General features: G+C 61.1%; 40 protein-coding genes and 2 tRNA genes. 25 read left to right on the forward strand and 17 right to left on the reverse strand.

Going from position 1 to position 43,271, the window contains the following annotated elements; translation table 11 throughout:
- Nucleotides 1–324: 324 nt before the first annotated feature.
- Nucleotides 325–789: a hypothetical protein gene (locus PQQ96_RS30710; protein WP_408299558.1), complete on the reverse strand. Its 465-nt coding sequence runs from the start codon at nt 787–789 to the stop codon at nt 325–327.
- A 277-nt stretch (nt 790–1,066) separates the two neighbouring features.
- Complete coding sequence (locus PQQ96_RS30715) at nt 1,067–1,912, reverse strand: FadR/GntR family transcriptional regulator (protein ID WP_408299559.1); 846 nt, start codon at nt 1,910–1,912, stop codon at nt 1,067–1,069.
- A gap of 275 nt (nt 1,913–2,187) precedes the next feature.
- On the opposite strand from PQQ96_RS30715, the gene PQQ96_RS30720 reads away from it, so the two are divergent.
- The 9 genes from PQQ96_RS30720 to dhaL all read left to right on the forward strand — a co-directional run bounded on the left by PQQ96_RS30720 (nt 2,188) and on the right by dhaL (nt 11,774).
- The gene (locus PQQ96_RS30720; protein ID WP_408299561.1) at nt 2,188–3,396 is read left to right on the forward strand and encodes an ABC transporter substrate-binding protein; all 1,209 of its coding nucleotides are present in this window, start codon (nt 2,188–2,190) and stop codon (nt 3,394–3,396) included.
- 72 nt (nt 3,397–3,468) lie between these two features.
- Nucleotides 3,469–4,329: a branched-chain amino acid ABC transporter permease gene (locus PQQ96_RS30725; RefSeq protein ID WP_408299563.1), complete on the forward strand. Its 861-nt coding sequence runs from the start codon at nt 3,469–3,471 to the stop codon at nt 4,327–4,329.
- Entirely contained in the window at nt 4,326–5,393 is a 1,068-nt protein-coding gene (locus PQQ96_RS30730; RefSeq protein ID WP_408299565.1) for a branched-chain amino acid ABC transporter permease, read from the forward strand. The genes PQQ96_RS30725 and PQQ96_RS30730 overlap by 4 nt, the downstream gene beginning before the upstream one ends.
- Entirely contained in the window at nt 5,390–6,157 is a 768-nt protein-coding gene (locus PQQ96_RS30735) for an ABC transporter ATP-binding protein (protein WP_408299567.1), read from the forward strand. Before PQQ96_RS30730 ends, PQQ96_RS30735 begins: the two co-directional genes overlap by 4 nt.
- Entirely contained in the window at nt 6,154–6,855 is a 702-nt protein-coding gene (locus PQQ96_RS30740; protein ID WP_408299569.1) for an ABC transporter ATP-binding protein, read from the forward strand. Before PQQ96_RS30735 ends, PQQ96_RS30740 begins: the two co-directional genes overlap by 4 nt.
- 33 nt (nt 6,856–6,888) lie before the next feature.
- Nucleotides 6,889–8,169 carry a Zn-dependent hydrolase gene (locus PQQ96_RS30745; protein WP_408299571.1) on the forward strand — a complete coding sequence of 427 codons (1,281 nt, stop codon included), beginning with the start codon at nt 6,889–6,891 and terminating at the stop codon, nt 8,167–8,169.
- Nucleotides 8,166–9,656 carry a M81 family metallopeptidase gene (locus PQQ96_RS30750; RefSeq protein ID WP_408299573.1) on the forward strand — a complete coding sequence of 497 codons (1,491 nt, stop codon included), beginning with the start codon at nt 8,166–8,168 and terminating at the stop codon, nt 9,654–9,656. The genes PQQ96_RS30745 and PQQ96_RS30750 overlap by 4 nt, the downstream gene beginning before the upstream one ends.
- A 124-nt stretch (nt 9,657–9,780) precedes the next feature.
- Nucleotides 9,781–9,857 (forward strand) — tRNA-Val (locus PQQ96_RS30755).
- Nucleotides 9,858–10,067: 210 nt separating this feature from the next.
- On the forward strand, nt 10,068–11,774 hold the full coding sequence (gene dhaL / locus PQQ96_RS30760) for a dihydroxyacetone kinase subunit DhaL (RefSeq protein ID WP_408299575.1): 1,707 nt from the start codon (nt 10,068–10,070) through the stop codon (nt 11,772–11,774).
- Nucleotides 11,775–11,901: 127 nt separating this feature from the next.
- Here dhaL and PQQ96_RS30765 read toward each other — a convergent pair whose 3' ends face one another.
- The 7 genes from PQQ96_RS30765 to PQQ96_RS30795 form a co-directional block, all read right to left on the reverse strand.
- Complete coding sequence (locus PQQ96_RS30765) at nt 11,902–12,198, reverse strand: YciI family protein (protein ID WP_408299577.1); 297 nt, start codon at nt 12,196–12,198, stop codon at nt 11,902–11,904.
- 11 nt (nt 12,199–12,209) lie between these two features.
- Nucleotides 12,210–12,494, reverse strand: coding sequence for a muconolactone Delta-isomerase (gene catC, locus PQQ96_RS30770; protein WP_408299579.1), 285 nt, complete (start codon nt 12,492–12,494; stop codon nt 12,210–12,212).
- A 48-nt stretch (nt 12,495–12,542) separates the two neighbouring features.
- Nucleotides 12,543–13,871, reverse strand: coding sequence for a short-chain fatty acid transporter (locus tag PQQ96_RS30775; protein ID WP_408299581.1), 1,329 nt, complete (start codon nt 13,869–13,871; stop codon nt 12,543–12,545).
- Between the two features lie 75 nt (nt 13,872–13,946).
- Nucleotides 13,947–14,906 (reverse strand): 3-hydroxyacyl-CoA dehydrogenase, encoded by a 960-nt coding sequence (locus PQQ96_RS30780; RefSeq protein ID WP_408299583.1) that lies wholly within the window; start codon nt 14,904–14,906, stop codon nt 13,947–13,949.
- Between the two features lie 2 nt (nt 14,907–14,908).
- On the reverse strand, nt 14,909–15,610 hold the full coding sequence (locus PQQ96_RS30785; protein WP_408299585.1) for an SDR family oxidoreductase: 702 nt from the start codon (nt 15,608–15,610) through the stop codon (nt 14,909–14,911).
- Between the two features lie 33 nt (nt 15,611–15,643).
- The gene (locus PQQ96_RS30790) at nt 15,644–16,696 is read right to left on the reverse strand and encodes a cyclase family protein (RefSeq protein WP_408299587.1); all 1,053 of its coding nucleotides are present in this window, start codon (nt 16,694–16,696) and stop codon (nt 15,644–15,646) included.
- A gap of 87 nt (nt 16,697–16,783) precedes the next feature.
- Nucleotides 16,784–17,527 carry an IclR family transcriptional regulator gene (locus PQQ96_RS30795; RefSeq protein ID WP_408299589.1) on the reverse strand — a complete coding sequence of 248 codons (744 nt, stop codon included), beginning with the start codon at nt 17,525–17,527 and terminating at the stop codon, nt 16,784–16,786.
- A gap of 244 nt (nt 17,528–17,771) precedes the next feature.
- On the opposite strand from PQQ96_RS30795, the gene PQQ96_RS30800 reads away from it, so the two are divergent.
- The gene (locus tag PQQ96_RS30800) at nt 17,772–19,094 is read left to right on the forward strand and encodes an MFS transporter (protein ID WP_408299591.1); all 1,323 of its coding nucleotides are present in this window, start codon (nt 17,772–17,774) and stop codon (nt 19,092–19,094) included.
- 79 nt (nt 19,095–19,173) lie between these two features.
- Here PQQ96_RS30800 and PQQ96_RS30805 read toward each other — a convergent pair whose 3' ends face one another.
- The 4 genes from PQQ96_RS30805 to selD form a co-directional block, all read right to left on the reverse strand.
- Nucleotides 19,174–19,308, reverse strand: coding sequence for a hypothetical protein (locus PQQ96_RS30805; protein WP_268962508.1), 135 nt, complete (start codon nt 19,306–19,308; stop codon nt 19,174–19,176).
- Between the two features lie 3 nt (nt 19,309–19,311).
- A complete protein-coding gene (locus PQQ96_RS30810) occupies nt 19,312–20,367 on the reverse strand; it encodes a permease (RefSeq protein WP_408299593.1) in 1,056 nt (351 codons plus the stop codon).
- Nucleotides 20,368–20,395: 28 nt separating this feature from the next.
- Complete coding sequence (mnmH, locus tag PQQ96_RS30815) at nt 20,396–21,463, reverse strand: tRNA 2-selenouridine(34) synthase MnmH (RefSeq protein ID WP_408299595.1); 1,068 nt, start codon at nt 21,461–21,463, stop codon at nt 20,396–20,398.
- 130 nt (nt 21,464–21,593) lie between these two features.
- Nucleotides 21,594–22,658, reverse strand: coding sequence for a selenide, water dikinase SelD (gene selD, locus PQQ96_RS30820; protein ID WP_408299597.1), 1,065 nt, complete (start codon nt 22,656–22,658; stop codon nt 21,594–21,596).
- A gap of 247 nt (nt 22,659–22,905) precedes the next feature.
- Here selD and fdnG point away from each other — a divergent pair, with 247 nt between their 5' ends.
- From fdnG to PQQ96_RS30865, 9 genes are all read left to right on the forward strand, one after another.
- A complete protein-coding gene (gene fdnG, locus PQQ96_RS30825) occupies nt 22,906–25,974 on the forward strand; it encodes a formate dehydrogenase-N subunit alpha (protein ID WP_408299599.1) in 3,069 nt (1,022 codons plus the stop codon).
- A gap of 9 nt (nt 25,975–25,983) precedes the next feature.
- Nucleotides 25,984–26,916, forward strand: a complete 933-nt coding sequence (gene fdxH / locus PQQ96_RS30830) for a formate dehydrogenase subunit beta (protein WP_408299601.1) — start codon at nt 25,984–25,986, stop codon at nt 26,914–26,916.
- The gene (locus PQQ96_RS30835; protein ID WP_408299603.1) at nt 26,903–27,568 is read left to right on the forward strand and encodes a formate dehydrogenase subunit gamma; all 666 of its coding nucleotides are present in this window, start codon (nt 26,903–26,905) and stop codon (nt 27,566–27,568) included. Before fdxH ends, PQQ96_RS30835 begins: the two co-directional genes overlap by 14 nt.
- Nucleotides 27,569–27,667: 99 nt before the next feature.
- Nucleotides 27,668–28,663, forward strand: coding sequence for a formate dehydrogenase accessory protein FdhE (fdhE, locus tag PQQ96_RS30840; protein ID WP_408299605.1), 996 nt, complete (start codon nt 27,668–27,670; stop codon nt 28,661–28,663).
- Nucleotides 28,664–28,679: 16 nt separating this feature from the next.
- Nucleotides 28,680–30,110: an L-seryl-tRNA(Sec) selenium transferase gene (selA, locus tag PQQ96_RS30845; protein WP_408299607.1), complete on the forward strand. Its 1,431-nt coding sequence runs from the start codon at nt 28,680–28,682 to the stop codon at nt 30,108–30,110.
- On the forward strand, nt 30,107–32,023 hold the full coding sequence (gene selB / locus PQQ96_RS30850; RefSeq protein ID WP_408299609.1) for a selenocysteine-specific translation elongation factor: 1,917 nt from the start codon (nt 30,107–30,109) through the stop codon (nt 32,021–32,023). The genes selA and selB overlap by 4 nt, the downstream gene beginning before the upstream one ends.
- A 48-nt stretch (nt 32,024–32,071) precedes the next feature.
- Nucleotides 32,072–32,167: transfer RNA gene (locus PQQ96_RS30855), tRNA-Sec, on the forward strand.
- Nucleotides 32,168–32,331: 164 nt separating this feature from the next.
- Nucleotides 32,332–33,585 (forward strand): tyrosine-type recombinase/integrase, encoded by a 1,254-nt coding sequence (locus PQQ96_RS30860; protein ID WP_408299611.1) that lies wholly within the window; start codon nt 32,332–32,334, stop codon nt 33,583–33,585.
- A 454-nt stretch (nt 33,586–34,039) separates the two neighbouring features.
- Complete coding sequence (locus tag PQQ96_RS30865) at nt 34,040–34,399, forward strand: alpha/beta hydrolase (RefSeq protein ID WP_408299613.1); 360 nt, start codon at nt 34,040–34,042, stop codon at nt 34,397–34,399.
- A 103-nt stretch (nt 34,400–34,502) separates the two neighbouring features.
- Here PQQ96_RS30865 and PQQ96_RS30870 read toward each other — a convergent pair whose 3' ends face one another.
- From PQQ96_RS30870 to andR, 3 genes are all read right to left on the reverse strand, one after another.
- Nucleotides 34,503–35,024: a helix-turn-helix transcriptional regulator gene (locus PQQ96_RS30870; protein WP_408299615.1), complete on the reverse strand. Its 522-nt coding sequence runs from the start codon at nt 35,022–35,024 to the stop codon at nt 34,503–34,505.
- A complete protein-coding gene (locus PQQ96_RS30875) occupies nt 34,906–35,439 on the reverse strand; it encodes an AraC-like ligand-binding domain-containing protein (protein WP_408299631.1) in 534 nt (177 codons plus the stop codon). The genes PQQ96_RS30870 and PQQ96_RS30875 overlap by 119 nt, the downstream gene beginning before the upstream one ends.
- A gap of 376 nt (nt 35,440–35,815) precedes the next feature.
- Entirely contained in the window at nt 35,816–36,934 is a 1,119-nt protein-coding gene (andR, locus tag PQQ96_RS30880) for an anthranilate 1,2-dioxygenase regulatory protein AndR (protein ID WP_408299616.1), read from the reverse strand.
- Between the two features lie 30 nt (nt 36,935–36,964).
- Between andR and andAc the strand changes: the two genes are divergently transcribed.
- The 4 genes from andAc to andAa are packed head-to-tail and all read left to right on the forward strand — an operon-like array spanning nt 36,965 to nt 40,266.
- Nucleotides 36,965–38,236, forward strand: coding sequence for an anthranilate 1,2-dioxygenase large subunit AndAc (gene andAc / locus PQQ96_RS30885; RefSeq protein ID WP_408299618.1), 1,272 nt, complete (start codon nt 36,965–36,967; stop codon nt 38,234–38,236).
- A 16-nt stretch (nt 38,237–38,252) separates the two neighbouring features.
- A complete protein-coding gene (gene andAd, locus PQQ96_RS30890; protein ID WP_408299620.1) occupies nt 38,253–38,726 on the forward strand; it encodes an anthranilate 1,2-dioxygenase small subunit AndAd in 474 nt (157 codons plus the stop codon).
- 9 nt (nt 38,727–38,735) lie between these two features.
- The gene (andAb, locus tag PQQ96_RS30895) at nt 38,736–39,059 is read left to right on the forward strand and encodes an anthranilate 1,2-dioxygenase ferredoxin subunit AndAb (RefSeq protein WP_408299622.1); all 324 of its coding nucleotides are present in this window, start codon (nt 38,736–38,738) and stop codon (nt 39,057–39,059) included.
- The gene (gene andAa, locus PQQ96_RS30900) at nt 39,049–40,266 is read left to right on the forward strand and encodes an anthranilate 1,2-dioxygenase system ferredoxin--NAD(+) reductase (RefSeq protein ID WP_408299624.1); all 1,218 of its coding nucleotides are present in this window, start codon (nt 39,049–39,051) and stop codon (nt 40,264–40,266) included. The genes andAb and andAa overlap by 11 nt, the downstream gene beginning before the upstream one ends.
- 25 nt (nt 40,267–40,291) lie before the next feature.
- Here andAa and PQQ96_RS30905 read toward each other — a convergent pair whose 3' ends face one another.
- On the reverse strand, nt 40,292–41,194 hold the full coding sequence (locus PQQ96_RS30905) for a LysR family transcriptional regulator (RefSeq protein ID WP_408299626.1): 903 nt from the start codon (nt 41,192–41,194) through the stop codon (nt 40,292–40,294).
- Nucleotides 41,195–41,246: 52 nt separating this feature from the next.
- On the opposite strand from PQQ96_RS30905, the gene PQQ96_RS30910 reads away from it, so the two are divergent.
- Together PQQ96_RS30910 and PQQ96_RS30915 are read left to right on the forward strand one after the other, a co-directional pair.
- Complete coding sequence (locus tag PQQ96_RS30910; protein WP_408299628.1) at nt 41,247–42,692, forward strand: MFS transporter; 1,446 nt, start codon at nt 41,247–41,249, stop codon at nt 42,690–42,692.
- On the forward strand, nt 42,674–43,271 hold a 598-nt coding region (locus PQQ96_RS30915; RefSeq protein WP_408299630.1), incomplete at its 3' end, for a DUF2817 domain-containing protein. The genes PQQ96_RS30910 and PQQ96_RS30915, both read left to right, overlap by 19 nt.

Consider the following 43,271-nt stretch of genomic DNA (forward strand, 5'->3'; position numbering starts at 1 on the left):
CGCCCGCGAAATCAACGACTCACAAGCGCCTGCCAAACCGGCGCCGTCCATCGGTAAAGCTGCGCATCGATACGCGTGAGGCTCACGAAGCGGCGATGCGGAAATCGCCGCGGCGGGGCCTTGCCCGATACGGCGCCAGTTCCTCTGGCGTTATTCCTTCCCGATCCGGATCGCGTTCGCGTAACCCGTCAACTCCAGATAAGCCCGTCCGATGGCTGCGCCGTCTCGCGCTCACAGGCACGGCACCTTTCTAATACACCGCGCCGGTCGATTGGCGGAAATCATCGGCGAGGTTTCCCAGCCGTCCTATGTCATCCGATCAGGCTAAGCCCGCTTCCGCATTGGCGTCTGATTCGGCACGCCTGCGGTAAAGCGGTCGAGTCGTTCGCTGGCATCGGTGATCGCCCAAAGCGGCGCGCTGTGCAACTGCCGATCGTAATTCGTCGCGATCTCCGCGAAAATCGCGACGCCTGCGCTGTCCAATTTCCACCCGCCGGTCTCACGGCCGATATCGAAAACCGCCGACACCGCACCCTCCGCCGCACCGAGTTGCTCGCCGGTTACCGACCCAAAGCCTGACTCAGCCAGAAAGCCCGTCAACAGCATGACTTGCGTGAGAGTTTGCGCATCGCTTGTGCTGCCGGCGCCTCGGCGCAAGGCGTCGAGTGCCAGATGCACGCGCAGGGCAAGATCGTCGGCGATCTTCCGGGCGATCGGCAACAGCATGGCTTTGTCATGCCGAGCACGCGCAGCGCCGGTGTTGCGGGAAAACGGAATAGGTTGTGCCATGACGGTCCAGTGTTATGCCTGTGCAGATGCAATAACGGCGCGGGCCGGAAAAGGTTGAGCCCTCACGCGGCTACCGCACCCCATTTGACCGTCTTGAGCAGTGGAATGGCTATGTGCAAGCTAATTGCTGTCGCAAGCCTCATGCACACGGGCCTTCATTTAGATCAGCCGAATCCTTTCGATTCCCCTCGTTCTGTCCGCTTCAAACCCGGGCACGGCAGCGCATCTTCCGCTGCAGGTGCCCCGCCATCCGGCAGCGGGACCTGTCAAATCGACGTCACTCCTGATCCGTCTCATCAACCGGCGCGACACCCCGTGCCCGAACGCGTCGGCGGATCTCGGAGTCGAGAATCAGACGGCCCCGCAGCTTGCCCTTCATGCGCTTCACATAGCGTGGCGCTTCGGTCATGTGGACCACCATCAACTCGCGCACCTTTTCCACGTCACGTTCGCGTGCGGCTTTCGTGATCGCCTTGTGAATCTTCACGTTGGCGAGACCGAAACGTTCGTGCTCGGCCTGTGGCGTATCGTTACGAAACTCGATCAATTGCCGGATCATTTCGTTGATCAGTTCGCAACTGAAGCGCAGGAACGGATTCGGATTTGCCGCCGCGAGGATGTCGTGAAAATTGACGTCTTCCTGACGCTGCCGGACGATGTCCTGTCCGCCATGTGACGAAGCCGGCCGATCGCAGCACGCAATGCTCGCTTCGAGCGCCTCGAAGTCCTGTTCCGTCAAATGCGGCACCGCACCCGCCGCCAGCTCCGGCTCCAGCAATTTACGCACGGTGTAAATGTCGTCGATCGATACATCCTTGAAGAACAGGTAGTTCTGCAAGAGCTGTAACGTGCGGTCGAGCGGCACTTCGACCACCATGCCGCCGCCGCTTGGGCCCGTGGTTACCTTGATAAGACCCTGCACCTCGAGCGACTTCAGCGCCTCGCGAATCGTGCTTTTGCTCACCGAAAAGAGCTGCTGCAGTTCCACCTCGCGCGGCAGGCGGTCACCCGGCTTCAGGTCCTTCTCCGTGATGAGCCGCTTGATCTCCTCGGCGACCAGATCGCCGCGCTTTTGCTGCTTGATCTCAATCGCGGCGCCACTCTTGGCGCGACCCATGGCCATTTTCGATGCTCCCAGTTTGGTCCTGCACGTTCTTCCATCGGCCGGCCAGGCCAGCCACCACACGGAAGGCTGCCTCGCTGCCGCCAGGAATTTTGCCTTATTGACACTCGAATTTATTGTACCTACGATCAAGTCCAACCTATTTATCATGATAAATAGAACAAAGCCGGTGTGGTGGAAAACTTCTCGGCGGCCAGCAAGCGTTCGTCGTCGTTCGCGCAGTCTTTCAGTTTCGCAGTCGGTCAGTGCGTGTCTCTTTCTTAAGGAGCGTCATTTTGAATCGCCGAAATATGTTGAAGCTGGCCGCGTTGTCGGCCGTTCCGGGGACGTTGGGCTCGCTGGTCGCGCGTAGCGCGTTCGCGCAGGCCGGGGCCTTGCAGTTCGCCTGTCCGGTGCCGATGTCGGGCCCGTTCGCCGCGAACGGCAAGTACGCCGACCTCGGCATGAAGCTCGCCATCGAGCAGTACGGTAAGGTACTCGGCCAACCGCTGGCCTATACCGTGCTCGATACGGAAGGCAAGCCGGCAACGGCAGTGCGCCGCGTGCAGGAAATCGCGCAGCAGAAGAATGCGCGTTTCTTCGCCGGCGGTATTCTGTCCTCCGAAGCTTTGGCGATGGGCAAGGAAGTCCAGAAGGCCGGCGGCATCTTTATCACCACCGCAGGTGCGGACGAAATCACCGGCAAGGACTGCAACGACGCGACGTTCCGCTGGTCCGTGCCGACCTACGGTGCGATCGAACAGACCGTGCGCCCGTTGATCCAGATGATGCCGAAAGCAAAACGCTGGTACACCATCACGCCGCAATATGTATTCGGCGACGGGTTGCTATCGGCAGCCACGGCGATTTTCAAGGAGAAGGGCATCGAGCATGTGGGCAATAGCTACCACTCGCTCAACGAGAAGGAATTCAGCGGTTACCTGACGAATGCAGTCGCCGCGAAGCCTGACGTCCTGCTGATTCTCAATTTCGGGTCACAATCGTCCGATACGTTGCGCCAGGCCGTGAGCTTCGGTATGAAGAACAATTGCACGATTCTGATCGCCTGGGCTTCTGGCCTGGAGCAGTTCGAATCGCTCGGCGCGGACCTGTGCGAAGGCGTCTATTTCGGCGCACAGTATTGGCATGATATCGACTCACCGCTCAATCGTGATCTCGTCAAACGCAGCAATGCCGCGTTCAAGGCCAATCCCAATTACAGCCTCGCGGGTTCATACATCTGCACAAAGATCCTGCTCGACGGCATCGTGAAAGCGGGCACCGTCGACCCGAAGAAGGTGATCGCAACGCTTGAGGGGATGAAATATGACGGCCTGACGGGTCCGGAGGAAGTCCGCAAGGGTGACCATCAGGTACTGAAGAACTACTATCTGTTGAAGGGCAAGGCGAAGAACAAGATGAAGAATGCCGACGACTACGCGGATATCGTGAGTTCCGGCCAGTCGTTCCTGCCGCTCGACAAGACCGGCTGCAAGATGGCCTGATGCATTCGTGCCGCATGCAACGCGGCACGCTCACTAGCGGCACCTCGTCGCTACATCCTTTAGACGGACGCCATGAACGTTTATCTCCTGCAGATCGTCAACGGCATCGGAGTGGGGATGCTGTATTTCCTGCTCGCGGTCGGTTTGTCGATCGTGTTCGGCTTGCTGCGCTTCGTGAATTTCGCGCACGGCGCGTTCTATCTGCTCGGCGCGTATTTCTGCTATCAGGCGATGCAGTGGTCGATGAATTTCTGGACCGCGCTCGTCGTCGTGCCGATCGTTGTCGGTGCGCTCGCGTGGGTCGTCGAGAAGCTGATCTTGCGGCACGTATACGCGCAACAGCACGAGTTTCATATTCTCGTGACGGTCGGTCTCGCACTGGTCGTGCAGGAATGCGCGATCCTGATTTGGGGGCCGATTGGCGACAACGTGCCCGTTCCCGACATGCTGAATGGCGTGGTGATCTGGGGCAGCTTCGTGTATCCGAAGTACCGCCTGTTCGTGATCGGCTTCACGGCCGTACTGGCTGCGGTGTTGTGGTGGGTGCTGGAAGGCACGCGGCTCGGCAGCGCGGTGCGCGCCGGTAGTGAATCGACGGAGATGGTGTCGCTGCTCGGCATCAACGTGATGCGCGTGTTCAGCCTGGTGTTCGCGCTAGGCGCCGCCACCGCCGCATTGGCCGGTGTGCTTGCCGCGCCGATTCGTGGCGTCGATCCTTTCATGGGCATCGAGGCGCTCAGCGTCGCGTTCGTCGTGGTGGTGGTCGGCGGGATGGGCAATTTTCTGGGTGCGCTGGTCGGCGGGTTGCTGGTCGGAATCGTGCAGAGCGTGATGAGTACCTTGTGGCCAGAAGGCGCGCGGCTGATGATCTATGTCGCGATGGCCGCGGTGTTGTTGCTACGGCCGAACGGTTTGCTCGGGAGAGCGGCATGACCGATACCTCGAAGCCTGCTGTGCAAGACGCTTCTTCCCAGTCAACTCAACGCAGCTTGAAGCATGCGCTGCATCGCTATCGTTTTCTGTTGCTGGCGCTGCTGGTCGTGTGCATATTGCCGCTGACGCTGCGTTCTGGATCGTTAGCCACTGAAGTACTCGTGTTCGCGCTCGCGGCACTCGGTTGCAATCTATTGCTCGGCCACACAGGCTTGCTCTCGTTCGGACAGGGCATCTTCTTCGGACTCGGCAGCTATTGCGCGGGCCTGGTCCTCACCAAAACGGCGATGCCAATCCCCGCGGCGCTGCTCGCCGCGATCGTCATTGGCGGGGCGGCCGCCGCGCTAGTCGGCTGGTTTTCGATTCGTCAGCGCGGCACGTACTTCGTGATGTTGACGCTCGCATTCGGGCAACTGTTCTACTTCCTTGCTTACACCACACCCGATCTGACCGGGGGTGACAACGGCCTGCTCGACATTCCACGCCCGGCCTTGGGCTTGTTCGGCAAAGCACTCGTGCCGCTGACTTCGCCGTGGCAGTACTACGGTTTCGTCGCCGTGCTGTTTCTCGTGGTGTTCTGGTTGCTGATGCGTGTCTCGCACTCGGTATTCGGCCGGACGTTGCTGGCGATTCGCGACAACGAGGCGCGCGCGGCCGCGGTCGGCTACGACGTCAAACGCTTCAAGCTCATGGCGTTCGTGATCTCCGGCGCGGTGACGGGCCTTGCCGGCGCGTTGCATGCATTGATGACCGGCATCGCGCCGCTGTCCAACATCGATTACCACACGAGCGAGATGATCCTCGTGATGACGGTGATCGGCGGTACGGGCAATCTGTTCGCGTCGGTGCTGGGCGCGGCGTTCTATGTGCTGTTCGCCGATTGGCTGTCCACGCTATGGCCGCGCTGGCTGTTGCTGCTCGGCATCGTGCTAATCGCGGTTAGCCTGTTCATGCAGCGCGGGCTATGGGGTTTGGGCGAACGGATCTGGCAAGCGCTGCGGCGCAATCCATCCGTTGATGCTGACAACGATACCGGCAAGCACGCAGCCAGGGAGCGCATATGAGTGAAGCGATTCTGCAAGCGAGCGGCGTGGTGAAGCGGTATGGCAAGTTCACGGCGCTCTCCGACGTCAATCTGCGCGTCATGCCGCGTACCGTGCATTCGGTGATCGGTCCGAACGGCGCGGGCAAGACGACGCTGTTTCACGTTCTGACCGGCACGTTGCCCATCACCGTCGGGAAGATCATCTTCGACGGCCATGACGTGACGCATGAACCCGATCATAGACGCGTGCGCCGCGGCGTTGCGCGTTCGTTTCAGGTGACGAGTCTGTTCGCCAACCTGAGCGTGCGCGAGAATCTACGGCTCGCTGCGCAAGGTGTCGACTCGGTGCGCGCGCTGAACGCGTGGACGCCGCCGCATGGCGCGCTGACTCACGCGGATACCGTCGACGGTGTGCTTGAACGCCTCGCGTTGCAGCGCTTTAGCGAGGTGCCTGCGGGCGCGCTGTCGCATGGTCAGCAGCGACGGCTTGAGGTCGGTATGGCGCTCGCTGCGCGGCCCAAGGCGATCTTTCTGGATGAGCCGACTTCAGGCATGGGTATCGACGACCTCGACGACATGAAGCAATTGATTCGTGGCCTGCGCGACGACTACACGGTCGTGCTGATCGAGCACAACATGGGCATTGTGATGGACATCTCCGACACGATCACCGTCATGCAACAAGGACGCGTGCTGGTGGAAGGACGCCCGGACGATATTCGCGGCGACGAGCGTGTACGCAGTGCCTATCTCGGCAACATGATCACCGGAGGCCGCGCATGATTCTCGACGTGCAGCAGATTCACGGCTTCTACGGCAAGAGTCACATCCTGCAAGGGGTGTCCCTGCAAATCAACGACGGCGAGACGGTCACGTTATTGGGCCGTAACGGCGCGGGTAAGTCCACCACGCTCAAGGCCATTGCCGGTGTCGTCACACCACAGCGCGGGTCAGTGACGTTCAACGGCATGGCAATCAGCGGCATGCCGCCGCACAAGATCGCTTCGCGCGGTGTGTGCTTCGTGCCCGAACATCGCGGCGTCTTTCGTCTGCTGACCGTCGAAGAAAACCTGCGGCTCGGCGCGCGCAAAGATTCGCCGTGGCAACTCGACGATATCTACCGCATTTTCCCGCGCCTGAAAGAACGACGGTCAAACGGTGGCGCGCAACTCTCCGGCGGCGAACAGCAGATGCTCGCCATCGGCCGCGCGTTGATGAATCATCCGCGTCTGTTGATGCTCGACGAACCGGTTGAAGGGCTCGCACCGGTGATCGTCGAAGAGATCGTCGCGCAACTCAAGTTGATCCGCGAAGCGGGCGTCGCGATTCTGCTGGTCGAGCAGAACCTGGAAGTCTGCACACAACTCGCGGATCGTCACTACATCATCGAACAGGGCGTGATCGTCTACGAAGGCGACAACGCTTCGTTCGCCGCGGACGACTCGATCAAGGACCGTTATCTGGGCGTCGGCGTCGTCTGACGCACACACTGTCTTCACAACGAGGAAGCATCGATGCAAGTTCATGAATCAACAACCGTCGCAGCGCTTGCTGATCTGCGCGTCGACGGCGCGCGGCTCTGGGACAGTCTCATGCAACTCGCGCAAATCGGCGCGACGGATAAAGGTGGTGTGTGCCGGCTCGCGTTGACTGAACTGGACCGCAAGGCGCGCGACCTTTTTATCGCGTGGGCGAAGGAGATTGGCTGCAGCGTGCGGATCGACGCGATCGGCAATATCTTCGCGCGTCGTGCGGGTTTGCGTGACGACCTGCCGCCGGTGATGACGGGCAGTCACATCGATACGCAGCCCACTGGCGGCAAGTTCGACGGCAATTACGGCGTGCTGGCCGGTCTCGAAGTCTTGCGCACGCTGGCCGATGCCAACGTGAGGACGCTCGCGCCGTTGGAAGTCGCGGTATGGACCAATGAAGAGGGCTCGCGTTTCGTACCGGTGATGATGGGTTCAGGCGTGTTCGCTGGGGCATTCACGTTGGAGCATGCGCTCGAACAACGCGATCGTGAAGGTATTTCGGTGCGCGATGCGCTCGCGTCAATTGGTTATGCGGGCGAAAGCGGAAGGCCCCATGCGGTCGGCGCGTATTTTGAAGCGCATATCGAACAAGGTCCCGTGCTGGAGGCGCATGACACGACGATCGGCGTCGTACAGGGTGCGTTAGGCCAGCGCTGGTACGACGTGACGGTGCACGGCATGGAAGCGCACGCGGGCCCCACGCCGATGGCGTTACGCCGCGACGCACTGCTCGTCGCGGCGGATCTGATCCACGCGGTGAATCGCATTGCCCTCGATCACGCGCCGCATGGACGCGGTACCGTTGGCTGGGTCGACGTGCATCCGAACTCACGCAACGTGATTCCAGGTCGCGTCACCCTCACGGTCGATCTGCGCGCAGCCGATGACGCCTCGCTCACAGAGATGGATGCCGCACTACGCGCGGCTTGCGCTGTCGCGGGTGAGAAGACAGGCATCACCGTCGACGTCGAACAGGTCGTGTATTTCCCGCCCCAGCCGTTCGCGGCGGACCTGGTCGCCGCGGTTCAGCATGGTGCGGACACGCTCGGTTTTTCGTCGATGGACGTCATCAGCGGCGCCGGTCACGACGCGGTCTATCTCGCGCGCGTGGCGCCGGCAGCCATGATCTTTGTGCCATGCAAGGACGGCATCAGCCACAACGAAATCGAAGACGCACGCGCGGATCACCTGGAAGCCGGCTGCAACGTTCTGTTGCAGGCCATGCTGAACGCTGCTCAAACCGCGGGGGACACTGCAGCATGAAGATCCTGATTGCAAGGATGAATCACGAGACCAACACGTTCTCGCCGGTGGCCACGCCGCTTGCCGCATTTGGCCGCAACGGCCCGAGCTACGGCGAAGATGCGTTCAACGAAAACAAGGGCATGCAGACGGCCATGGCCGCGTTTATCGACGCTGCCGAGCGCGAGCATGCCGGGATCGTGACGCCCATCGACGCATCGGCGAATCCGAGCGGGCCGGTCGACGCCGCCGCTTACGACGCGATCTGCGATGCAATCGTTGCGGCCGCACCAGGCTGCGATGCCGTGATGCTCGACCTGCACGGCGCGATGGTCGCGGAGAATTCGCATGACGGTGAAGGCGATCTGCTCGAACGCGTGCGCGCCGCACTGCCGAACGCGCCGATTGCGGTCGCACTGGATCTGCATGGCAACGTCACGCAGAAGATGATCGACAACGCGGACGTGATCGTCAGCTTCAAAACCTATCCGCACGTCGATATGTACGAGACCGGCGCGCATGCAGCGCGTCTGCTGTTCGATCTTATCCACGGTAAGACGAAACCGGTGATGGCGTGGCGCCAGCCGCCGCTGCTCACGCATACGTTGCGCAGCGCGACGGCCGAAGGCGCAATGAAGCGTGCAGTAGCGGCCGCGCGCGTAGCAGAGGCCGATGGCATGCTCGCGGTGTCGGTGTTGTCTGGTTTCTCGTTGGCCGATATCGCGTCGCCGTGTATCAGCGTGGTGGTGGTGGCGAACGGCGAGCGGGCGCAGGCGGAAGCTGTCGCGGAGCGCATCGCGCGGCAGATCTGGAACGAGCGCGAGGATTTCGTTTATCGCAGCGCGCCGCTGGCAGAGTCGGTCGCGCAGGCCGCAGCGCTCGCGCAGGGCGCGGACAAACCGGTGCTGTTGCTCGATCACGGCGACAACTGTATGTCGGGCGGCACCTGCGACACGATGGATCTGCTGGAGGAGGCGCTCAGGCAGAAGCTCGAGCGGGTCGTAAGCGGGCCGCTGTGCGATCCGCAAGCCGTCGCGGCGTTGATGGCGGCGGGCGTCGGCAGCACGGTGACGGTGACGATCGGCAATAAGACCTCTAGCAGTGCGGTGACCCCGAAGCCGCCGGTTGCGGTGACCGGCGTGGTGCGTGCGCTGACCGATGGCGAATACGTGATCAGCGGTCCGACCTATACCGGCCAGCGTGCGTTCATGGGACGCGCGGCGGTGCTCGACACCGGCACGGTCAAGCTTGTGATGACCGAGCGCACGCACGAACCATGGGACCTCGGCGTGTTCGAGAGCGTTGGCATCGATCCGCGCCGTGCGCGTTTCCTGTTGCTCAAATCACGCATGTATTGCCGCCCGGTCTTTGTGCCGATCGCTGCCGCGCTGGTGGAGTGCGATAGCCGTGGCGTGACCAGTTCGGATTACGGGCTGTTCAGATTCAAGCACGTGACGCGGCCAGTTTTTCCGCTGGATACGCAGACCGAGTGGGCGTCGACGACCTGAAACAAGTTGAACGACGAACCGGGCCGCTCACTGCGCGACGAATCGGTGGACACGCTTTTGTGACCCAACTTGCCGTGTGGGGCTTGTGCGACGCGCCCGGAGTCTCTATAATTCGCGCCTCTAAAGGCTCGTAGCTCAGTTGGTTAGAGCACCACCTTGACATGGTGGGGGTCGTTGGTTCGAATCCAATCGAGCCTACCAACGCACAAGTGACGTAGACGAAAGCGGCTCCGCTTTCGTCTACTGTCATGTTCTCGCATCACATCAGCGCACGTTGTCATCGTGCGGCTGTCCTGTCAGTGCCTCCCTTCCGTATTGCCTGTTGTACAGTTGAGCCTCCTGGTCTCGCAACTGCATTAACTGCCGTGAGCTTGCAACACAAGGCCGGCAGCTTAAAAGGAAGCTGACGCAATGAAGAAGCTCATCAACGACGTCTCCGTGGTCGTCCCGGACATGCTCGAGGGACTCGCGGCGCTCAATCCCAATCTCTCGCTGTTGCAAGGCAGCACGATCGTCGTGCGCGCCGATGCCAACGCCGTTGCCGCGCGCGGAGAAGTCGCGCTGATCTCAGGTGGCGGCTCGGGCCACGAACCGGCTCATGGCGGCTATGTCGGTCACGGCATGCTGAGCGCCGCGGTAGCGGGCGAGGTGTTCACGTCGCCCTCCACGGATGCCGTGCTCGACGCGATCCGCGCAGTAGCCGGCGCCGCGGGTGCCCTGCTGATCGTGAAGAACTACACGGGCGACCGCTTCAACTTCGGCCTCGCTGGGGAGATTGCACGGGCCGAAGGTATTCCCACAGAAATGGTGATCGTCGCCGACGACGTCGCCCTGGCGGCGAGCGGTGACCATGCGGGCCGTCGCGGGCTCGCGGGGACCGTGCTGGTTCACAAGATTGCCGGCGCGGCTGCCGCAGCGGGACGCCCGTTGGCCGAAGTGGCGCAGATTGCGCGCGACGTGGCCGCCTCGCTCGGCACGATGGGTGTCGCGCTCACGCCATGCACGGTGCCGGCGGCGGGCAAGCCGGGTTTCGAGCTGGCCGATGGCGAAATCGAATGGGGCCTTGGCATTCACGGCGAACCCGGTGTGGAGCGGGGCGCGATGGAACCGGCCGACGCGATCGTCGGGAGGTTGCTGGCGCAGATCGTCGGCGACCTGTCGTTGCAATCGGGTGCGCGGGTGGCGCTGCTGGTGAACAATCTCGGTGGCACGCCATCGAGCGAATTGAGCATCGTGGCCGGATCCGCGCTTCGTTATCTGGGGGCACGCGGCATCCGTGTGGAGCGTGCATGGTCCGGCACGTTCCTGAGCGCGCTCGAGATGGCGGGCGTCTCGCTGACACTGCTGCTCGTGGACGATGAGCGGCTCGGCTGGCTCGACGCCACCGCGCACACCACTGCATGGCCCGCGTTGAGCGGTCGCGTCGCGCAGGTTTCCGTGCGGCCCGCACCCGCCACGCCAGATCGTACAAACGGCGCGACGCTTACGCGAGAAGTGAAGTTGCGCCACGTGATTGAAGCCGTGTGCGCGTGCCTGCTCGAAGCCGAGCCGATCTTGACCGACATGGATCAACGCGTTGGCGATGGCGATCTCGGCATCAGCCTGTCGCGCGGGGCGCGCGGCATCCTCCATGAACTCGATACCTATCCTGCGGAAACAGCGCCGGGTGCGGTGCTGCGTAGCCTGTCCGCAACGGTCCGACGCGTGGTCGGCGGTACCTCGGGCCCACTCTACGCGGTGATGTTGTTGCGCGCCGCGGTCGCGCTCGAACAATCCGGCGGATCGTCGACGAGGGCGTGGTCGGCGGCGTTCAGTGAGGGCGTTGCCGGGCTGATGGCCTTAGGTGCCGCGCAGCCGGGCGATCGTACGATGGTCGATGCGTTGAAACCTGCTGCCGATGCGTTGGAAGCCGCGCTCTCAATGTCAGAAGACGAGCTCGACGTGGCGTTGAAAGCGGCGGTCGATGCAGCGACTGAAGGCGCGGCGCAGACAGCGTCGATGCATCCACGGCGAGGTCGGTCGAGTTATGTCGGCGACCGCGCGCTCGGTTATGCGGACCCTGGTGCGCATGCGGTGGCATTGTGGCTCGCAGCGATTCGTGCGGCGTTGGCTGATTGAGCGGTTAATCCGCCAACCGAGAAGCGCCAACCGGAAACTTGAAACCGCAAACCGCCAACCGCCAACCGCAGCAAAGGAATGCAGAAGCCCGCGTGACTGGCGGCGGGCCAGGCCTTAGACGCTTAGCTTAAAGACAGCACTCGCCATCAAAATACGCCTTGCGCCAGCGCGTGATCGTCACTCGCTCGAACAAGTCGACCAGAGAAAACGGATCGGCAGCAATAAACTTCTCGGCTTCCTCGCGCGTGTCCAGATCGACGACATACACACCGCCACCCGCACCGCTATCGTCTTCGTTCAGCTTTGCGCCGCAGGCGAGCAGGAGTGCCTTGTTCTTTTCCAGAAACGCCAGATGTGTCTCGCGCTCGCGCAAGCGCACGTCGGCGTGGCCGGGCTTGTCGAACGTTTCGATGATATAGGGCATCGGTGTTCCTCTTAGTTCGGTGCGATCGCGGACGGATGCTGCGCGAGCGGTGTGACGTTGACAGCCATATACGGAAACAGCGGCAGCGAACTGAGCAGCATGTGCAGCTCGTCGTTCGATTCGACGTCGAACACGCTGTAGTTGGCGTACTGACCGGCCACGCGCCACAGATGGCGCCACTTGCCCTCATGTTGCAGCTTCTGCGAGAACGCCCTCTCTTCGGCCTTCAGGCGATCGGTGAGCGCCTTGTCGGCATCGGCAGGAATCTGAACCTGCATATGAACGAGGTACAGCATTTGAACACCTCCATCGAGTGGGCCGCGCTGCGGCGGCCCGCTGTTTGCTTAACCCCAGGCGAGAATCGCCACCGTGTACACAATGCCGATCCAGAACATCATGATGACCGTATAGCCCATGATGTCCTTCAGTTTCAGCTTCGACAGCGCGAGCGCCGGCAGAATCCAGAACGGCTGCACCAGATCGTTCCATGCATTGCCGAGCATCACCGCGGTTGCGGTATGTGCCACCGAGGCGCCGATCGACTTGGCCGCCTCGATCATGAACGGTCCTTGAATCACCCAGTGACCGCCGCCCGACGGTGCGAAGAAGTTGATGAAGAATGAACTGATCAACCCCCAGAACGGCAGCGTCGCAGGCGTCGCGATCTTGACGAAGAAATGCGAGAACGTGTTGACCAGACCCGACGACGCCATGATCGCCATAATGCCCGCATAAAACGGATACTGCAGAATGATGCCGCTGATCGTGCGAATACCTTCGTTCAGCTTCTCGACATAGCGAATCGGCGTGCCAAGCAGAATGATGCCGAGGAACAGAATGATGAAGTTGATCAGATTCAGGTCCATCGAACCGCCGGCGTGGAAGTACAGCACCACGTAGACCACGCCGATTGCGCCGATCAGGTAGCTCAACAGGCGGCTGTTATTCAGGCGATTGGCGAGCGTGTTGCTTTCATCGATATCCACGGCCGGTGCCGCGGCTTTGGGTGCGTCGTTCAGCGCGCGGTCAATCTCCGTGACCGGCTGGCCCGCCTTAGGATGCAGCCAGGCATTCAGCAGCGGCAGCGTGATGATGACGACAAGACTCGTGATCAGCATCGCCGGCGAGAAAATCGTTTCCGACAGCGGAATCACGCCCATCTGCGCTTCCATCGGATGACCTTTGGTAGAGATCAGCACCGGTATACTGGCCGACAGACCGAGACCGTACATCGTAAAGCCGCTATACGCCGACGCAATGATCAGCGGGTAATGCACGCCCTTGATGCTCATCGCCAGCTTGCGTGCCACGATGCCGCCGATCACCAGACCGAAGCCCCAGTTCAAGTAACTTCCGATCCCGCCGACCAGCGTCGCGACGATTACCGCCATGCGGGGATCGTGCACACGCGCGACGAGCCGATCGAGAAAACGTTCGGTGAGCGGCGCGGTGGCGAGTACATAGCCCATCGCGAGAATCACCGCCATTTGGGTCGTGAACGCGAGCAGCGCCCAGAAGCCTTTGCCCCAACTCAGGGCGAGTGCGCTAACGGCCTGGCCCTGAACCAGCACGGCGAGAATCATCGTGAGCAGGGTGAGGCCGATGGCGAAGACGAATGGATCGGGCAGATACTTGCGCATCAGCTCCGTGAAGAAAGCGGTGATTTTCTGCATGTGACTGTCTCTGGCGTTGGTCGAATAATATTTATCGGGTCATGCGGCGAGTACGACGGATACGGCTGGTGTTGCTTATGAATCGTTTTGTGCGGAGTCCTTGCGATAGTGGATCAGACGCATCAACGCGCGGTCGCGCCATGCAACGCGTTCTTCCCACTGTTCGAGCGGCAACGCGCTGCGGCGCGCGGCTTCAACGCCGGCGACGAGCTCCGGCGTCCACGGATCGTTCGGGCCGCGCTCAGCGCCCATGCGCGCGTACGACGGCCCCATCTTCTGCGCATGCGAAGCAATGCCGCCGCGGGTATTCAGATCAACGGTTTCGAATGGTCCGATCACCGACCAGCGCAACCCCAGCCCCTCGCGTACTACCGTATCGACGTCGTCCACAGAAGCCACGCCGTCGCGCACGAGGCAATACGCTTCGCGCAAAAGCGCGCCTTGCAGCCGGTTGAAGATGAAGCCTTCTACTTCCTTGGCGACGCGCACCGGTTTGAGGCCGGCTTCGGTGAAGAGGTCGATCGCACGGGTAACTGCCTCATCATCGGTAAAAGTCGCGGGCACGATTTCGACGACGGGAATCAGATAGGGCGGATTGCCAGGATGTGCGACCAGGCACCGGCTACGACCCGGCAGTGTTTCATCGACAAAGCGTGACGCCGCAAGAAACGACGACGCGCTCGCCAGAATCGCGTGCGGCGGCGCCGCGCGGTCGAGTTCGATAAACAACTCGCGTTTGATCTCCTCACGCTCCGGTGCGCATTCCTGCACGAGATCGGCATCAGTTGCTGCCGCTTCTAAAGTCGCCACGATGGCGACGCGCGCGGCCACATCGTGAGTCGCTTCATCGAGCAGACCGAAGCGCGTCAACTCGGTAAGCCGCTGCATGATTTCCGCCGGCGCCAGTTCACGGCGCTCGGCCGCCGGATCGAACAGACGCACCTGCCAGCCGGCCCGCGCGAACACCACGGCGAACGCAATGCCGATGCTGCCTGCGCCGACGATGCCTGCCCGTCGCGTCGCCTGTGCCTTCATGCTCAGACTCCCGCGACGCCGACGGTCATGCCGCCACACACGTACAACACCTGGCCGGTGACGAAACCGCTGCGTGCGTCGAGCAAATACGACGCGGCGTGCGCGACGTCATCAGGAGTTCCCACACGTTTGACTGGCACGCTGTCGATGATCGCGCGTGTGCGCGGTGCATCCGGTGGATTCGCGCGATCGAACAGTTCGGTGCGGATCGGACCTGGACCGATCGCATTGGCGGTGACGCCGAACGCACCGAGTTCAAGTGCCCACACGCGCGTCATGCCGATCAGCGCGGCTTTGGTTGCCGAATAGGCGGTGCGCAACTCCTTGCCGAGCGCCGCCCGCGACGACATATTCACGATCCGGCCGAAGCCCGCTGCCTTCATGCCCGGCAACAGCGCCTGCATGCATTGCAGCGAGCAGCGCACGTTGAGCGCCCACGCCCGTTCGAGTTCTTCGAGCGATTGCTCTTCCGCTGTGGCCGGCACCACGACACCGACGTTATTCACGAGGCGCGTGATCGGACCGTCTTCGAGTGCGCGTTCGAGCGCCGCCGCTGTGGCTTGCGGGTCCGACAGATCGGCGATCAGTCCATCGCCGACGCGATCGATCACGACCACGTCGTAACCATCCGCCTTGCAGCGCTCAGCGCACGCCGCGCCGATGCCGGCAGCGCCGCCGGTAATCAAAACTCGTTCTTTGGCCATGTTTCGGATTCGGGGTAATAGGAGAGGAAAGACTCAGACGGTGGCGATCGGCGTGACCGGCGAACCCATCGCGCCCGGCAACCTGAGCGGCGGCGCCGTCAGCATGAAATGCGAGCGGCCGTTGGCGCGCAGCCACGCGGCGAGATCGCGCAGGTACCAGAGTTCACCAAGCGGCAAACCGAGTTTGAACAGGCAATGGTGATGCAGCGGTAACAATGGATGCTCGCCCGGCGTGGCAGGGGCACGCGCGGGATAGCGCTCCACTGCGTAGTTGTCCGCGGCCAGTGCAGCGATGCCGGAATCGGTGATCCATTGCAGCAGACGTTCGTCGCGGCCATCAAGTGCGCAGCAGTGGCTGTTGAGCACGGCCTCGTCGGGCTGGCGGTTCATGTCCAGCACCATCTCGGCGAAGCCGGTGCGCAGCACCAGCATGTCGCCACGTTCGATCTCGACACGATCCGCTTCGATCGCGAACATCAGATCGTCGTAGCCGACCGTTCGATGTTCGCGCGCATAGTGCGCCACCAGATCGACCAGTACGCCGCGGCCCTGCATGCCCTTCACAGCGAGGTTCTCGATGCCGAGCACGTCGGCGTGACTGTGTTCGCCGCCGCAGGCATGCGGCGCAAAGCCTTCGTCCGCCCGATACTCGATCGGCCCGACGATATCCGTATTGGCGCGATAGCCGTTGTAGTAGACGCTCTCGGCGACACCGTCGCCGTCCGCGTCGAAGCGCGCGCCCACATGCGCGAGCGAATCCCATTGCGTCGAGTATTGGAGGCTCAGCAGGACCTGGTCGTCGCTGACCACGTCGATGGCGTCTGCTTCGTTGCGCGCGAACGGGAAGTTCACATAGGGCAGGCCGTCCTTGAAGGTCGGACGCAGCACAGGGGGATGACGGCGCACGTTCAGCTTGCTGTCGCCGGGGAAGTCGAGTGGTAACGACAGGCAGAAGCTCAAACCCGCACGGATTTCACGCGCGCCCTTGAGTACCTGTTCCGCGCCGATCAGATTCGGCCTGCCGAGTTGGTCGTCGGGGCCGAAGTCGCCCCAGTTCGATCCTGCGGGTTTATTCTTCCAGCGCATTTCAACTTCCTTTGCTGATCTGGCCCAAGCGCTGCACTGCTCGCCGCACTCCTGGTACAAGCGGGCATCGAACAATGGCGCGTGCCGTCACGCGAGCAGTGCGGGCGGGATCTGGCCGTAAATTTCAAGCAGCGCTTCGATCGCGCGGGGTTCGTTCTTCAACAGCCGCGCCTTCGGGCCGCCGATCACGAGCGCGAATGCCTCGCCGTGGATCAGGAAGCCGCGCGCCAGCCCGGCCACGTCTTCGACGTTTTCGCCCGTCGAGCGATGCCAGCCGTTTTTCACGCCTTGCTCCACTTCGATCTCGAGTGTTTTCCGGTCGATCACCGAACCATCGATCGATGCGCTCAAGGGCTCGCAACTGTCGAGCAGCTTGCGGCGTGCGTCCACGGACAGGGCGCCGAGCAACGCCTTGCCCGCCGCGCTGGCATGCACGTACATGAAGCCGCCGGGCTCGTCGCTATAGCGGATCTTCTGGCGCGACTCCATCACGTCGAGGTAGACGACGCGGTTGCCGGCCAGTGTGGCGAGCGCCGCGGTCTCGCCGGTGGCGTCGCGCAGGGCGGTGAGCAGCGGCTGGAACAGCAGTGTCAGCGGGTCTTCGCTGCAAATGTCGCGGGCGACATGCAACAGCCGTTGCGTTGGGTAATAGCCGGCCTTCACGCCCGGCGCGTAGAGGTAGCCCTTGGCCACCATGGTTTGCAAAAGCGCGTGACAACTCGACAGCGGGATCTCGGTTCGACGCGCGATCTCGCTGTAGATCATGGGTTGCCGCACTTCGGCAAAGAGGTTTATCACGTCGAAGACGCGTACTGCAGTTTTCACATCCATGAGAACATTATCGACATATCGATAACTCGGTGGCAATAGGATAAGGGGTATACACCTAGGCCCTGGATGTCATGCCTTGGGGTGATCGCAGGGTAATCCCTTAATTGACGCCTGTTATGAGCGATCCCTATAGTCGCGCTTCTTGTTCGCTAATTGAAAGTAAGTTCTTTCAACGAACAATGGCGGTGAGCGGATGCTAAGTCCGCCCCGTGCATTCGCGACACAAAAATGGAGACGTACCACGATGGCGCTCACGCTCGACACGCAACACCGGAATGCCCGCAAGGCGGGTATCGCATCATTCGTTGGGACAACGATCGAATGGTATGACTTCTATGCGTACAGCACGGCGGCGGCGCTCGTGCTGGGCAAGATCTTCTTCCCGACAACGTCCGCGCTAGCCGGCACGCTCGCGGCGTTCGCGACTTTCTGGGTAGGCTTTCTGGCGCGTCCGATCGGCGGGATCATCTTCGGTCACCTCGGCGATAAAGTCGGGCGCAAGAAGACGTTGATCATCACGCTGATGCTGATGGGTTGCTGCACGACCGCCATGGGCTTGCTGCCCACCTACAACCAGGTCGGGCTGCTGGCGCCGGCGCTGCTGATTCTGTTCCGTTTGATGCAGGGCATAGCGATGGGCGGCGAGTGGGGCGGTGCGGTGGTGCTGTCATCGGAACATGCGCCCAAGGGCAAGGAAATTCTCTACTCCGCGTTCGCGCAACAAGGCTCGCCCGCCGGTAATCTGCTGGCAACGGTGGCCTTCCTGTTGACGTCGATGCTGCCGGACCATCAGTTCATGACCTGGGGATGGCGTATTCCGTTTCTATTCTCGGCGTTGCTGGTGGTGGTCGGCATGTTCATCCGCATGAGCGTCGAAGAGTCGCCGGCCATGCAGGAGTTGAAGGACAAGAACAAGGTTGCGAAACTGCCGATCGGCGAAGTGCTGTGCAACCATAAAGGTCTGGTGGCGATGGGCGTGGGCGCCTGCGTGATCGGCCTGTCGGCGACCTACTTCAAGACGACGTTCGCGCTGTCCTGGGCAGTGACGAGTATCGGCTTCGATCGCACGCAGTTTCTGACGGTGATTACCGGTGCGATCATTGTGCAGTTGATCGTGCAGCCGTTCGGCGCGGTGCTCGCCACGAAAATGGACCTGAAAAAAGCGGTCATTTACATGCTGGTGCCGGAAATCATCGCACTGCCGGTGATGTTCTCACTCATCGCCACCGGCTCGACGAAACTGGCGATGCTGGGTATGGCGCTCGCCTCGATTCCGCACTCGCTGTACTACGCGGCGATGGCCGGTATTCTGGCGAAGTCGTTCCCGGTTCAGGTGCGCTACACGGGTATTTCGCTTTCTTATCAGATCTGCGGCATGGTGTTCGCCGGGACTACGCCGATCCTCGGGCAATACCTGCTGGGCGCGACCGGTTCGATTCTCTCGGTCGTCGCGCTCGGGATTGTGCACGTACTGATCACGCTGTTCTGCGCGCTGGGTTTGATCACGCGCATGCATCAGGAGGGCGCGCGCGACGCAGCACGTTCGGCTGCGCTGGCGCAGAGCTGATCGCAAGGGCTGACGCTCGGTCAGCCGCCTGGTGTTTTGAAAGAGTCCGCCGTTGCCGGGAAAGCGCGGCGGACTTTTGTCACGGACGAAGCAGATCGAATCCGGCCAGCGCGACAACCCCGCTTACCACGATCAGCGCTACTGAATGCTGTCCGAAGTAAAGAAGCGCCGCGGCTGACCAGCTCGTCGCCGTGAATGCTGCAATGCGTTTCATGCTTTAAAACCCCAATGCTATAGCCAGTAATCCGCTGACCACGCCACACACCACCACCGCCAGCGCGACCACGGTCAACACGCGCTTCGGAAACGAACGCCCGAGCATGGCAATCGACGGCACGCTGATGAGCGGCAGCGTCATCAGCAATGCGCCGGCCGGCCCGGCGGCCATGCTGAAGGAGAGCATGGCTTGAATGATCGGCACTTCGCCCGCGGTCGGAATCACGAACAACGTCCCGGCGATCGCTAAAGCGACGATCCACAGCAGGCTGTTGTCGATGCTGGGCCCGATGTGCGGAAACAGCCATGCCCGCGCCGCGCCGAGAATCAGCACCAGCACAATGTATTCAGGAATCAGCCGCACTGTCATGGTTCCGAGGATTTTCACCCAGCGCGTGAACGCGGTGCCAGGATCGTCGCTGGAGACCAGTTGCGCCATCGCTTCGCGCGATGCTTCGGCTTCTTTCGGCGTGACCATGCGGTTCACCAGATAGCCGAGTCCGAACACCATCACGAGGCCCAGGGCGAGCCGCAGGCCCATCCATTGCCAGCCGAGCACGAAGCCCATAAAGATCAGCGTGGCCGGGTTAAGCGCGGTATTACCCAGCCAGAATGCGATCGCCGCACCCGGTGCTGCCTGACGGGCACGCAAGCCAGCCACGACCGGCGCCGCGCAGCACGTGCACATCATGCCCGGCAACGACATCAGGCCGCCCTTCACGACGCTGCTGAAGTCGCTCCGGCCGAGCGCGCGCGCGACCCACTGCGGCGGAATCAGCGCCTGCACCGCCGAGCCCAGCAGAAGGCCCAGCACCATGGCTTGCCAGATCGCCTTGCCGTAGGCCAGCGCATAGTCGATGGCTGCCTGCCACGAGGCCGCCGGCGCGCTCGACGACGTCCCCATCAGGATGGACTTGCCGATGGAATGCTGGCTCGCGGCGACGAAGGCGCGGTTGTAGTACGGGAACCACTTCACATAGAAGAGGCCCACCACAGCGATCAGTAGAAACACGATCCAGCCAAGGGCGACACGGGGCTGCCGAAGGGTTGATTGCATGATGAGTGGTCTTATCTTTAGTTTCGAATCAGAGGGTGGCGAGCGCGTTGTTATCGAGTTGAGCGAGGAGTGCTTTGGCCTGCTCAACGACATCGGCATCGTTGGGCCGAAAATTCATCTGCAACGCGCGCGGCAACTGCACGAAATGCTGATGGCTGCTGCGCGCATACGCCGGATCATAGTGCCGTTCGATCAACTCACGCGCGAGTTCGGCCCGGCTATTTGCATCGACGAGGTGTTGCCAGCCCGTGACACGCTCCCGGCTATGCAGACCGATCATCTTCTGCAATTGCCCTTTCAGCGCCTCAGGATCGTCGAACAGATGCGCATAGTCGTGCAGCAGGAACGCCGCGCGGTCTTCGTGGCTCGATAGCACTTCGACGCAGGCGCCCTGATGGAACGTTTCTATGAGCGCGAGCGGCAGCGCAATCGAACCGATCCGCCGGCTCTCCGCTTCGACGAATACCGGCCGCTTGGGGTCGAACCCGCGCAGGGCGGTCACCAGCAACGTGTCGAAGCGTTTCTGCGACGGCTGCGCCACGCCCGCCCATGCGCCCAGCAGTGAGCCGCGATGGGCCGCCAGTGCTTCGAGGTCCAGCGTTTGCGCGCCTGCTTTGTTCAACGCTTCGAGCAGGCGCGTCTTGCCGCTGCCTGTCGGGCCCACCAGCGCGATGTAGTTAAACGTCTTCGGCAACGAATTAAGGGTGTCCAGCGTCGCGCGCCGGTAGCCTTTATAGCCGCCGTCCAGCTGACGTGCCGGCCAGCCGATCATATTGAAGAGCGTCGTGACCGAACCCGAGCGTTTCCCGCCGCGCCAGCAGTAGATCAATGGCCGCCAGTTGCGCGGCCGGTCGGCGAACGTGGTTTCCAGGTGATGCGCGCTGTTGCGCGCAACCAGCGCCGCGCCGATCCGTGTGCCTTCGAACGGCGAGACCTGCTTGTAAGTCGTGCCAACCAGCACACGCTCTTCGTTGCTCAGCACAGGTGCATTGAGCGCGCCGGGAATGTGGTCTTCGGCGAATTCGAGCGGCGTGCGTACGTCGATGATTTCGTCGAAATCACCGATTTGATCGAGGCTGACTAGTAGATTTTTCAAGGGGTTACGGACGAAACGAACCGGCGGGAGGAGCGAAATTATCGCATGCGCCGTCAATACCGGCTGGCGAGCCGTTTAGCCCTGCTTCCGGGCCCTACGCCTCGCATTGCCCCTAAAACCCACCCACGCCTCAGATAACTTCGACCCGCCGTTCTCCACTGACCATTTCGCCGATCACGCGTGCGTCGTCGAAACCGTCGGCACGGAACAGGGCGAGTACCTCGTCAACCGCTTCCGGCGCGCACGAAACCAGCAGACCGCCCGAGGTTTGCGGATCGGTGAGCAGGGTGCGGGCCGTCGACGGCAATGAGGCCGGCAACACGATGTCCTGGCCGTAAGCGTCCCAGTTACGCCCCGAAGCGCCTGTAAAAATGCCGGCCTCCGCGAAGGTGACCACGTCCGGCAGCCAGGGCAGATCCGCATAGCGCACGCGGGCAGTCAGATTCGAACCGCGGGCCAGTTCCAGCGTATGGCCCAGCAAGCCAAAACCGGTGATGTCCGTGAGAGCATGCACGCCATCGAGTGTGGATAGCGCCGTGCCCGGCCGGTTGAGCTTGGTCGTGGCCGCGATCATCGCGGCATAACCGTTTGAATCGAGGCGATCTTTTTTCAACGCCGCCGACAGCACGCCCACGCCCAGCGGTTTGCCGAGGATCAGCACGTCGCCCGCCCGCGCACCGGCATTGCGTTTGACGCGCCGTGGATCGACCACGCCGATCGCAACCAGGCCGTAAATGGGTTCGACCGAATCGATCGAATGGCCGCCGGCGAGGGGGATGCCGGCTTCGGCGCAGACGGACTCGCCGCCCTTGAGCACCGCCGCGATCACGTCATGCGGCAGCACATTGATCGGCATGCCGACGATCGCCAGCGCCATGATCGGCTTGCCGCCCATTGCGTAGACGTCGGACAGCGCATTGGTTGCGGCGATGCGGCCGAAGTCGAACGGGTCGTCGACGATCGGCATGAAGAAGTCGGTGGTGGCGACGATGGCCTGCTCGTCGTTGAGCCTGTAGACGGCAGCGTCGTCGGCGGTGTCGTTGCCGACCAGCAGGTCGGGAAAGAACGGCAACGGTGCGCTGCGCTTGAGCAGATCGGCAAGCAGGCCGGGGGCGATTTTGCAGCCGCAGCCTCCGCCGTGCGACAGGCTGGTCAGGCGGGGCGACTGAATGGTGTTTGCGGTGGTATCGGTCATGGGTGCGGATTTCCGGCTCTGAATCACGACATTATGATGGTTGTTCCGGCTCGGCGTAGGCACGACGGGCGCGCGCCGCATGGGGCCGTTGCAGCAGCAATCCGTGAGGCCCGGTTAAAAGAGCCCCTACGGAGGCGCATCGCTTCGTTGCCGCATTTGTCGGACAAAGGGTTGCACCCCTGGCTGCAAGACTCTATTTGGGGTCCTATAATCAAATACAGTACCCCACAATAGCCGAGGCGATCACATGTCTCACATGTCCCGGCGACAATTTCTGAAGGTTTCCGCCACCACGCTCGCCGGATCAAGTTTGGCCCTCATGGGTTTCTCTCCGGCCCCCGCGCTAGCCGAAGTCCGTCAGTACAAACTGTCGCGTACTACTGAAACCCGCAATACCTGCCCGTACTGTTCGGTGGGCTGCGGCATCCTGATGTATGGACTTGGCGACAATGCCAAGAACGCAAAATCCAGCATCATCCATATCGAAGGCGATCCCGACCATCCGGTGAATCGCGGCACCTTGTGTCCGAAGGGCGCGAGCCTGATCGACTTCATCCACAGTCCGAGCCGTCTGAAGTATCCGGAGTACCGCGCGGCGGGATCGAACGAATGGAAGCGGGTTTCCTGGGAAGACGCGCTCGATCGTATCGCCAAACTCATGAAGGAAGATCGCGACGCCAATTTCGTCGAGACGACGGAAGACGGCAAAAAGGTCAACCGCTGGCTGACCACCGGCATGCTCGCGGCATCGGCCGGTAGCAATGAAGTGGGATATTTGACGCACAAGACTGTCCGCAGTCTTGGCATGCTCGCATTCGATAATCAGGCACGTGTCTGACATGGCCCGACGGTGGCAGGTCTTGCCCCGACGTTTGGCCGTGGAGCGATGACGAACCATTGGGTCGACATCAAGAACGCGGATGTGATTCTGGTGATGGGCGGCAATGCGGCCGAGGCGCACCCGTGCGGTTTCAAGTGGGTCACGGAAGCGAAGGCGCACCGCAAGGCAAGATTGATCGTGGTCGATCCGCGCTTTACGCGTACGGCATCGGTCGCGGACTATTACGCGCAGATCCGGACCGGCTCGGACATTGTGTTCCTGGGCGGGGTGATCAACTATCTGCTCACCAACGACAAGATTCAGCACGAGTACGTCAGGAACTACACGGACATGCCATTCATTGTTCGTGAGGACTTCTCGTTTACGGACGGTCTGTATTCCGGCTATAACGCGGACCAGCGCGACTACGACAAGACTTCGTGGGACTACGAACGCGGTGACGACGGCTTCGCCAAGGTCGATCCGACGCTGCAGGACCCGCGCTGCGTTTATCAGCTGATGAAGCAGCATTACTCGCGCTATACGCCCGAGCAGGTCGAGAAAGTCTGCGGCACGCCGAAGGAGAAATTCCTGAAGGTCTGCGAAATGCTGGCATCGACGGCTGTTCCGGGGCGCGCCGGCACGATCCTGTATGCGCTCGGCTGGACGCATCACTCGGTGGGCTCGCAAATCATCCGCACCGGCGCGATGGTGCAATTGCTGCTGGGCAACATCGGCATTGCCGGCGGCGGCATGAATGCGCTGCGTGGCCACTCGAACATTCAGGGCTTGACTGACCTGGGCCTGATGTCGAACCTGTTGCCGGGCTACATGACCTTGCCGATGGAAGCCGAACAGGACTTCGACGCGTACATTGCCAAGCGTGCGACCCAGCCGCTGCGGCCGAACCAGCTCAGCTACTGGCGCAACTATCGCGCCTTCCACGTCAGTTTCATGAAGTCGTGGTGGGGCGATAACGCGACCGCCGAGAACAACTTCGGCTACGACTATCTGCCGAAGCTCGATAAGTCATACGACATGCTGCAGGTCTTCGAGCTGATGAATCAAGGCAAGATGACCGGCTACATCGCGCAGGGTTTCAACCCGCTTGCCGCGGCGCCGAACAAGGCGAAGATCGGTGCGAGCCTGGCCAGGCTGAAGTGGCTTGTCATCATGGATCCGCTCGCCACCGAAACCTCCGAGTTCTGGAAGAATTTCGGCGAGTTCAACGACGTCGATCCGTCGACGATCCAGACGGAGGTGTTCCGTCTGCCGACCACGTGTTTTGCGGAAGAGCGCGGCTCGCTGGTCAGCTCCAGCCGCGTGCTGCAGTGGCACTGGCAGGGCGCGGACGGCCCGGGCGAATCGAAGAGCGACCTGGAGATCATGTCGGGGCTCTGGCTGCGCATGCGCAAGGCTTATAAAGAGAACGGCGGCAAGTATCCCGATCCGATTCTCAACATGAGCTGGCCGTATTCGGACCCGGAAAGCCCGACGCCTGAAGAAATTGCCATGGAGTTCAACGGCAAGGCGCTCGCCGACCTGACTGACGCCACCGACAAAACCAAGCTGCTCGCCAAAAAGGGCGAGCAGCTCGCGGGCTTCGCGCAGCTTCGGGACGACGGCAGCACGGCAAGCGGCTGCTGGATCTTCTGCGGTGCGTGGACCCAGGCGGGCAACCAGATGGGCCGCCGCGACAACTCCGACCCGACCGGCATCGGCAATACGCTGAACTGGGCGTGGGCGTGGCCCGCGAACCGACGGATTCTGTACAACCGTGCTTCGTGCGACGTCAGCGGCAAGCCCTTCGACCCCACGCGCAAGCTGATCGCGTGGAACGGTACGGCGTGGACCGGACCGGATATTCCCGACTTCAAGATCGACGAACAGCCGGAGAACGGCATGAATCCGTTCATCATGAATCCGGAGGGCGTGGCGCGCTTCTTCGCGCGCGATGGTCTCGTGGAAGGTCCGTTCCCCGAGCACTACGAACCGTTCGAAACGCCACTCGGTTACAACCCGCTGCATCCGGACAACAAGGCGGTCGTAAGCAATCCGGCGGCGCGCGTGTTCCCGGACGATCGGGCCGCGTTTGGCACGCACGAGAACTTCCCGCATACGGCCACCACCTATCGTCTGACCGAGCATTTCCACTACTGGACTAAGCACGCGCGTTTGAACGCGATCATCCAGCCGCAACAGTTCGTGGAGATCGGCGAGGATCTGGCGAAGGAAGTGGGCGTGGTCGCAGGGGATCGCGTGAAGGTGTCGTCCAATCGCGGGCACATCATCGCCGTGGCGCTCGTTACCAAGCGGATCAAACCGCTCATGATCGAAGGAAAAAAGGTCCAGACAGTAGGGTTGCCGTTGCATTGGGGCTTCAAGGGACTCGCCAAGCCGGGCTATCTCGTCAATACGCTGACGCCTTCCGTGGGCGACGGGAATTCGCAAACACCGGAATTCAAGTCGTTCCTGGTTAAAGTCGAAAAGGCATAGGGGAAAGAGATGGCACTGCAATCACTGGACATCAAACGTCTCTCCGCCACGACCTTGCCGGAGCCGCAGGTGCGCGAACCGGTCACGGGCACCGTCGCCAAGCTCATCGATGTGTCGAAGTGCATTGGCTGCAAGGCATGTCAGACGGCCTGTATGGAGTGGAACGATCTGCGCGATGAAATCGGCACGACGACCGGCATCTATGACAACCCGCGCGATCTGTCAGAGCATTCGTGGACGGTCATGCGGTTCTCGGAGTACGAGAACACCGAGGGCGATCTCGAATGGCTGATCCGCAAGGACGGCTGCATGCACTGCGAGGATCCGGGCTGCCTGAAGGCGTGTCCTTCGCCGGGCGCGATCGTGCAGTACACGAACGGCATCGTGGATTTTCATGAGGAAAACTGCATTGGCTGCGGCTATTGCATAACCGGTTGCCCGTTCAACGTGCCGCGCATTTCGAAGAAGGACCACCGCGCGTACAAGTGCACGCTGTGTTCGGACCGGGTGGCTGTCGGTCAGGAACCGGCGTGCGTGAAGACCTGCCCGACCGGCGCGATCATGTTCGGCACCAAAGAAGACATGAAGCAGCAAGCGGCGGATCGGATTGTCGATCTGAAGGAGCGCGGTTTCCAGAACGCCGGTTTGTACGATCCTGCCGGCGTGGGTGGCACGCACGTGATGTACGTACTGCATCACGCCGACAAAGCCAACCTGTACCACGGTTTGCCGCAGAATCCGAAGATCAGCGTGATGGTTTACCTGTGGAAGGGGCTGGCGAAACCGCTGGCGCTCGCAGGTATCGCGTTTGCTGCGCTGGCCGGGTTCTTCCACTACACGCGCGTCGGTCCGAACGAGGTGACGGAGGCGGAAGAGGCCGAAGCACAGCATGAAGCTGACGAAGCACGCCGTTCGCGGGAGGCATCCGATGAAGCACGCTGAAAACCATGAAGACGTTGTGCTGAAAGACGTGAAGGGCAATAGTCTGATCCAGCGCTACACGCCGAATGAACGGACGAATCACTGGATCACCGCCATCACGTTCGTGTTGCTGGCGCTCTCCGGCCTCGCCATGTTTCATCCGGCCATGTCGTGGCTCTACGCGATCTTCGGCGGCGGGCAATGGACGCGAATTCTGCATCCGTTCGTCGGTTGCGTGATGTTCCTGTCGTTTCTGATTCTTGCGTTGCGCTTCTGGCACCACAATTATCTCGACCGCGCGGACATCCAGTGGATGAAGCAGATCGGCGACGTGCTCAACAATCGCGAGGACAAGCTCCCCGCGATCGGAAAGTACAACGCCGGTCAAAAGCTGCTATTTTTTACTATGGTGATGTGCCTGCTGCTGTTGCTGGCGAGTGGCATTGTGATCTGGCGGCGCTATTTCTCGTTCTATTTCCCGATCGAGATCGTCCGCCTTGCGGCGCTGGTTCATGCTGCGGCTGCGTTTGTGCTGATCGTCGGTATCGTCGTGCATATTTATGCGGCGTTGTGGATCAAGGGCTCGATTGGCGCGATGACACGCGGTACCGTGACATACGGCTGGGCGAGAAAGCATCATCCGAACTGGTTCAAGGAAATAATCGACAAGTAACGCGGCGCGGATTGAAGCGCACCGTGCCCGAGCCGCCGCTCCTGTTCGATGAACTGCGGCGGCTCTTCAGTTTTGGCGCAATTGTCAGAGGTTGATACTTTGGTTCAACGCATTCTCGAAGCCGGCGATATCGAGTCGCTCGATCACACGGCGATCCCCCGCATCCGTACGCCGGAACGGCTGGCGGTCTTTTCGGCGCGCGCCGCGCGCCTGCGTCAACTGGCGGCGCTCAACAATCCGATCGCCGGCTATTTGCGCCTGATGGCTGTGCTGGCGGACGCGCAGCAAGCCGTGATCACCGGCTTTAAAGCGAAGCCGCCCAGCGCCGAATTGATCGCGAGCGCGCAACAGCATTCCATGCCACTGATTCCGGCGCTCGCCGGTGTGCGCGATCCGGCGTGGCACGACGTTTTGCTGCAATTGGTCGACAAGGTGCAAGCCGCCGGCCCGCTTACTCCGCAGCTCGAAGCGCTCCTCGCCAGACTGCGAACGCTCGATCAAGTCACGCTGGACAGCCAGGCCGATGCGATTTTCGCGCAGCGTTTCGAGGAAGTCGATCCGGCGAGCGCGCCGTTCATCGTGGCCGCGCTGCAAGTGGTCTGGACCGACCTTGCCGCCGATATCGACAAGCGCGACGTGCCGTACATCGAGACGCTCGGCCTGTGTCCGGTATGCGGATCGCATCCGGTGGCGAGCGTGGTTCGCGTGGGCGGCGTGTATGACAATTACCGCTACCTGCAATGCGGTTTGTGTGCGACGGAGTGGCACATGGTCCGCGCAAAATGCTCGAACTGCGATTCGACCAAAGGCATTGCCTACCATGCCATCGGCTCGCAGGACGCCGACGAGGCCACCCGGGAAGCCGAGTCGAAGAATGCAGCCTTGAAGGCGGAGTCGTGCGACGAATGCCATACTTACCGAAAGATCGGCATTCAGTCGAAGGACTACGATTTCGAACCGTTCGCGGACGATCTCGCCAGTCTCACCCTGGACCTGCTGATGGGGGCGGAAGGTTACCGGCGCGCGTCGCCGCATCCGTGGCTATGGCCGGAGCAGGCCGGCAGTGCGGTTGAGTCTTCCGGCGAGTCCGACTGAGAAAGAGGATTACCTCGTGAGCGATGTAACCGGCTCTGAATTGCGGGCGCTGATGGCGCGGGTGCCGTCGGTGGAAAAAGTGATGGCGTCGGCGGAGTTTGCTCCGCTTCTGGGCGAATTTGGCCGCACGCAGGTTTTGAATGCGCTGCGTCACGCACTTGACAGTTGGCGCGCCAGCGCGCAGTCCGGCGATGCGTCGGTGAGTGCGCTCGATGTCGCCCAACTACAGGGTTCGGTCGGGGCTGCGCTGCGCCAGCGCAACGAGGCCCGCTTGCGCAGCGTCTTCAATCTGACTGGCACCGTGCTGCATACCAACCTCGGCCGCGCACTGCTGCCGGACGAAGCGGTGCAGGCCGTGATGAAGGCCCTTACACAGCCGGCCAATCTCGAGTTCGATCTCATCACGGGCAAACGCGGTGACCGTGACGATCTGATCGACGAACTCATCTGCGAACTGACCGGCGCCGAAGCGGCCACCGTGGTCAACAACAACGCTGCGGCGGTGTTGCTCACGTTGTCCGCTTTGGCGTCGAAGAAAGAAGTGATCGTGTCGCGTGGCGAGCTGGTTGAAATCGGCGGCGCGTTTCGCATTCCCGACATCATGAGCCGCGCGGGCGCCAAGCTGCGCGAAGTTGGCACCACCAACCGCACGCATCTGAAGGATTACGACGAAGCCATCGGCGCGCAAACCGCGCTGCTGATGAAAGTCCACGCGAGCAATTACGCGATCAACGGGTTCACCAAAGAGGTCGGGGTCAATGCCATCGCGGCCCTTGCCCACGCGCGCGGTTTTGCCGTTGCCGTGGACCTCGGCAGCGGAACACTAGTCGATCTGACGCAATGGGGCTTGCCGCGCGAGACGACGGTGCGCGAAACCGTCGAAGCCGGCGCCGACCTTGTCACGTTCAGCGGGGACAAGTTGCTTGGCGGTCCGCAAGCCGGCTTGATCGTAGGCCGGCGCGATCTGATTGCGAAGATCAAGAAGCATCCGCTCAAGCGAGCACTGCGGGTTGGCAAACTGACGCTGGCGGCGCTGGAGCCCGTGCTGCAGATGTATCGCGCGCCGGAAATGCTTGCGGAACGGTTGACTACGCTGCGTTTGCTCACGCGCCCGTGTGACGATGTTCGGCTCACCGCGGAGCGGGTACAGCCTGCGTTGCAGCGTGCGGTCGGCGAACGCTACGCAGTGGTAGCCGAGCCGATGTTCAGCCAGATTGGCAGCGGCGCGTTGCCCGTCGATGTGCTGCCGAGCTACGGCCTTGTTATCAGAACTGCCGACGGCAAACGCGGTGGCCGTCAATTGCTGGCGCTCGAGAAGCGCTTGCGCGAGATGGCGCGGCCGGTCATCGGCCGTATCGCGGACGATGCATTGCGTCTCGATCTGCGCTGTCTCGAAGCCGCCGATGAGGCGCAATTGATTGAGCAACTGAAGGACATGCAGGCATGATCGTAGGTACGGCCGGACATATCGACCACGGCAAAACGAGTCTGGTGAGAGCGCTATCGGGCGTCGACACGGATCGTCTGAAGGAAGAAAAGGCGCGCGGCATTTCGATCGAGCTGGGCTATGCGTATGTGCCGCTCGGCAACGGTGACGTGCTCGGCCTGATCGACGTGCCGGGCCACGAAAAACTTGTCCATACGATGACCGCGGGTGCAAGCGGGATCGATTTCGCTCTGCTCGTGATCGCCGCGGACGACGGCGTGATGCCGCAAACGCGCGAACATCTGGCGATTGTCGAACTACTTGGCATCAAGCGCGGTGCGATAGCGCTGACAAAGATAGATCGTGTTGATGCTGAGCGTCTGAGCGAAGTGCGTGGCGAGGTCACAGCGTTTCTGAGCGGCAGTGTGCTGCAGGACGCGCCGGTGTTCGATACCAACGCGCTAAGTGACGATGATCCTGGTGTGACCGCACTGAAGGCGCATTTGCACACGGCGGCAGCAGCGTGGCGCATGAAGCGCGACGACGGCCTGTTCCGTCTCGCGGTCGACCGGGTCTTCACGCTCGCGGGCCAGGGCACGATCGTGACAGGGACCGTGGTGTCAGGACGCGTGACGGTGGGCGACACGATGCTGCTCGCGCCGAAGAATCAACCGGTGCGCGTGCGTAGCATTCATGCGCAGAATCGTCCGGCCGAGACCGGACGGGCAGGCGAGCGCTGCGCGTTGAACCTTGCGGGCATCGAGAAGAGCGCCATCGACCGCGGCGACTGGATTGTCGATCCACGTCTGTCGCAAGCCTCGGAACGTATTGACGTCATGCTGACGCTGCTCGCCGATGCACCGTTGGCGCTGGAGCATTGGGCGCCGCTGCATGTGCATCTGGGCACACAGCATCAGGTGGCGCACGTGGCGCTGCTCGATGGCGAGACGCTTGGCGCAGGTCAGTCGGCGCGCGTGCAACTCGTGTTCGAACGGCCGGTGTGTGCGCTTCCTGGCGACCGTTTTGTGGTGCGCAATGCGCAGGCTAATCGCACGGTTGGAGGTGGTCACGTGCTCGATCCGTTTGCGCCTTCGCGCAAGCGTCGCTCGGTTGAGCGGCTGGCGTGGCTCGATGCGATTCAGATCATGCTCGATACCGGCGCGCTGGATTCGCTCCTGGCAAGGGCTCCGCATGGGCTGTCACGTTCGTTGCTGGAAAGGCTGACGGGCATGCAGGCGGCCGTGCTCGAGTTGCCGCCTCACACGCGTATCGTGGAGCTTCCCGGAGGTAATGACGCGTTGCTGATCACAGATGCGTCATGGCAGGCGCTGGCTGCACAGATGACTACGACGCTGAAGCAGTACCACGAACGCTCGCCGGACGAACTGGGCCCCGATGTGTCGCGCTTGCGGCGGATCGCAACGCCGCTCGTCGACGACACGCTATGGCGTGCGCTAGTCGACGATGCGGCGGCGCGCGGCGAGATTGTCAGGCGCGGGCCGTGGTTGCATCTGCCGGACCACGCGGTGACGCTCGACGACGCTGACCGCGCACTCGCGGCGGTGCTGTTGCCGTCGCTGAAAGAGGGGCGTTTCGATCCGCCCTGGGTGCGAGATCTGGCAAACGTGCATGGCGTATCCGAAGACCGCGTGCGGCAGTTGCTCCGCAAACTCGCGCGACAGGGCGAGCTTTTTCAGGTTGTGCGCGACCTCTTTTATCACCATGACGTGATTCGTGAGCTGGCTTTGATTGCGGGTTCCGAAGCGCAGAAGAATGTGGGTACGGTAGCGGCTGCGCCGTTTCGCGATGTCACCGGTCTTGGGCGAAAGCGCGCGATTCAGCTTTTGGAGTTCTTTGACCGCGTTGGATATACTCGCTTTCACCGTGGTCTGCATTTGATGCGCACGGATACGCGTTGGCTCGATTTGCTTTGATTCAGCGGTCGAGTTGCAATGCAACGTTTGAATAGTTTAATCACCGTAGGAAGGCATTCGTATCCGGTGGTGCGGCTGGGCTTCAAACCCAGTTGAGGGCGTCAGACGCGCTCAGGTCGGTTCGACTCCGGCTGCCTTCCGCCAGTCAAGGCTTCCCGGTCATTCCGATATCTTCCGCAGACGTCCTGTAGATCGCTGATTTCAAAGCGGTTTATGGGTAACGACGTGCTTGCTGCTTCCATCAAGGTCCCGCACAATTTCCGCATGAAGTATGGGTAGGAAGATGGGTACGTGGGTAGGAGGGAATAATGTCAGGACGACAGTTGCACCGGCTCAGCGCATTGCGGGTCGCGAAGGAGGTGGCCCCGGGCCATTACGCCGACGGCGGTGGCCTCTACATGCAGATCGCGGACAGTGGCGCTCGCTCGTGGGTATTCCGTTTCAAACTCAACGGGCGCGTGCGGGAGATGGGCCTCGGTCCGGTCTCGCGAGTCTCGCTTGGCGAGGCGCGAAAACTGGCCGCCGGATACCGTGACATGGTCAGAGACCTGATTGATCCCATCCTTGCGCGGCGGGAGCAGCAGCGTAGACAGTTGCTCGATATCTCGTCGGATGCCAACGTGACGTTCCGTGAGGCGGCCGAAGCGTACATCCGGGCACGGGAACCTGAGTGGCGCAATCGCAAGCATGTCCAGCAGTGGGGCAACACGCTCAAAACGTACGCGTATCCCGTGATCGGCGAGGTCCGGGTGCGCGACATTGACACCGCGATGATCGTGCGAATTCTCCAACCGATCTGGACGAAAAAGGCGGAGACCGCGCGCCGGGTGCGTGGCCGAATCAAGGCAATCCTCGACGCGGAGGCAGTGATGGGCCACCGCACCGGCAGCAACCCGGCACGGTACGTTGACCATCTGCAACTCGTGTTACCGCGGTCCAGGAAACGCTCGCAGGTGAGACACCACCCCGCGCTGCCCTGGGAAGAGTTACCGGCGTTCATCCGCGAACTGGAGCAACGTCCGCGGCGTGCGGCACGGGTATTGCACCTGCTGATCCTCACGGCGACCCGTACGAACGAGGTGCGCTTTGCACGGCCCGAGGAATTTGATCTGGACAACCGTACCTGGTCAATTCCTGGCGAACGTACCAAAAGTGGCCGGCCGCTTCGCGTGCCGCTTTGTGAACGGGCCGTCGACATAGTGCGCAGCGCGCTGCCCAAGGCGAGATACGGGTATCTGTTCCCGGGCTGCAAGGAAGGGCACCCATTGTCGAACATGGCGATGCTGATTCTGCTGAAACGCATGTCGCGGCATGGGATCACCGTGCATGGTTTCCGGTCAACGTTCCGCGACTGGGTGGCCGAATGCACGGAATATCCGGATTCGCTAGCGGAAGAAGCCCTGGCTCACATCATCGCTTCGCAGACGGTGGCGGCCTACCGGCGTCGCGACCAGCTTGAGCGTCGGCGCCTGATGATGGACGACTGGGGAAGGTATTGCGGCAAAGAGCAGGAGAGCGTTATGTCAGTGGCATCGGCTGCACAACAAGCATTCGCTGCATAGTTTTTGAACGCGCGGAAAACCGCACGAAATGGGGCAGACATTGATTGGTTCACTTGCGCGAACCACGGCGATATGTTGATTGCGTCACGGTGACCTCCGTCTCAGCTAGCGATGGCGGTTGAACCCCGCAGAGTCCAGGCTCTGCGGGGTTCTGTTTTTCCATGGCCTGAACAGCGACCATCAAATCAACAGAGGATTCTCGGGGACGTTCCTGGGAAAGTCGGGCTGCTATCTTCGGCTTGCGGTGTCTGTCTTCTGCGAACACGAATCTCATTCAGGTCGGCAGCAAACTGCCGCAGTTCATGGCTGATTTTGGTAGCTGGTTTATAGTTAGGTATCCAGATCGATAACTAACCCGTGCCGAAGTCGTTATGGATGTGGTCTGGAGGCATCGTGTCAACGAAACGAGAACGGTGCTCTTCCGAATCCCTGTCTGAATCGTCCGCTTCTAATTGTGCTTTTTAGTCATCGATTCGTTTCGGCCACACTGACGACTATAGGATCTGCCGATCATTTGGCAGCGCGAAGAGCCTTCCGTTTCATCGCCAAAGCGCTACGGGACGGCGGAATTGACACGATTTTGGTTAATTATCCATTGTGTCCGGCGGTTCAGGTGACCCATATCGTCGATTCGTGCTGCCTCGCGCTGCAAGTCGTTGCGCAACATACTGCGAATCGAACGGGGGAAGTAAAGCCGGTGGTACTGGCAGGGCACTCAGCCGGTGCGCAGATTGCGATTGAGGTCGTATTCCGACTTTTGCAGGAAGATCAGTCTCTGTTCAGAATCCCGACCATGACCACTTCAGCATTCTGACTGAATTCGCGAAACCCGATGGTGCACTCGTGCAGGCTTGCCACGCGCTGATTTCCACGGGGCAATAGGATCGGGGCGCTTCTGCGGGCAGTAGTGTATTTTTCTATCCGGGCTGCCTGCCGTTGGATCTCATTTGCGAAGGTGTGACCCCAAAGCGGTGTTTGAACGCATGGTTGAAATGTGTAACGTCGTTGAACCCGCAAAAATATGCAATGGTCGAAATCTGACCGTTGTACGATGCCGTCAACTGACGTGCAGCGATCTCGAGCCTTTCCGAAAGGAGGAGTTCGGTAAAGTTGCTCTGCAGTTCCTGCAGGAGTTTTTGGACCCGTCGTCGAGACATGTTCAAGTCGCCTGCTACTGTCGCCAATGACAGATCCGCCTTGCAGGCATGTCGTCGAATATAGCGAATCACTGCTTCGCGCTGCAATTCGCGTGGCGATGCGTCGGATGTTTGCTGACCTGATGTGATCTTCAATAAATTGCAGATATTCTCGACCAGGAGTTCAACATTGTTGTGCTCGATAGTTTGTTGAGCGGACGAAAGAGCCGACAGATACGAACCTAGAATAGAGGCAAACGGACCGCTTGGCCTCGTCACCAGGGTGTGCCAACGTAGCAACATCTTTGGCCGGCAGATTGGCAATAACGCGGCGAACTTCTCCCGGGAACCGAACTGTCATCGGTCGCCGTCCATCGAGGATCGCAACTTCCCCGGGCTGGAGCAGAAACTGTCTCCCCTCCTGGGTGACTTGCGCTTCTCCCTCGATTTGCCAGCTCACCAAATATCCCGACGCTCCAGCGCTGCCGAATGTCTCGCGTCGGCCATAAATTTCGTGAGACTTCGACCAAAACGACGTACAACTGACGTTGCCATGACGGCGAGCTGAAATCTGGGCCGCAAAGTCATTCGGCGAAGCGTTCTCTACAGAGACGCTATGAATCATTCTGCAGATGAATTCGCGCCAAGAATCGGCCTTGCCGGCATCGGTACGATGTCCGTTGAGAGGCTGAGTAGTTCCATGGCCGCGACTCCGCATTCGGACGAGGATGACAGCGAAAACTGTACCGAGCCGAAATACGGTCTGCAATGTTAAAAAAGGCGCGCAGCAAGCGCAATGATCGGTACGCAGGATGCGTCGTTGCGTCCCATGCGCCCGCGAGAACGGGCTGTCCGGTTGTATACGCGAGAAATCGACGTCTTGCGTTCGATCAGCCGAGGTACCTGCAACAAGTATGCGGAACGGGAACTTGATTTGAGACCGAGCACTCCGCGCACGCACATAGAAAGAGTGTTTCGCAAGTGTCGACGTGCGCTGCTGCAACGCTGAAGGCCTCGTCGCTCGGATTGCTGTAGGTCGTGCCTGGAGAAAAGGTGCGTCAAGAAGTACTCGAAGAAGCGGGAGAATGTAGCCGTTAGCGTGGCTGACCGCGCCGCCGCGTTTCCGACGGGAGTTCGCCAAAGCGGTCGCGATAGCCTTGCGCAAACCGGCCGAGGTGCGCAAAGCCGCAATCCAGCGCGATCGTCGCGACGCGCAGGTCGGAAGTGCTTTCACGGATGATCTGACGCGCGCGGTCAAGACGCATCTGTCGCAACAGGCTGATAGGGCTCGTATGACGAAAGCGCAGAAACCCCTCGGAAAGCGTTCTCACCGGCACGCCCGCTGCGCTTGCAATTTCCGACAACTGTATTGGCGTGGCGAGGTTGGCTGCCATGAACTCTTCGGCCCGGCGAACGAACTGGGGAGCGATCGACGACCGGGGCGATACTCCATGCCCCGCGTCATGACCGCACAACAGACTGACCAGCAGCGATTCGACGTGTGCGCCTACGGTCGGGTTATGGGCGGCAATATTCAGGAGGTCGTCAGAACTCGCGACCAGTTTCAATTGCTCTTTCCACGCGCGCATCGGGCCACTCGCCAGCGATACAGACGTTTCCGCGCCAATGATGGATGCAGCGTCGTCGCTGAGCGAGGCCGGGTCGATCCGCATGATTAACTGCTCGCAATCGGGCGACAGCAGAGCGCTAAAAGGTTCCCCGGGTGCGCGAATGACGGCACGCTGGTCGTCCACGATAATCGTCCTGCCTGCCGCGCGGACCTCGGCATGGCCGGCGACGCAAAGCATCATCAGAAAGTATCCGTCAACGGCTTCGACATCCACCTGTATGGCGGCTCCGAAGCTGATCGTGCCAATGCCGAGTCTTCCGATCCGCACGAAATCCATGTGAGAACGACTGTGCGTATTTCCCCGCGGTAGCAGCGAATGCGGCTGCATGACCCGCGAAATCAGTTCACGAGTCTCGTCGAGGTCGGCCGATTCAAACAGCCGGTGGCGTCGCAATGCGGAGAGCCGAAGATCGGATCTCATGATTCTTTTGGCGCGTTCGTGCGCGGACTCGACAATACCTGTCCATCGATCATAAAGCTGCCTGAATTGGATATAGGGGGCGCGTTCGGCCACAAACGGATAGACCCAACATTTTTCACCTCCAAGAATGACCCCGCAACGCAGCAACGATTTCGTTGCCACAAAGCGTCCCCACAATGCGGAGAAAATAACATGGAAATGGTCGAATCGCCTGTGACCTTCAGGAACACGCTGGACAGCGACATGGTGCAGTTCCCGCGCGACGACGGTTCGCGCGTGCCCTATAAGGTATTCAGCTCGCAGGCGGTGTACGAGCGTGAGCAGGAGCGCATCTTTCGTGGTCCGACGTGGAACTTCGTCGCGCTCGACGCGGAGATTCCGAATGCGGGCGATTTCAAGAGCACGTTCGTTGGCGATACGCCCGTCGTCGTCACGCGCACCGAGGACGGTTCGCTTTCGGCATGGGTCAACCGTTGCGCGCATCGCGGTGCATCGGTGTGCCGCAAGGCGCGTGGTAACGCCACATCGCATACCTGCGTGTATCACCAGTGGAGCTTCGACAACAGCGGCAATCTGCTGGGCGTGCCGTTTCGGCGTGGCCAGAAAGGCATGATGGGTATGCCGCCCGATTTTGACCCAAAGCAACACAGCCTGCGCAAGCTGCGCGTAGAGAGCTATCGCGGCCTCGTCTTCGCGAGCTTCAGCGACGTGGTTGCCCCGCTGCCTGAATATCTTGGCGCAGAAATGCGCCCGTGGATCGACCGTATCTTTCACAAGCCGGTCGAGTACCTCGGCTGCACGCGGCAGTATTCGAAATCCAACTGGAAGCTGTATATGGAGAACGTGAAGGACCCGTATCACGCGAGCATGCTGCATCTGTTCCATACGACCTTCAACATTTTCCGCGTCGGCATGAAGGCGCGCTCGATTCCCGATGCGACGCACGGCCTGCACAGCATCATCACGGTGACGAAGACGGGCGAGGACACCTCGGCGGCCTACAAGCAGCAACAGATCCGCTCGTTCGATGAAGGCTTCGCCCTCGAAGACGATTCGATTCTGGGTCTCGTGTCCGAATACGACGAGGACACCACCAACCATATTCAGCCGATCTTTCCGCAACTGGTGATCCAGCAGATTCATAACACGCTGGTCGCGCGTCAGCTCCTGCCTAAAGGCCCGGATAGCTTCGAACTAATCTTCCATTTCTTCGGCTATACCGACGATACGCCTGAATTGCGCAAGTTGCGCATCAAGCAGGCCAACCTGGTCGGGCCGGCGGGCTATATCTCGATGGAAGACACGGAAGCCACCGAACTCGTGCAACGCGGAACGGTGCGCGATGCAGACGCGACGTCGGTGATCGAGATGTCGCGCAGCAACCCGGACCAGCAGGATACGGCGATCACGGAAAGTCTGATTCGCCGCTTCTGGGTGGGTTATCAGAAGCTGATGGGCTATTGAAGAAAAGGACACAAAAATGGATCAGATGAAGCTTTGGTTCGAAGTGAACATGCTGCAGAACCAGTACATCAGCAATCTCGACAACGACCGGCTCGAAGCGTGGCCGACCCTCTTTACCGAAGATTGTCTGTACGAGATCGTGCCGAAAGAGAACGAGGATATGGGACTGCCGATTGGCATCATTTATTGCACGAACCAGAAGATGCTGCGCGATCGTGTCGTGTCGCTACGCCACGCAAACATCTTCGAGGCGCATACCTACCGACACATGACTTCGGGCCTGACCATCACGAGCGAACAGGACGGCGTGATTGAAACCGAGAGCAGCTATGTCGTGGTGCAGACGCGCTCAAACGGCGAGTCAGACGTGTATCAGGCAGGCAAGTACTACGACCGTATCGTGCGCACGCCGGACGGGCTGCGCTATCGCAGCAAGCGGGTGGTGTATGACACGTCACGCGTGCAGACGCTGTTGGCGACGCCGATCTAAGGGGTGGACATGGAACAGGCAATTGATAACTGGCAGACCATCGGCACGCTCGATGACTTTACTGAAGGGGAACCCGCGGCCGTCATCGCGGGCGAGCGGCAAATCGCCGTGTTCCGCATGGGCGACGAAGTGTTTGCATTGAACGATCTGTGCACGCACGGCCATGCGCGTCTGTCGGACGGTTATGTGGAAGACGGTTGCGTCGAATGTCCGCTGCATCAGGGCCTCGTCGATATCCGCACGGGTGTGCCGCGTTGCGCGCCCATCACGGAAGCGGTGCGTGCGTTCCCGATCCGGATCGTCGATGCGCGGGTGGAAGTCAATGTCCAATGAACGACATGTGATTGTCGGCGCCGGCCATGCGGCGCGGCGGGCGGCGGAGACGCTGCGCGCGCTGAATGCGGACGTGCAAATCGTGATGATCGGCGACGAGCCGCATGCGCCGTACGACCGTCCCGCGCTGTCGAAAGACGCGCTGATGTCCGAGGACGGCGAGCGGAAGGCTTTTATCCGGCCGCATGACTGGTACGCGGCGCATCGTATCGATTTGAGTTTGTCCACGACGGTAACCGAAGTCGATCGGCGGCGCGCATGCGTGCGGCTGCACGACGGTAGCGAAATCGGCTACGACAGACTGCTGCTGGCTACGGGGTCGCGCGTGCGCCGTTTCAGTGGCCCCGTGGACCCACGTGTGCCACTGCACTATGTGCGCACACTTGCCGACGCACGGGCATTGCGCGCCGTTCTCGCGCCGGGCAAGCGCGTCGCGATCCTCGGTGGCGGCTTCATAGGGCTCGAAGTAGCCGCCGCGGCGACTCAGGCCGGCTGCAAGACGACCGTGATCGAGCCGGCACCTGCACTGCTGCAGCGCGCGCTGCCCGATAGCGTGGCGCAACACATCGCCGCGCTTCATGAGCGCAATGGTGTCGACCTGCGTCTTGGCACGATGCCCCATGCGATCTGCTGCGGAAACGGGAGCGCGTCAATCGAGACGGATGCAGGCGCCGTGGCTGCGGATGTCGTCGTCGCCGGCATTGGTGTCCTGCCGAACGTCGAGCTCGCTGAGGCCTGTGAGCTTGAAGTTCGCAATGGCATCGTGGTCGATGAGCAGTGCCGTACAAACGACCCAGCGATCTTCGCCGCGGGCGAAGTCACGATGCACGCCAATCCGTTGCTTGGTCGCAGCGTCAGAATCGAATCATGGCAGGTGGCAGAGAACCAGCCCGTCGTTGCTGCAGAAAACATGCTGGGAGGCCGCGCGATATACGCGGAGTTGCCGTGGCTATGGTCTGATCAGTTCGACTGCAATGTTCAGACGCTGGGTATCATCGAGGCGCAGCATCGTCTCGTTACGCGCGGAGATCTCGCCAGCGGCTCGTTCTGTGTCATGGCGCTGGACGAAATCGGGTGTATGAAAGCTGCGATTTCCGTCAATTCAGGACGTGATATCGGCGCGTGCAGGCGACTAATCGCGAGCGGCACGGCAATGGACGAAGTGCGACTCAGCGACGCGTCCGTCTCGCTGCGCTCGCTCCTGTGACGGCGTCCTGGGCGCTACAGCGACACTATCCCACCACATCCGATGAGACCTCAAGGATGCATTCGATAAACTGCAAGGCAGCGGGGGTAAGCCGGCTATCCCTGCGATAAATCACGCGCATCTGCAGAGGCCGAAAGCTTTCTTCCAAGTCTAGGCGCCGAATGCCATAGCGTTTAAAGGCCAACTTCGCCAGGGGTTCGGCGAAGCAGCCAACAAGATCCATCTGGCTCATCAGTGCCAACCCCGCGTTGACTGATTCACCCAGCATGATTCGCGCCGGAACTGGCAGTCCCAGCGACGTGAATCCTGATTCCAATGCGACGTTTTTGTAGTTTCCATCGCCAGGCAGTATCCATTCCGCGTCGAGAAGTGGGCCGCGCAGAGAACGCTGGTCTCTGAGCGGATGCCGATTACGTAGGCCGATCACGAGTGGAACAGGGAAGAGCGGCAAGCTTTCAAATTCAGGACCCAGGCTTCCCTCGCTAACGTGCGTGATGGCCAGATCAAGCTGCGCTTCGCGCAGTCGCGCAAGCATCACCGAAAATGTCGGCTCGCTGAAGTACATGGTCACAGCGGGCCGCCGCGCACGCAACGCTTTGAATGCAGGCACGAGCAGTGTTTCCGCGAACCACGGGCTGACCCCGATCCGCACCCCGCCGATGGCTCCGTCGCGCAACTGTGCAATTTCCTCGCGTGCCCGATTCATATCGTCAAGGAGCCGGCGCGCGCGCGGTGCAAAGGCAGCTCCGAACTCGGTAAGTTGCACACCCTTCACGCTGCGTTCGATCAATGGAGCCCCGACCTCACGCTCAAGCTCGCGCACGGTCTTGGTCACGGCCGGCGGCGAGACGCCGAGCTCGCGCGCCGCGCCGCGAATACTCATCTGAGTGCTGACTGCGAGGAAGGCGTGGAGCTGATTCGGTTTCATAAATGTCCGTGTTTCGGGGTGGAAACTTTATGGCAACACAAGGGAAAAAAATTTGTCTTTTCGGATTATATACGGCTACCTACGATGGCCGCCAATGACAGACAACCCTACATTGGGAGGCATCCGAAGCATGACTTCATATACACGGAAGGCTTTAAGCCGCCGTAAGACTATTGTCGCGATCACTGTCGGGAACGCGTTGGAGTTTTTCGACTTCACCGTCTACGGCTTTCTCGCCCTGGTGATCGGCAAAGTATTCTTTCCAACATTCAATTCGTATGGACAACTGCTGCTGACGGTCGCCAGCTTCGGCGTCGGCTTTGTCATGCGTCCGATCGGTGCGGTCGTGATCGGCTCCTATGCCGATCGCGCTGGCCGCAAGAGCGCGATGACACTGACGATCGCACTGATGGCGCTGGGCTGCGGGATCATCGCGATGACACCGGCATACGCTGAGATCGGTATCGCCGCACCGCTACTGATCGTTGCGGCGCGCCTGATCCAGGGGTTCTCCGCAGGCGGCGAGGTCGGCGCATCCACCACCATGCTGATCGAGCACGCGAACCCGGGAAACCGTGCCTATATGGCAAGTTGGCAGCTCGCCAGCCAGGGTCTGGGCATCCTGACGGGCGCCCTGATGGTAGGTGCCCTGGAGTTCTCTCTTACACCGCAGGCCATGGAAAGCTGGGGCTGGCGCTTGCCGTTTTTCCTTGGGCTGCTGATCGCACCGGTCGGCGCGTACATCCGCAGTCAGCTCGAAGAGTCACTCTCCATTGAATCGTCCGGCCCGAGGGCGACGAAGTTGGCTCAGGAAAGCAGTTTGTCCGTGCTGTGCAGGCAACACGGAAAGGCGGTGCTTCTGGCCATGGCGCTCATGTCGGGCGGCACGACTGCCGCGTACGTTGTCGGTTTCTACATGCCGACCTACGCGATCCGGGAGCTTGGCATGTCGCCTCCCATTGCGCTTCTAGGCGCAGCCCTGACAGGCGCAATTACCTTCGCACTCGCGCCATTTGCAGGCAAGCTGGCCGACCGCGCGGGCCGCAAGCCGCCGATTGTCTGCTCCTATGTGGCGCTCGCGATTCTGATCTACCCGGCTTTTTTCTGGCTGCAAGCGTCACCTGTACCCGCGGTGCTTTTCAGTGTCGTTGCCCTGCTCAATGTCGCGGGGGCGTTCGGTGGTGCCCCGGCAATGACGATGTTGCCGGAGCTTTTCCCTCAGAGGGTGCGCGCCACCGGCATGTCATTGAGCTACGGCGTCGGCGTAACGGTATTCGGTGGCTTCGCGCCGTTCGTCTGCACGTGGCTGGTCAAGATCAGCGGTAACAAAATGGCGCCGGCCTGGTACCTGATAGCCATGATATGTCTCTCTCTGATCGGACTGCGGTATCTGAAGGACCGCACCGGTCAGAACATCGATCGCGCCGCCACGGCCGATTCCAACCATTCCGCCAACCTACCCACCTCTGAAACGAGCACATGGAACACACTACCGTAACTTACCATTTCTCCGGAACCTACGCTGAAGCACGCCGCAAATTCCTCGATGCAGTCGCGCATCCTGGCGCATCGAAAACCGAGGCGTTCGTGCTACCTGACTACCAGGGTGCCCTGGGTGAGGAACTTGCCGTCGACGTCGCGTACTTCGGCGCGCCGGACGCCAGCCGGTTGCTGATCCTGAGTTCTGGAACTCATGGGCCGGAGGGCTTTTCTGGATCGGGCTGCCAGATCGCCGCGTTGCATGACACTGAACTTCTGGCGCGACTCGCTCAGGCGAATATCGGTTTGCTGCTGATTCATGCCGTCAACCCCTATGGCTTTTCCCACTTGCAGCGTAGCAATCAGGACAACGTAGATCTGAACCGTAACCATGTCGACTTCGATATCCCCATTCCGCCCAACGACGTCTATGCGGGCTGGGACCGTCTGGCGATCCCGGCCTCCTGGCCTCCCACTCACGAGGAAGAGGCCGCTCTCGCCGCCTACATCCAACAGTACGGAGGGCCGCAAGCTTTTCGCAAAGCGATGGGTGGCCAGCAACATTGCGTGCCCGATGGGCTTTTCTACGGCGGACAGG

The organism is Paraburkholderia sediminicola, assembly GCF_046027825.1.
Lineage (GTDB): Bacteria > Pseudomonadota > Gammaproteobacteria > Burkholderiales > Burkholderiaceae > Paraburkholderia > Paraburkholderia sediminicola_D.

Coding starts and splice junctions, on each gene's coding strand:
- PQQ96_RS30710 (WP_408299558.1), bottom strand. CDS start 789: ATGGCACAACCTATTCCGTTTTCCCGCAACACCGGCGCTGCGCGTGCT.
- PQQ96_RS30715 (WP_408299559.1), bottom strand. CDS start 1,912: ATGGCCATGGGTCGCGCCAAGAGTGGCGCCGCGATTGAGATCAAGCAG.
- PQQ96_RS30725 (WP_408299563.1), top strand. CDS start 3,469: ATGAACGTTTATCTCCTGCAGATCGTCAACGGCATCGGAGTGGGGATG.
- PQQ96_RS30730 (WP_408299565.1), top strand. CDS start 4,326: ATGACCGATACCTCGAAGCCTGCTGTGCAAGACGCTTCTTCCCAGTCA.
- PQQ96_RS30735 (WP_408299567.1), top strand. CDS start 5,390: ATGAGTGAAGCGATTCTGCAAGCGAGCGGCGTGGTGAAGCGGTATGGC.
- PQQ96_RS30740 (WP_408299569.1), top strand. CDS start 6,154: ATGATTCTCGACGTGCAGCAGATTCACGGCTTCTACGGCAAGAGTCAC.
- PQQ96_RS30745 (WP_408299571.1), top strand. CDS start 6,889: ATGCAAGTTCATGAATCAACAACCGTCGCAGCGCTTGCTGATCTGCGC.
- PQQ96_RS30750 (WP_408299573.1), top strand. CDS start 8,166: ATGAAGATCCTGATTGCAAGGATGAATCACGAGACCAACACGTTCTCG.
- dhaL (WP_408299575.1), top strand. CDS start 10,068: ATGAAGAAGCTCATCAACGACGTCTCCGTGGTCGTCCCGGACATGCTC.
- PQQ96_RS30765 (WP_408299577.1), bottom strand. CDS start 12,198: ATGCCCTATATCATCGAAACGTTCGACAAGCCCGGCCACGCCGACGTG.
- catC (WP_408299579.1), bottom strand. CDS start 12,494: ATGCTGTACCTCGTTCATATGCAGGTTCAGATTCCTGCCGATGCCGAC.
- PQQ96_RS30775 (WP_408299581.1), bottom strand. CDS start 13,871: ATGCAGAAAATCACCGCTTTCTTCACGGAGCTGATGCGCAAGTATCTG.
- PQQ96_RS30780 (WP_408299583.1), bottom strand. CDS start 14,906: ATGAAGGCACAGGCGACGCGACGGGCAGGCATCGTCGGCGCAGGCAGC.
- PQQ96_RS30785 (WP_408299585.1), bottom strand. CDS start 15,610: ATGGCCAAAGAACGAGTTTTGATTACCGGCGGCGCTGCCGGCATCGGC.
- PQQ96_RS30790 (WP_408299587.1), bottom strand. CDS start 16,696: ATGCGCTGGAAGAATAAACCCGCAGGATCGAACTGGGGCGACTTCGGC.
- PQQ96_RS30795 (WP_408299589.1), bottom strand. CDS start 17,527: ATGGATGTGAAAACTGCAGTACGCGTCTTCGACGTGATAAACCTCTTT.
- PQQ96_RS30800 (WP_408299591.1), top strand. CDS start 17,772: ATGGCGCTCACGCTCGACACGCAACACCGGAATGCCCGCAAGGCGGGT.
- PQQ96_RS30805 (WP_268962508.1), bottom strand. CDS start 19,308: ATGAAACGCATTGCAGCATTCACGGCGACGAGCTGGTCAGCCGCGGCG.
- PQQ96_RS30810 (WP_408299593.1), bottom strand. CDS start 20,367: ATGCAATCAACCCTTCGGCAGCCCCGTGTCGCCCTTGGCTGGATCGTG.
- selD (WP_408299597.1), bottom strand. CDS start 22,658: ATGACCGATACCACCGCAAACACCATTCAGTCGCCCCGCCTGACCAGC.
- fdxH (WP_408299601.1), top strand. CDS start 25,984: ATGGCACTGCAATCACTGGACATCAAACGTCTCTCCGCCACGACCTTG.
- PQQ96_RS30835 (WP_408299603.1), top strand. CDS start 26,903: ATGAAGCACGCTGAAAACCATGAAGACGTTGTGCTGAAAGACGTGAAG.
- selB (WP_408299609.1), top strand. CDS start 30,107: ATGATCGTAGGTACGGCCGGACATATCGACCACGGCAAAACGAGTCTG.
- PQQ96_RS30860 (WP_408299611.1), top strand. CDS start 32,332: ATGTCAGGACGACAGTTGCACCGGCTCAGCGCATTGCGGGTCGCGAAG.
- PQQ96_RS30870 (WP_408299615.1), bottom strand. CDS start 35,024: ATGTTGCTACGTTGGCACACCCTGGTGACGAGGCCAAGCGGTCCGTTT.
- PQQ96_RS30875 (WP_408299631.1), bottom strand. CDS start 35,439: ATGCGGAGTCGCGGCCATGGAACTACTCAGCCTCTCAACGGACATCGT.
- andAc (WP_408299618.1), top strand. CDS start 36,965: ATGGAAATGGTCGAATCGCCTGTGACCTTCAGGAACACGCTGGACAGC.
- andAd (WP_408299620.1), top strand. CDS start 38,253: ATGGATCAGATGAAGCTTTGGTTCGAAGTGAACATGCTGCAGAACCAG.
- andAb (WP_408299622.1), top strand. CDS start 38,736: ATGGAACAGGCAATTGATAACTGGCAGACCATCGGCACGCTCGATGAC.
- andAa (WP_408299624.1), top strand. CDS start 39,049: ATGTCCAATGAACGACATGTGATTGTCGGCGCCGGCCATGCGGCGCGG.
- PQQ96_RS30905 (WP_408299626.1), bottom strand. CDS start 41,194: ATGAAACCGAATCAGCTCCACGCCTTCCTCGCAGTCAGCACTCAGATG.